General features: G+C 59.4%; 53 protein-coding genes (2 of these 53 running past the window's edge). 26 read left to right on the top strand and 27 right to left on the bottom strand.

Annotated elements, in window-relative coordinates; genetic code table 11:
• A protein-coding gene (locus tag Q0792_RS13950) for a branched-chain amino acid ABC transporter permease (protein ID WP_298841661.1) crosses the window boundary here: on the bottom strand, positions 1–1,042 show its 5' portion. The gene continues 35 nt to the left of window position 1, outside the view; the window shows 1,042 of its 1,077 coding nt (coding positions 1–1,042); it begins with the start codon at positions 1,040–1,042; its stop codon lies off the left edge, out of view.
• A gap of 204 nt (positions 1,043–1,246) precedes the next feature.
• Between Q0792_RS13950 and Q0792_RS13945 the strand changes: the two genes are divergently transcribed.
• A complete protein-coding gene (locus Q0792_RS13945; protein ID WP_298841659.1) occupies positions 1,247–1,585 on the top strand; it encodes an SHOCT domain-containing protein in 339 nt (112 codons plus the stop codon).
• A gap of 6 nt (positions 1,586–1,591) precedes the next feature.
• On the opposite strand, the gene Q0792_RS13940 is transcribed toward Q0792_RS13945, so the two are convergent.
• The 5 genes from Q0792_RS13940 to Q0792_RS13920 all read right to left on the bottom strand — a co-directional run bounded on the left by Q0792_RS13940 (position 1,592) and on the right by Q0792_RS13920 (position 7,371).
• Positions 1,592–2,581: a branched-chain amino acid ABC transporter permease gene (locus Q0792_RS13940; RefSeq protein ID WP_298841656.1), complete on the bottom strand. Its 990-nt coding sequence runs from the start codon at positions 2,579–2,581 to the stop codon at positions 1,592–1,594.
• Between the two features lies 1 nt (position 2,582).
• On the bottom strand, positions 2,583–3,005 hold the full coding sequence (locus tag Q0792_RS13935; protein WP_298841653.1) for a hypothetical protein: 423 nt from the start codon (positions 3,003–3,005) through the stop codon (positions 2,583–2,585).
• An 88-nt stretch (positions 3,006–3,093) separates the two neighbouring features.
• A complete protein-coding gene (locus Q0792_RS13930) occupies positions 3,094–3,912 on the bottom strand; it encodes an ABC transporter ATP-binding protein (protein ID WP_298841650.1) in 819 nt (272 codons plus the stop codon).
• A 75-nt stretch (positions 3,913–3,987) separates the two neighbouring features.
• Positions 3,988–5,958 (bottom strand): AMP-binding protein, encoded by a 1,971-nt coding sequence (locus tag Q0792_RS13925; RefSeq protein ID WP_298841647.1) that lies wholly within the window; start codon positions 5,956–5,958, stop codon positions 3,988–3,990.
• Between the two features lie 204 nt (positions 5,959–6,162).
• Complete coding sequence (locus Q0792_RS13920) at positions 6,163–7,371, bottom strand: hydantoinase/carbamoylase family amidase (protein ID WP_298841645.1); 1,209 nt, start codon at positions 7,369–7,371, stop codon at positions 6,163–6,165.
• A 119-nt stretch (positions 7,372–7,490) separates the two neighbouring features.
• Between Q0792_RS13920 and Q0792_RS13915 the strand changes: the two genes are divergently transcribed.
• Positions 7,491–7,673 (top strand): hypothetical protein, encoded by a 183-nt coding sequence (locus tag Q0792_RS13915; protein ID WP_298841642.1) that lies wholly within the window; start codon positions 7,491–7,493, stop codon positions 7,671–7,673.
• A 306-nt stretch (positions 7,674–7,979) separates the two neighbouring features.
• Here the strand turns inward: Q0792_RS13915 and fdhF are convergent, their stop codons facing one another.
• Positions 7,980–10,745: a formate dehydrogenase subunit alpha gene (fdhF, locus tag Q0792_RS13910; protein WP_298841639.1), complete on the bottom strand. Its 2,766-nt coding sequence runs from the start codon at positions 10,743–10,745 to the stop codon at positions 7,980–7,982.
• A 221-nt stretch (positions 10,746–10,966) separates the two neighbouring features.
• Here fdhF and Q0792_RS13905 point away from each other — a divergent pair, with 221 nt between their 5' ends.
• From Q0792_RS13905 to Q0792_RS13895, 3 genes are read left to right on the top strand one after another with little or no spacing between them, the layout of a single operon-like run.
• Positions 10,967–11,620, top strand: coding sequence for a histidine phosphatase family protein (locus Q0792_RS13905; RefSeq protein ID WP_298841636.1), 654 nt, complete (start codon positions 10,967–10,969; stop codon positions 11,618–11,620).
• 11 nt (positions 11,621–11,631) lie between these two features.
• The gene (locus Q0792_RS13900; protein WP_298841633.1) at positions 11,632–12,249 is read left to right on the top strand and encodes a glutathione S-transferase family protein; all 618 of its coding nucleotides are present in this window, start codon (positions 11,632–11,634) and stop codon (positions 12,247–12,249) included.
• Positions 12,250–12,251: 2 nt separating this feature from the next.
• Positions 12,252–13,307: a saccharopine dehydrogenase gene (locus Q0792_RS13895; RefSeq protein WP_298841631.1), complete on the top strand. Its 1,056-nt coding sequence runs from the start codon at positions 12,252–12,254 to the stop codon at positions 13,305–13,307.
• 95 nt (positions 13,308–13,402) lie between these two features.
• On the opposite strand, the gene Q0792_RS13890 is transcribed toward Q0792_RS13895, so the two are convergent.
• The 5 genes from Q0792_RS13890 to Q0792_RS13870 are packed head-to-tail and all read right to left on the bottom strand — an operon-like array spanning position 13,403 to position 18,010.
• Positions 13,403–14,134, bottom strand: a complete 732-nt coding sequence (locus tag Q0792_RS13890) for an SDR family oxidoreductase (protein ID WP_298841629.1) — start codon at positions 14,132–14,134, stop codon at positions 13,403–13,405.
• Positions 14,134–14,694 (bottom strand): DUF3833 domain-containing protein, encoded by a 561-nt coding sequence (locus Q0792_RS13885; RefSeq protein ID WP_298841626.1) that lies wholly within the window; start codon positions 14,692–14,694, stop codon positions 14,134–14,136. Before Q0792_RS13885 ends, Q0792_RS13890 begins: the two co-directional genes overlap by 1 nt.
• 3 nt (positions 14,695–14,697) lie before the next feature.
• A complete protein-coding gene (locus Q0792_RS13880) occupies positions 14,698–15,927 on the bottom strand; it encodes an MFS transporter (protein ID WP_298841623.1) in 1,230 nt (409 codons plus the stop codon).
• The gene (locus tag Q0792_RS13875) at positions 15,927–16,685 is read right to left on the bottom strand and encodes a DUF1365 domain-containing protein (protein ID WP_298841620.1); all 759 of its coding nucleotides are present in this window, start codon (positions 16,683–16,685) and stop codon (positions 15,927–15,929) included. Before Q0792_RS13875 ends, Q0792_RS13880 begins: the two co-directional genes overlap by 1 nt.
• Positions 16,682–18,010 (bottom strand): NAD(P)/FAD-dependent oxidoreductase, encoded by a 1,329-nt coding sequence (locus Q0792_RS13870; protein WP_298841617.1) that lies wholly within the window; start codon positions 18,008–18,010, stop codon positions 16,682–16,684. The genes Q0792_RS13875 and Q0792_RS13870 overlap by 4 nt, the downstream gene beginning before the upstream one ends.
• A gap of 263 nt (positions 18,011–18,273) precedes the next feature.
• On the opposite strand from Q0792_RS13870, the gene Q0792_RS13865 reads away from it, so the two are divergent.
• Positions 18,274–18,798 (top strand): sigma-70 family RNA polymerase sigma factor, encoded by a 525-nt coding sequence (locus Q0792_RS13865; RefSeq protein WP_298841895.1) that lies wholly within the window; start codon positions 18,274–18,276, stop codon positions 18,796–18,798.
• Between the two features lie 5 nt (positions 18,799–18,803).
• Positions 18,804–19,457, top strand: coding sequence for a ChrR family anti-sigma-E factor (locus tag Q0792_RS13860; RefSeq protein ID WP_298841614.1), 654 nt, complete (start codon positions 18,804–18,806; stop codon positions 19,455–19,457).
• Positions 19,458–19,460: 3 nt separating this feature from the next.
• Here Q0792_RS13860 and Q0792_RS13855 read toward each other — a convergent pair whose 3' ends face one another.
• Genes Q0792_RS13855 through Q0792_RS13835 form a run of 5 tightly spaced genes read right to left on the bottom strand, consistent with a single transcriptional unit; the run spans position 19,461 to position 24,952 of the window.
• Positions 19,461–20,555 carry a mandelate racemase/muconate lactonizing enzyme family protein gene (locus Q0792_RS13855; RefSeq protein ID WP_298841611.1) on the bottom strand — a complete coding sequence of 365 codons (1,095 nt, stop codon included), beginning with the start codon at positions 20,553–20,555 and terminating at the stop codon, positions 19,461–19,463.
• 3 nt (positions 20,556–20,558) lie between these two features.
• Positions 20,559–21,509 (bottom strand): 2-hydroxyacid dehydrogenase, encoded by a 951-nt coding sequence (locus tag Q0792_RS13850; RefSeq protein ID WP_298841608.1) that lies wholly within the window; start codon positions 21,507–21,509, stop codon positions 20,559–20,561.
• 2 nt (positions 21,510–21,511) lie between these two features.
• A complete protein-coding gene (locus tag Q0792_RS13845) occupies positions 21,512–22,360 on the bottom strand; it encodes a fumarylacetoacetate hydrolase family protein (RefSeq protein ID WP_298841604.1) in 849 nt (282 codons plus the stop codon).
• 34 nt (positions 22,361–22,394) lie between these two features.
• A complete protein-coding gene (locus Q0792_RS13840) occupies positions 22,395–24,194 on the bottom strand; it encodes an IlvD/Edd family dehydratase (protein ID WP_298841601.1) in 1,800 nt (599 codons plus the stop codon).
• The gene (locus Q0792_RS13835) at positions 24,191–24,952 is read right to left on the bottom strand and encodes an SDR family oxidoreductase (RefSeq protein ID WP_298841598.1); all 762 of its coding nucleotides are present in this window, start codon (positions 24,950–24,952) and stop codon (positions 24,191–24,193) included. The genes Q0792_RS13840 and Q0792_RS13835 overlap by 4 nt, the downstream gene beginning before the upstream one ends.
• Positions 24,953–25,152: 200 nt before the next feature.
• Between Q0792_RS13835 and Q0792_RS13830 the strand changes: the two genes are divergently transcribed.
• Complete coding sequence (locus Q0792_RS13830; protein WP_298841595.1) at positions 25,153–26,040, top strand: NAD(P)-dependent oxidoreductase; 888 nt, start codon at positions 25,153–25,155, stop codon at positions 26,038–26,040.
• A complete protein-coding gene (gene denD, locus Q0792_RS13825; protein ID WP_298841591.1) occupies positions 26,037–27,020 on the top strand; it encodes a D-erythronate dehydrogenase in 984 nt (327 codons plus the stop codon). The genes Q0792_RS13830 and denD overlap by 4 nt, the downstream gene beginning before the upstream one ends.
• Here denD and Q0792_RS13820 read toward each other — a convergent pair.
• Entirely contained in the window at positions 26,984–27,673 is a 690-nt protein-coding gene (locus Q0792_RS13820; protein WP_298841588.1) for a GntR family transcriptional regulator, read from the bottom strand. The two genes, denD and Q0792_RS13820, sit on opposite strands and share 37 nt — an antisense overlap.
• A 186-nt stretch (positions 27,674–27,859) precedes the next feature.
• Between Q0792_RS13820 and Q0792_RS13815 the strand changes: the two genes are divergently transcribed.
• The 14 genes from Q0792_RS13815 (at position 27,860) to uxuA (ending at position 42,794) form a co-directional block, all read left to right on the top strand.
• Positions 27,860–28,882, top strand: coding sequence for a TRAP transporter substrate-binding protein (locus Q0792_RS13815; protein ID WP_298841585.1), 1,023 nt, complete (start codon positions 27,860–27,862; stop codon positions 28,880–28,882).
• Between the two features lie 73 nt (positions 28,883–28,955).
• Positions 28,956–29,885 carry a TRAP transporter small permease subunit gene (locus Q0792_RS13810; RefSeq protein ID WP_298841582.1) on the top strand — a complete coding sequence of 310 codons (930 nt, stop codon included), beginning with the start codon at positions 28,956–28,958 and terminating at the stop codon, positions 29,883–29,885.
• Positions 29,885–31,507 (top strand): TRAP transporter large permease subunit, encoded by a 1,623-nt coding sequence (locus tag Q0792_RS13805; RefSeq protein WP_298841579.1) that lies wholly within the window; start codon positions 29,885–29,887, stop codon positions 31,505–31,507. The genes Q0792_RS13810 and Q0792_RS13805 overlap by 1 nt, the downstream gene beginning before the upstream one ends.
• A gap of 15 nt (positions 31,508–31,522) precedes the next feature.
• Positions 31,523–32,470, top strand: a complete 948-nt coding sequence (locus Q0792_RS13800; RefSeq protein ID WP_298841576.1) for a phytanoyl-CoA dioxygenase family protein — start codon at positions 31,523–31,525, stop codon at positions 32,468–32,470.
• A gap of 10 nt (positions 32,471–32,480) precedes the next feature.
• Positions 32,481–33,989: a UxaA family hydrolase gene (locus tag Q0792_RS13795; RefSeq protein WP_298841573.1), complete on the top strand. Its 1,509-nt coding sequence runs from the start codon at positions 32,481–32,483 to the stop codon at positions 33,987–33,989.
• Complete coding sequence (locus Q0792_RS13790; protein ID WP_298841570.1) at positions 33,986–34,996, top strand: Gfo/Idh/MocA family oxidoreductase; 1,011 nt, start codon at positions 33,986–33,988, stop codon at positions 34,994–34,996. Before Q0792_RS13795 ends, Q0792_RS13790 begins: the two co-directional genes overlap by 4 nt.
• Positions 34,989–35,873: a phytanoyl-CoA dioxygenase family protein gene (locus Q0792_RS13785; RefSeq protein WP_298841567.1), complete on the top strand. Its 885-nt coding sequence runs from the start codon at positions 34,989–34,991 to the stop codon at positions 35,871–35,873. The genes Q0792_RS13790 and Q0792_RS13785 overlap by 8 nt, the downstream gene beginning before the upstream one ends.
• Positions 35,874–35,885: 12 nt before the next feature.
• Positions 35,886–36,773 (top strand): NAD(P)-dependent oxidoreductase, encoded by an 888-nt coding sequence (locus Q0792_RS13780; protein WP_298841564.1) that lies wholly within the window; start codon positions 35,886–35,888, stop codon positions 36,771–36,773.
• Entirely contained in the window at positions 36,773–37,654 is an 882-nt protein-coding gene (locus tag Q0792_RS13775; RefSeq protein ID WP_298841561.1) for a DMT family transporter, read from the top strand. Before Q0792_RS13780 ends, Q0792_RS13775 begins: the two co-directional genes overlap by 1 nt.
• The gene (locus Q0792_RS13770; RefSeq protein ID WP_298841558.1) at positions 37,651–38,535 is read left to right on the top strand and encodes a sugar kinase; all 885 of its coding nucleotides are present in this window, start codon (positions 37,651–37,653) and stop codon (positions 38,533–38,535) included. The genes Q0792_RS13775 and Q0792_RS13770 overlap by 4 nt, the downstream gene beginning before the upstream one ends.
• Entirely contained in the window at positions 38,532–39,566 is a 1,035-nt protein-coding gene (locus Q0792_RS13765) for a Gfo/Idh/MocA family oxidoreductase (protein WP_298841555.1), read from the top strand. Before Q0792_RS13770 ends, Q0792_RS13765 begins: the two co-directional genes overlap by 4 nt.
• A complete protein-coding gene (locus Q0792_RS13760) occupies positions 39,563–40,564 on the top strand; it encodes a Gfo/Idh/MocA family oxidoreductase (RefSeq protein ID WP_298841552.1) in 1,002 nt (333 codons plus the stop codon). Before Q0792_RS13765 ends, Q0792_RS13760 begins: the two co-directional genes overlap by 4 nt.
• On the top strand, positions 40,561–41,613 hold the full coding sequence (locus Q0792_RS13755) for a Gfo/Idh/MocA family oxidoreductase (protein ID WP_298841549.1): 1,053 nt from the start codon (positions 40,561–40,563) through the stop codon (positions 41,611–41,613). Before Q0792_RS13760 ends, Q0792_RS13755 begins: the two co-directional genes overlap by 4 nt.
• Positions 41,610–42,794: a mannonate dehydratase gene (gene uxuA / locus Q0792_RS13750; RefSeq protein WP_298841547.1), complete on the top strand. Its 1,185-nt coding sequence runs from the start codon at positions 41,610–41,612 to the stop codon at positions 42,792–42,794. The genes Q0792_RS13755 and uxuA overlap by 4 nt, the downstream gene beginning before the upstream one ends.
• Here uxuA and Q0792_RS13745 read toward each other — a convergent pair.
• From Q0792_RS13745 to puuE, 4 genes are all read right to left on the bottom strand, one after another.
• The gene (locus tag Q0792_RS13745) at positions 42,785–44,023 is read right to left on the bottom strand and encodes a DNA recombination protein RmuC (RefSeq protein WP_298841544.1); all 1,239 of its coding nucleotides are present in this window, start codon (positions 44,021–44,023) and stop codon (positions 42,785–42,787) included. The genes uxuA and Q0792_RS13745 overlap by 10 nt on opposite strands.
• Positions 44,020–45,861, bottom strand: a complete 1,842-nt coding sequence (gene mutL / locus Q0792_RS13740) for a DNA mismatch repair endonuclease MutL (RefSeq protein WP_298841541.1) — start codon at positions 45,859–45,861, stop codon at positions 44,020–44,022. Before mutL ends, Q0792_RS13745 begins: the two co-directional genes overlap by 4 nt.
• A 405-nt stretch (positions 45,862–46,266) precedes the next feature.
• Positions 46,267–47,586, bottom strand: a complete 1,320-nt coding sequence (locus Q0792_RS13735) for a nucleobase:cation symporter-2 family protein (RefSeq protein ID WP_298841538.1) — start codon at positions 47,584–47,586, stop codon at positions 46,267–46,269.
• A 477-nt stretch (positions 47,587–48,063) separates the two neighbouring features.
• Positions 48,064–49,476 carry an allantoinase PuuE gene (gene puuE / locus Q0792_RS13730; RefSeq protein ID WP_298841536.1) on the bottom strand — a complete coding sequence of 471 codons (1,413 nt, stop codon included), beginning with the start codon at positions 49,474–49,476 and terminating at the stop codon, positions 48,064–48,066.
• Positions 49,477–49,587: 111 nt separating this feature from the next.
• Here puuE and uraH point away from each other — a divergent pair, with 111 nt between their 5' ends.
• The 3 genes from uraH (at position 49,588) to Q0792_RS13715 (ending at position 53,411) form a co-directional block, all read left to right on the top strand.
• Positions 49,588–49,947, top strand: coding sequence for a hydroxyisourate hydrolase (gene uraH / locus Q0792_RS13725; RefSeq protein ID WP_298841533.1), 360 nt, complete (start codon positions 49,588–49,590; stop codon positions 49,945–49,947).
• A 93-nt stretch (positions 49,948–50,040) separates the two neighbouring features.
• Complete coding sequence (deoC, locus tag Q0792_RS13720) at positions 50,041–51,045, top strand: deoxyribose-phosphate aldolase (RefSeq protein WP_298841531.1); 1,005 nt, start codon at positions 50,041–50,043, stop codon at positions 51,043–51,045.
• A 23-nt stretch (positions 51,046–51,068) separates the two neighbouring features.
• Positions 51,069–53,411: an aldehyde dehydrogenase family protein gene (locus Q0792_RS13715; RefSeq protein WP_298841529.1), complete on the top strand. Its 2,343-nt coding sequence runs from the start codon at positions 51,069–51,071 to the stop codon at positions 53,409–53,411.
• Positions 53,412–53,491: 80 nt separating this feature from the next.
• On the opposite strand, the gene Q0792_RS13710 is transcribed toward Q0792_RS13715, so the two are convergent.
• From Q0792_RS13710 to purH, 5 genes are all read right to left on the bottom strand, one after another.
• Positions 53,492–54,811 carry a pitrilysin family protein gene (locus tag Q0792_RS13710; RefSeq protein ID WP_298841528.1) on the bottom strand — a complete coding sequence of 440 codons (1,320 nt, stop codon included), beginning with the start codon at positions 54,809–54,811 and terminating at the stop codon, positions 53,492–53,494.
• Positions 54,808–56,142, bottom strand: coding sequence for a pitrilysin family protein (locus Q0792_RS13705; protein ID WP_298841526.1), 1,335 nt, complete (start codon positions 56,140–56,142; stop codon positions 54,808–54,810). The genes Q0792_RS13710 and Q0792_RS13705 overlap by 4 nt, the downstream gene beginning before the upstream one ends.
• A gap of 107 nt (positions 56,143–56,249) precedes the next feature.
• On the bottom strand, positions 56,250–56,753 hold the full coding sequence (locus tag Q0792_RS13700; protein WP_298841523.1) for a DUF3035 domain-containing protein: 504 nt from the start codon (positions 56,751–56,753) through the stop codon (positions 56,250–56,252).
• Positions 56,754–56,803: 50 nt separating this feature from the next.
• Positions 56,804–57,289: a signal peptidase II gene (lspA, locus tag Q0792_RS13695; protein ID WP_298841522.1), complete on the bottom strand. Its 486-nt coding sequence runs from the start codon at positions 57,287–57,289 to the stop codon at positions 56,804–56,806.
• Between the two features lie 9 nt (positions 57,290–57,298).
• Positions 57,299–57,547, bottom strand: the end of a protein-coding gene (purH, locus tag Q0792_RS13690) for a bifunctional phosphoribosylaminoimidazolecarboxamide formyltransferase/IMP cyclohydrolase (RefSeq protein ID WP_298841520.1). Its footprint extends 1,338 nt past the window's final position; 249 of the gene's 1,587 nt are visible here — the last part of the coding sequence; the start codon falls outside the window, past its right edge; the stop codon is at positions 57,299–57,301.

The raw sequence follows: 57,547 nt of genomic DNA, 5'->3' as shown, positions 1-57,547 counted from the left end.
TGGCCAGGCGCCAGAGCTGGGCCAGCCCGTGTGGTTCGACGATCAGAAAGATCACGATCAGTCCGCCCACGATAACCAGATTGAGGTGCGCCACAATATCTGTCGGCCACCCGAACCAGTCTACTCCGACCACCTTGAGCAGAACAGGCAGCAGAACCAGGAATGCCGCTCCGGCAAAAGAGCCAAAAATCGACCCAAGACCGCCAATGATAATCATAAAGAGCACGAGGAACGACTTGGTGATACCAAAGGCCTCGCCCACTTCAACAGCGCCCAGATAAACCGCGAAGAAGAGCGCGCCTGAGATGCCTACAAAGAACGAACTGACTGCGAATGCCGTCAGTTTGGCACGCAGCGGATTCACTCCGATGATCTCGGCGGCAATATCCATATCGCGGATCGCCATCCACTCCCGGCCTACAGAGCCACGCGTCAGATTGCGTGCCACGACCGCCGAAAATACAGTGAAGATGAGACAGAAAAGATAGGTTGCCCAGGCTTCTGTATTCGGCCCTGTGATCAGAATGCCAAAGGTATCCCTTTCCGGCGCGTTGATCTGACCGGACGCCGAATAGTTGTAGAACCATGAAACGCGGTTAAAGAGCCAGACGAGGAAAAACTGCGCTGCAAGCGTCGCCACAGCGAGATAAAACCCTTTGATCCGCAGACTGGGCAGCCCGAACAACACGCCCACTCCCGCCGTGATACCGCCGGCCAGCAGGACATGGATGAACATGCTGACATCGGGAAAGGCCGTCATCAGCTTGTAGCATGCATACGCCCCAACGGCCATAAAGCCGCCCGTACCAAGGCTCACCTGCCCACAGTATCCCACGAGGATATTCAATCCGATCGCCGCAATCGAATAGATCAGAAAGGGCATGAAAATCGAATTGACCCAGTAGTCATTGACCATAAACGGAATGACAAAAATGGCCACGAACAGCACCGCGTAATAGCGCCACCGGTCGAACCTGATCGGAAAGGTCTGACTGTCCTGACTGTAAGTGGTGCTGAAGTCTCCGGCCTCGCGATAAAGCATTACTCACCTTCTCCTGTCTGCAGTCGGTCACGCCCGGCGCCCTGCTTCTTCTGGCCGGGAATGTCGCGGGGCACGGGGCAGCGTCCTGAATTTTCGCGCAACTGCAAAGCTCCGGAATTAACCAGTTCACAGGAAATCACGTCATTTCCCAATTTTGCCCCATTTGCCCCGGCACTCCTGTTCACACAGAACGGAGTGGGATTCGTGACAGCGGTACTGAATGAGATAAGGGGCCTTGAGGCGCGTCTGGAGCGTGGGGAACTGACCCACGCGCAGTTCCTGACCGAACGGGCTGCCCTGCTCAACAGCATCGAGGTCGCAGAAACAGAATTCACCGACACACCAACGCCCGAAGAACACAGACCATCACGTGCGACGGGCTCGTCTGCTCTGGTACTCAGCCTCGTGGTCTGCCTCGTGGTCATGACAATCTGCATCGGCATGACTCTGCTTTTCCTGCCTGATCTGAACATGGCGCTCACGCTCGGCGTGACGATCCTCGCCGCGCTCAGCGTCACACTGCTGGTCGCCCCCGAAGACTGAGCCGCGCTACACCCGTTCAATGATCTTCTCCCCGAACAGACCCTGCGGGCGGAAGACAAGGAACAGCAGCGCCAGCATATATGCAAACCAGTTCTCGGTCGCGCCACCCAGATAGGGCGCACCGATCAGGAACTCGAACAGCTTCTCACCCACCCCGATGATCAGTCCGCCGACGATAGCGCCCGGGATCGACGTGAACCCCCCCAGCATCAGCACCGGCAGCGCCTTGAGCGCAATCAGCGAGAGCGAGAACTGCACGCCCGATTTCGCCCCCCACATAATGCCCGCCACCAGAGCCACGAACCCCGCAAGCGACCACACGAGGATCCAGATGAAATTCAGCGAAACGCCCACCGACAGCGCCGCCTGGTGGTCATCGGCCACCGCGCGCATCGCCCTGCCCTGTTTGGTATATTGCGCAAAGATCACCAGCCCCGCCACAAGCAGAGCGGCCACGATGCTGGCCACAATATCCAGGTTGTCGATAAAGAACCCGTAGCCAAAGAAGTTGAAGGTGGTCTCGTCGATCCACAGGTTGATGCCCTGCGGCAGCCCCACATCCAGCGTCTTGATGTCCGACCCCCACATCAGATCGCCCACCCCTTCGAGGAAATAGGCCAGACCGATGGTCGCCATGAAAAGAATAATGGGCTCCTGCCCCACAAGGTATCGGAAAATATACCGCTGCACGAGCCAGGCCAGCAGGATCATCACCACCATGGTCAGCACGATCGACAGGATCGCGGGCAGGTTCCAGCCGAAATAATGGATCTCAGTGCCGAAAACCGCGTTGATCAGATGCGCGAACGGCACCTGCCCGTTCATGACCCCGTAAAGCGTCATCGCCGCAAAAAGCGCCATGACCCCCTGCGCAAAATTGAAGATGCCGCTGGCCTTGTAGATCAGCACGAACCCCAACGCCACGAGCGCATAAAGCACCCCGGCCATCAGCCCGTTGAGAAACACTTCAATGGTCCAAAGAAACTGTTCCGGCATATCAGGCCTCCTTGTCCGTTTCACGCACTTCGATCATCGGACCGCGTGCTGCGCTGGCAGGAAAAAACTCAATGGCGATGCGTGGCTCATGCGTCAGGCTTTCCAGCCTGCCGTCGCGTTCTTCCCACCTGCCCTGCGCCAGCTGCCGGGCAGACCAGATTTCAAACCGCGCCGCGAGATCAGTTCCGGCCTGCGCCGCCGCCACAATCCGGCAGGACGGCAACCCGCCCCTGTCACCAACAACAAAAATATGCCGCCGTGGACCGGCAAATGCCGCACCATCCGCACCTGCCCAGTCTGGCGTCTCGATCGCGGCCAGCCCCGCCACTGCCGCCGGCTGAAAATCAGACAGCGGCTCCAGGCAGACTTCCGCAAACCGGTCAAAGGCCGCGCCGCCCGCTTCTGCAGAACCGGCAAAGGTCAAGGCAGCCCCTGCCAGACCGATAGCCACGCACCGACGTAACACCGACGTTAAACCGACGTAACACCGACGCCCCACCGCCGCCCCGAAATCAGTCATGGCTGACCCCCAGATAGGCGTCGATCACGGCCTGATTGTTGCGTACCTCGTCGGGCGTCCCGTCGCCGATCTTTTTGCCGTAATCCATCACAACCACGCGGTCTGACAGGTCCATCACCACGCCCATGTCATGCTCAATCAGCGCAATGGTCGTGCCAAACTCGTCGTTCACATCCAGGATAAAGCGGCTCATGTCCTCTTTTTCCTCGACGTTCATGCCCGCCATCGGCTCGTCCAGCAGCAGCAGCGACGGCTCCGCCGCCAGCGCCCGCGCCAGCTCCACCCGTTTTTTCAGACCATAGGGCAGGCGCGACACCGGCGTCTTGCGGATCGCCTGGATTTCCAGAAAATCAATGATTTTTTCAGCAACTTCACGGTTCGCCGTCTCTTCGGACTCTGCCGCGCCCTTCCACAGCGCCTGCCGCCAGAGCCCGGTTTTCATCTTGGTCAGACGCCCGGTCATCACGTTATCAAGCACCGACATCCCCTCAAAAAGAGCAATGTTCTGAAACGTCCGTGCAATGCCCTGGCGCGCCACCTGGTACGGCTTCATCGACGGCCGCGGCGCGCCCTTGTACCAGACCTCGCCTTCCTGCGGAACGTAGAACCCCGAGATGACATTCAGCATCGAGGATTTACCCGCCCCGTTGGGCCCGATAATCGCCCGGATCTCGCCCTCGCGGATGTCAAAAGAGATATCCTTGATCGCCTCAACCCCGCCGAACCGCAGGGTAATATTGCGCATTTCCATGACCACGCCGCCAATCTTCCGGCCGTCTGCAGTGGTATACCCTTCGGACTGGTCAAGCATATGAAAACCCTTTGAAATCCTTATGCAACTGACGGGATGGCGGGCGGGGCGAATGCGCAGCAGAGCGTCGTTCCGTCATTCCGCAGCCATCCGTGTCGCCACAGGAGCAATCTTTGCGCTGCGCACTTCCAGTGTCGCAGAAATGGACCCCTTGCGCCCGTCCTCATAGGTCACCTCGGTCACCGTACTGACCTCTTTGGATCCGTCGTACAAAGCCGCTATGATATCGGCGTACTTCTCCTCGATAATCCGCCGCCGCACCTTGCGCGTCCGCGTCAGCTCGCCGTCATCCGCGTCCAGTTCCTTGTGCAGCACCACGAACCGGTGCACCTGGCAGCCCGACAACATCTCATCCTGCGCAACAGAGGCATTCACTTCCTCCACATGGCTCTGGATCGTATCCATCACCTGCGGGTGCCGCGCGAGTTCCTGATACGACGCATACCCGATGTTGTTACGCTCGGCCCAGTTGCCAACCGCAGTCAGGTCAATATTGACAAAGGCCGTGCACTCCTCGCGTCCGTTCCCAAAAACAACGGTTTCCAGAATATTCGGAAAGAACTTCAGTTTGTTCTCGACATACTTCGGCGCAAAAAGAGAGCCATCGGCCATCTGGCCCACATCCTTGGCCCGATCGATGATACGCAGATGGCCGGTGCCTTCCTCGATGAAACCCGCGTCCCCTGTTGCGACCCAGCCCTCGGCATCCTTGGTATCTGCCGTGCTTTCCGCGTTCTTGTAGTACTCCACAAAAACACCGGGCGAGCGGTAAAAGACCTCGCCGTTCTCTGCGATCTTCAGCTCGACCCCCGGACAGGTCACGCCCACCGTGTCACTGCGCACTTCGCCGTCCGGCTGCGCGGTGATGAACACCGTGGCTTCGGTCTGGCCGTAAAGCTGTTTGAGGTTGATGCCCAGCGACCGGTAGAAATCAAAAATCTCCGGCCCGATAGCCTCGCCGGCTGTATACCCGACCCGGACACGGCTGAACCCGAGCGTGTTTTTCAGTGGTCCGTAGATAAAAAGCTCACCCAGATTGTATTTGAACCGATCCCACTGACTGACAGGATTGCCATCCAGGATATCCGGTCCGACCCTGCGTGCATGTGCCATGCAGACATCGAACAACCAGCGTTTGAAACGGCCGGCATCCTCCATACGGATCATCACATTGGTGAGCTGGGTCTCAAACACACGCGGCGGCGCGAAATAATAGGTGGGCCCTATCTCGCGCAGATCGGTATGCATCGTATCCGCACTTTCCGGACAGTTCGTACAGAACCCGGTCCACATCGCCTGGCCCACAGAAAAGATGAAATCGCCCACCCATGCCATCGGCAGATAGGCCAGTATGTCGTCTGTTTTGCGCAGATCGTCGAATTCCGACGACGACCGGGACGTTTCGATCACATTGCGGTTGCTCAGAACTACGCCCTTCGGCTTGCCTGTCGTACCGGATGTATAAAGCATCACACAGGTACTGTCGTAGTCCAGCTTTGCCTCGCGGCGGGCGATCTCGGGCAACAGCTCATCGCGTTTCGCCCGGCCCGCATCCTGAACATGAGTGTACTGGTGCAATCTGGAATGGTCGTATTTCCGCAGGCCCCGCGGGTCCAGATAGATCATCTGTTCAAACTGAGGCAGCCCGGCCTGAACTTCGATCACCTTGTCGACCTGTTCCTGATCACCCGCAATTACAAAGCGCGCGCCACAATGCCCCAGAACATAGGCCATCTCTTCGGCCACAGCGTCCTGATAAAGCGGGACAGGCACTGCCCCGCACATCTGCGCAGCAACCATAGACCAGTACAGACGGGGGCGGTTTCGGCCAATAATGGCTATGAAATCACCCTCGGCTACGCCCAGATCAATCATACCCAGCGCCAGGGCCTCGACTTCCTCCAGCGTCTCCGCCCAGGTCCAGGACTGCCAGATCCCGTATTCTTTCTCGCGATACGCAGGTGCGGCCTGAAACGCTGTCGCATTTCGGCGCAAAAGGGCAGGAACAGACCCGATCCCACCCGGCTTACCGGCTGTTTGCTGCACTTCATGTCCTCCCTGGCGGCCCATTTTTGCGGATCTCACCCTGTAGATGGCCGGCGCGGCCAGCGCGCACGAGCCTCTCTCCCTGGGGCTGAGTGTGGCGCGTGAAATGCAGTCTGTCTAGTGGACTGGCGAAATTTAATTAACAACCGTTCAATTAAAAGATACCCACACAACCGATCCCGGGAGCATTTTTAAAACAAAGTGTTAGGGCCTGTCCTGTGTGGCAGGATTCCGCACAGCCAGGTCAAGAACCCTCAGGCCGGCCACCAGGTCGTCTTCCATTGTGTCCTCATCAAAGGCGTGACTGATTCCTTTCAGAGAGGGCACAAAGAGCATCGCAACCGGCAGCAGGCGAGAGACATTCGTGGCGTCATGCAGTGCGCCTGATGGCATTTTTCGCCAGCGCTTTGGTGCGACGGCATCCGCGGCCTGCTCCAGGGCGCCGCACAACCTGTCATCCATTGCAACCGGATCAAGCCCGAGCAAGCGCCCGAAAGACACCTGCATGCGCCGAGCGTCCGCTGTTGCCAGAGCTGTTTCGCGGATGATCTTTTCCATCCGTTCCAGCCTGTTTGCATCCGCGTCGCGCCACTGCATCGAAAAAGTTGCCCGTCCTGGTACAATTGAAGAGGCGTTGGGGTGCAGGCTGACGTGGCCGATCGTCCAGACGGTCTGTGGGGTAACCACATTCCGGAACTGGTCATTCAGTGCGGTATTGAAAGCGGAAACCGCCTGAAAGGCATCCTGACGCAGATGCATCGGCGTTGTACCCGCATGGTTCTGCCGGCCCGAAAAAGTGATGTTCATATCCCGGATGCCGACGATATCAGACACCACACCGATCTGTTCACCTGCGGCATCCAGTGCAGGACCCTGTTCAATATGCATTTCGATGAACCCGGTGAACCGCCCCGGGTCAACGTCGCCCGTGATCATATCGCGCATTATCTGCCTGGCACTACCCAGCGACAGGCCCTGATGATCTGTCAGGTTGTCTGCTTCTGCCTGTGTCAGCTGACCGGACCAGACCGCGCTGCCGGTGGTAACCCCGAAACGCCCCTCCTCGTCCTGAAAGGACACGACAGATACAGACGGACCACCGCTTTCACGACAGGCGCGCGCAATTTCCAGGGCCGCAACCACGCCCAGCGCACCATCAAGCCAGCCACCTTCTGGCTGGCTGTCGCTGTGCGAGCCCAGAAGCAGTGACGGGCCATCCGCAAGGCCGAACAGATTGCCCATAGCATCCACTGCTACCTGCAGACCGGCATCAGACATCCGCTGCGCCAGCCACCGCCGGGCGGCGACATCCGGCCCGGAATAGGCTGGGCGGACCACACCCCTGCCGACACCGCTCGCACCGAAAGTCCGCAGGTGGTGCAGATCTGCAAGAAACCGGTCAGGGTTGAGCATGGTATCCTCCGGGCGGGTCATACAGCGTGGAGTGAAACACTGTTACAGCCGGAATTAAACCACCTGCAGACGCTTTCCGGCAGCAGAACGTGGAATGCTGCGCACCAGAGGAGAAGACAATGATCAAATACTACTATCCGGACGGCACACACTGTTACCGGGCGCTTCATACGGCGCATGCTGTCTATCAGGCAGAGGACGGCAGGCTGATTGCACGCGCTGAAAAGCCGGACAGGTCTGACATGTATGAGTTCGAGATCACTGGGTTTGAACTTGTCGAAACCGGCGTTCTCTGCACGTGAGTACGTCACACGGATGAAATCCGGATATCCTCACTCAGCATGATACCGGGCGTGGCGGAGTGAATTCCAGCGCCATCATCGGCAGGGAAAAGATCCGGACCATCCGCGGAAAGGTCGCGGCCCGGGCACCGCATTACAGCGCATCAAAATGCGTTGAAACCCGGGCACCCTCTGCACGCCCATAAACGCTCGGATGATCGGCGACCGCGGATAAACAGTCGCCGCCTGTCAGCAGACTGTGCCGGTGTCGGGACCGGCCACCCGGTCTGTCCAGTGCCGGGCGGCATCACCGGGACGCTGCGTCTTTTATTCTGCGGCGACCTGGTCGGCCGTCGCCTCGACACGGACGGCTGAGAATTTGAACTCCGGAATCTTGCCGTAAGGATCAATCGCAGGGTTCGTCAGGATGTTTGCAGCCGCCTCGACATAGGCAAAAGGCACAAACACCATATCCGGAGCCACGGCTCTGTCTTCGCGCGCCATGATCGAAATGCTGCCACGCTTTGTCGTCAGCGTCACATGCTCGCCCGGTGCCACGCCCAGTTTGCGCAGGGTCGAAGGGTGCAGTGAACAGTTCGCCTCAGGCTCCAGCCCGTCAAGAACCGCCGAACGTCTTGTCATGGACCCGGTGTGCCAGTGCTCCAGCTGACGCCCGGTGGTGAGGATCATCGGGTACTCCGCGTCCGGCACGTCGTCCGGCGCAATCACGCTGGCGGGCGTAAAACGCGCACGACCATCGGGGCGTGGAAAACCTTCACCAAAAACGATTGCCTGACCGGGGTCTTCGGGGCTCAGCGACGGGTACGTCACCGCGTTCTGGGCCTCCAGCCGGTCCCAGGTGATATTGTCCAGACTGCGCATGTTCTGCTTCATCTCCGCAAAGACATCCGCAGGGCTCTCGTAGCTCCAGCCCAGACCCAGGCGCTTGGCCAGTTCCACCTCGATCCACCAGTCCTCGCGCGCGTCCCCCGGAGGCGACACCGCAGGGCGGCCCATCTGAACCTGCCGGTTGGTGTTTGTCACGGTGCCCGATTTCTCCGCAAAAGCACTGGCAGGCAGGATTACATCGGCATAGTTCGCCGTCTCGGTGATGAAGATGTCCTGCACAACCAGATGATCGAGTCTGGCGAGTGCCGCACGCGCATGTTCCACATCCGGATCCGACATCGCCGGGTTTTCGCCCAGCACATACATGCCTTTTATTTTGCCGTCGTGCACCGCATCCATGATTTCTGTGACGGTCAGTCCACGTTCATTGGAGAAATCAGCAGACCCCCAGACCCTGGTGAAGGCCGAGCGCACACCGTCATCTGTCACAGGCTGATAATCCGGCAGGAACATCGGGATAAGGCCCGCGTCAGAGGCCCCCTGCACATTGTTCTGACCCCTGAGCGGATGCAGACCCGCGCCCGGGCGGCCAACCTGGCCGGTCATCAGCGCGAGAGAGATCAGACAGCGCGAGTTGTCCGTGCCGTGAATATGTTGCGACACGCCCATGCCCCAGAAGATCATTGCCGATTTTGCGCCGGCAAAAGTCCGCGCCACATCCCGCAACACCTCGGGTTCGATGCCGCAGATAGGGGCCATCGCCTCTGGCGAGAAATCAGCCAGATGCGCTTTTTCGGCTTCCCAGTTCTCGGTCCAGGCGTCGATATACTGCTGGTCGTACAGACCCTCTTCGACAATCGTATGCATGATCGCGTTGAGCATCGAGACATCCGCGCCCGGGCGGAACTGCAGCATATGGCTGGCAAAACGTTTCAGCGCCTGGCCGCGCGGGTCCATCACAATCAGCTTGCCGCCACGCTTGGTGAACTGTTTGAAAAACGTCGCAGCGACCGGGTGGTTTTCGATCGGGTTACATCCGATCGCAATCGCCACATCTGCGTTCTCGATCTCATTGAAAGTCGCCGTCACGGCGCCTGAACCCACGTTCTCCATCAGCGCCGCCACGGACGATGCATGGCACAGACGGGTGCAGTGATCGACATTGTTGTGTCCGAAGCCCTGGCGGATCAGCTTCTGAAAGAGATAGGCTTCTTCGTTGGTGCACTTGGCCGATCCGAACCCGGCAATCTCGCGCCCGCGGCCCTTCATGCCCGCAGCGGCGACATCCAGTGCTTCCTCCCAGGACGCCTCGCGGAAATGCGTCTGCCAGTTGGCCGGATCTACGTTCAGACCCTTCTCCGGCGCGTCTTCACGGCGGATCAGGGGTTTGGTCAGGCGATGATCGTGGTGAATATAGTCAAAACCAAACCGCCCTTTGACACAGAGCCGCCCTTCGTTCGCAGGGCCGTTGATACCCTCGACATACTTTACCTTGCCGTCTTTCACTTTGAGCGACACCTGACAGCCAACCCCACAGAACGGGCAGATGCTGTCCACCTCGCTATCGAAATCCGCGCTGTCACCCACCTGGTTTTCATCAACGACCGTACTGGGCATCAGCGCGCCGGTCGGGCAGGCCTGAACACATTCGCCGCAGGCCACACAGGTCGACGCGCCCATCGGGTCGGCCATGTCAAACGTCGGATAAGCATCATGCCCGCGCCCTGACATGCCGATCACATCGTTGACCTGAACCTCGCGGCAGGCGCGCACACAAAGACCGCACTGGATACAGGCATCCAGATTGACCGACATCGCCACATGGCTGTCATCCAGCAGCGGAATTCGCCCCTCTTCCAGCTTTGGAAAACGGCTTTCCGATACACCGTTCAGCTCGGCCATATCCCAGAGATGGCTGGATTTATCATGCGCTATGTCTTTTTCGGGCTGGTCGGCCACCAGCATCTCAACAACCATCTTGCGGGCGTTTTCGGCACGCGCAGAATTGGTGGTGACCACCATTCCTTCGGCCGGTTCGCGGATACAGGAAGCCGCAAGCGTCCGTTCACCTTCGATTTCCACCATACAGGCACGGCAGTTGCCATCGGGGCGGTAACCGGGCGCGGGCTTGTGGCACAGATGCGGGATCACAAGACCCCGGCCGTTGGCCACTTCCCAGATGGTCATACCGGCCTCGGCCGTCACTTCCTCGCCGTCCAGGATAAACTTTACACCGTCCGCCATTGCGCGCACCTCCAGCCACATTGCGCAAAGCATACCTTGCTCAATCGCCTGCCGGGAGGGTCAATCCCGACATATCCACCCTGAATCCCGGCAGATGTGTTTCCCATGCGAAATCCCCGGCACAGATGCGCCCCCGGCGCACAATAAGACAATCACAGGGCGCAATGGCTTTTCACCCGCCGGGCAGTCCCCTAGTAAGGAGCAGCACAAGACAGGTTCCCATGTCCCAGATCACACTGATACGACACGGCCAGGCCAACTCCGGAGCGACGGACGAGGAAAGCTATGACAGGCTCAGCCCGCTCGGGCACCAGCAGGCAGCATGGCTGGGCGCGCATATGCGCAGGCATCACCAGCACCACACACGGCTGTATACCGGCACGCTGCGTCGGCATGTGGAAACGGCTGACTCCATGGAAACAGGCCTTGAACCCGTGCGGGATCAGCGTCTCAATGAACTGGAATATCTGACGCTGGCAAGCGCATTGGAGCAGGAACATGGTGTACCCTTTCCCACAGATCAGGCAGCATTCACCGCCCATCTGCCACAGCTTTTCACCGCCTGGCAGAACGACGAAATCAGCGCCGCCCCGGAACGTTTCGCCGATTTTGAAGCACGTGTCAGCGGCGCCCTCTCGGATATCGCCAACGGCGACGGGCCGGCGCTGGTTGTTACGTCAGGCGGCCTGATCTCTATGGTCATGCGCCAGGTTCTCGGGCTCGATATCGGTGCCATGGCGCATATGGCGCTTGCTATCTACAACACATCGCAACACCAGCTCTTTCCCATCGGTGGCAGACTTTCGCCGGTCATGTTCAATGCTATTCCACACCTGGAAGATCCCGCGCGGCAGCACGCCCGCACCCACGTTTGAAAGGACCGTCCATGCGACTCTGGTTTGCCCCGCGCACGATTTCTGTTGCAGCTGCAATTGCACTTGAGGAAACCCGGACTGATCACGAACTGGTTCCGGTCGATGTCGCCGCAGGTGAACAGCACTCGGACGCATACCTGAAGCTGAACCCCAAAGGACGGGTGCCTGTCCTGCAGACTGCTGACGGCACACTTCTGACGGAAACCGGTGCCATTCTGGAATTCATCGGGGCAGGTGCACCGGACGCAGGCCTTGTCCCGGCTGATCCTGTGGCCGCCGCGCAGATGCGCAGCGTGATGTATTACATGGCCTCAACAATGCATGTGAACCACGCCCATAACCGGCGTGGGCACCGCTGGGCCAAAAATCCGGAGAGTCATGCGGATATGACGGCGATGGTGCCAGAGACAATGGCGGCCAGCGCTGCCTATTTCCAGAATGACTGCCTGCAGGGCAATTGGGTGCTGGGCGACGCGTTTTCTCTGGCGGACATCTATGCCTTTGTGGTCTGCAGCTGGCTGGAAGGCGACGGCGTCCCGCTGACAGCCTTTCCAGGTATTGCGGGCTTCATGGACAGGATGCAGATGCGCCCGTCTGTTCGGGCTGTCGCAGAAAAAGGGCTGATCTGACCATGACGCATATCTGGGTCCGCGCCGAGCAGCGCGACAATGAAACACGTGTCGGGGTTACACCCGGGGGTGTTGCAGAGCTGATGGCAGCTGGCCTTTCAGTTACCGTCGAGCACAGTGCCACGCGCGTTATTCCGGATGAGGAGTACGCAAAGACAGGCTGCAGGATGGCACCTTCCGGCAGCTGGACCAGGGCGCCTGCGGATGCCGTGATCTTCGGCCTCAAGGAGTTGCCGGATGACGGCACGCCACTGCCGCACCGGCACATCATGTTCGGCCACGCGTTCAAAGGACAGCCTGCCGGGCTGTGCCTGCTGGAGCGGTTCCGTGCAGGTGGTGGCATGCTGCTGGACCTCGAATACCTCACAGACGACAACGGTGCCCGCGTCGCGGCGTTCGGGTACTGGGCCGGATACGCAGGCGCGGCTGTCGCGCTGAAATGCTGGGCCGCACAACAAAAAGGACACCTTCCGGGCCCCGTCGGCGCGTATCAGAGTTCCACCCACCTGCTGTCGGAACTGCAGGCTGATCTGCTGGCCACCGGGACGCATCGCCCTGACGCGCTGATTATCGGCGCGCTGGGACGCGTCGGGCGCGGTGCAGCTGATCTGTGTACGGCCATGGGCGTAGCCTGCACCAGATGGGATGTGGCGGAAACTGCCGGTGGCGGTCCCTTCCCGGAGGTTCTGGCGCATGATCTCTTTTTTAACTGTATACTGGCGCGGCCCGGCACACCGGTGTTTGTGCCGGCATCCGCTCTCACACCTCCCCGCAGGCTGAGCGTCATCGGCGACATAGCCTGCGACCCGGACAGTGATTTTTCCCCGATCAAAGTTTACGACAGGGCCACAACCTGGCGGGAGCCTGCCCTGCGCGTCTGTGAAGATCCGGTGCTGGACGTGACCGCGATCGACAACCTCCCGTCAATACTGCCCCTTGAGAGCAGCGAGGATTTCGCCGCCCAACTGCTGCCCGTCCTGCAGACGCTCGGCACGCCGGGCGCAGATATCTGGTCGCGCGCGGAAAAAACATTCCACGACCATCTGGCCCGCCTCTGACGCATGGGAAAAGGCACACCCGCCTTTCACCCTTCTCCAAATACTCCCGCCGCAGGCGGAAAAACATCCTGTCCACCCGCAGCATGAAACACGCCTCAGGAAAAGATCCGGAAATAAAGCCAGTCCGGCAGTAACTGGCTGCCCCGGAAGACCCACGAGAAGACACGCGGAAAACTCAGCTTGAAGCGTCGGGTCTCCATATGACGGAACATATAATCTGCGGCCTCTTCGGGCGTCATCAGAAAGGGCATCCGGAAGGTGTTCTTGTCCGTCAGCCGCGTTTTGATGAAACCCGGGTTTGCCACCTGCACCTGCACCCCTGTTTTGCGCAGGTCGGCATACATGCACTCGGCCAGTGACATCGTTCCCGCCTTTGAGGCGGTGTACCCGATCGACCCGGGCAGCCCGCGAAAGCCGGAAAGGCTGCCGGTGATGACAATGTGCCCGCTGTCCCGCGCCACCATCGCGGGCACAACATGGCCCATCACACGCATCAGACCGGTAAAGTTTATGTCCGCCATGGCCGTTGCTTTTTCGGCGTCCCAGTCTGTTGAGCCGAAGGGCCAGTAAACACCGGCAAGGAACACCACTCCGTCAATTTCGCCTATGGCCTCCGCAGCAGCGGCGACGCTGGCATCGTCCGAGACGTCAACGGTCTGATAAGACCCTTCATTCGGAAGGTCTGCCACGACTGATTTCAGGCTGTCTTCTGATCGCGCAGAAACGATCACATGCGCGCCAGCCGCGCTCATCTGGCGTGCAAGAGCAGCACCCAGCCCGTCGCTGGCGCCAACCAGCCAGTAGCGTTTTCCATGCCAGCTGCGCATCAGGCCTCCCGGGGTCGCATTGTCGCCACCAGCTCAGCAACCTTGATACCGAACTTGCGGAACTGAGAGCGGTTCATGATCGTTCCGTTTGGCGTGAGATACATCCAGTCGACAGTATTCAGCACGTGCCCGCCTGAGTTCTCCGGCAGGCGGATGTTATAGCGCAGCAGCACCGTAGAGCCTGACTGCCTGCCACGTCCCTCGCCGACCACATCAGGCGCGGTTGCGGCGATGGCGCCATCGGACCTCAGTTCAAGGTGCCATTCCCGGTCCTGAACACTGCCGTCGTCATAGACAAAACGTTCCTTCATCAACCCTTTGTCGCCTTCCCACGAGGCGTCAAAGTCCGCCACAAAACGGCTGCTGACCCGACCGAGCGGACCATAGATCACGCCTTCACAGACAAGCTGACCATTCAGGTGCTGACGGATGTCAAACGTCGGATGTTCATCTTCGTAGTCTTCGGGTCGCTGAGCCGCGAAGCCCATGAACATCCCCTTGATCCAGAACAGGGCCAGCGCCAGCAAAGCGCCTGTGAAGATATAGATCCAGACGGTCATGTCTCAGGCCTCTTTCAGGTTGGTTACAGACAACAGAAGTATTGCGACCAGTTTCAGAGCACAGGGCACAGCGGCGTACAAAAACGTGAGCAGCGCCAGTGCTTCGGGCGGATTATCGGCAGCACCACTCCTGAAACCGGCGTTTTCGAGCAGAGGGAGGAGCGATACCGCAGCAAAAGCAAGTGTCAGCTTGGATACAAAGGACCACAGGCCAAACCCTTCTGATGCAGACGGCGATATGCGCGCCATGCGGGTCGCAAAGATCGCCGGCAGCAGGGTGAGATCGGCGCCCAGAGTGGCTCCGGAAGCCACGCAGATTACCGCAAAAAGAAGCCAGTCGCCAGGGCCCAGCGTAAAGGCAGAACCAAAAGAGATGATCGCCAGGACCATCGCCAGGAGCAGTACGTCACGCGCCCCGATACGCTCGGCCAGCGCACCCCAGAGAGGGGCGGCCAGTGCAGCAGACAGGAAGAAGACCAGAAGCAATGGCCCCTCAAATCCGGGCGCTTCAAGGCGGCTTTCGACAAAGAAAAGAAACAAGGTGGAACTGACAGCAACCGGCGCTGCATTGACCAGCGCAATGAGCAGCAGACGTCGGGCGAGCGGGTCTGCGAGCACGGCAGCAAACCCGGTAGAGGCACCAAGGCCGGCGGTACTCCATTCGTCCCTCATCAGAAACCATGCGGCCAGTGCCAGCACAGCAAACCCGGCGGCAAACCCGGCAAATGGTGCTGAAAACACCGCCCCTAGCGCAACAGGTGCGACCGCCGCCACACAGACACCCATCAGCGCACCGCTTTCGCGCCACCGTGCAAGGCGCAGATGTCCCTGGCCCCGGAGTGCAGTACCTTTGACGACACCCTGAGCGTAGAAATTTATCGTCAGAAAACTGAACGCCGAAAAAACGAGGGTCAGACAAAGACCAAACCACACCAGGGCGGGCAAAAGCGGCGGCACGGCAAACAAAAGCAACATCGCGCCTGCGATCACCGCACAGCCGACGGCCACAGCCGGTCCTCTGCGATCGCGCAGGTGTTCCGACAATCGCCCGAGCAGCGGGTCCTGCACCACATCAAGCAGCCGCAACCCGAAGAGCACCGCCCCCAGCGCCGCCAGCGAAACGCCGTATTCGTCGACATAAAACTTGGGCGCATGGATATAGATCGGCAGGCCTGCAGCCGACAGAAGGGCTGCAAACACTGAATAGGCGGGCAGGCGGTCGGCGGTCTGCATTACCGGGACACCTCCTTTTCGGGCGGTGTGGGGCGTGCGCGATACAGCGCACCGCGCAGCCAGAGCCTAAGCGCCTGCCAGTGGATCAGGGTCAGTACACGCCGCGAACCAAACGGACGGCGGATTGCGGATGCAAGGATTGTGCGGTTGCTCAGACGGCGGCGTTTTCCCGTCAGCGTGGCGATCAGACCGCCATCGGGGCGCGCATAGTCGATCCAGATCCCGATGCGTTCCGAGGTGATGTCGAACCGGAAGGTATACCCGCCTTCGACCGGCTGGAACGGCGACACATGGAAAATCTTGCGTGCTTTCAGTGTGTCAGACGGCAGGATCGGCGCGAGATCTGCGTGGTGGCACAGGTAACTGTGACGATCACCAAATGTGTTGCTGACCTCAGCAATGACTGTGATCAGAGCGCCATCCGCCCGGCGGCACAGCCAGAAGCTGACAGGGTTGAATACGTGACCCATAAGGCGCGGTTGTGCGAGCAGTTCGATCTGTTCAACACCGGTCATCTGGTGTTGCTCCAACACATCGCGCACCCACAGCGCCCCGCGTCCTTTGCCAGGGGGACCACCGTGGTCGGTATCCTGCAGCGAGGTCAGGCCGCGCCGGTTGCGCCTGAACAGCCAGGGCGTGCGCAGCTCTGCCTCGGCGTCGAGCAGCACGTAATCCACCGAATAACGGAAAGCGTTGGCCACCGCACCTTTACGACCGTGATAGGTCAGGCCCGCGATATGATCGACGGTTGCCGTCATTCAGCAGCCATCTTCGCCGAATTCTGAGCCCGCAGCGCGCGCACCACATCCACGGCGCTGGACAGACCGTCCTCGTGAAAACCGTTTTTCATCCAGGCCCCGCAGAACCAGGTATTGTGCGCTCCGTTGAAGGCACGGACTTTCTCCTGCGCGGCCAGTGCTGCGAGATCATATACCGGGTGCCGCAGTGTCACCTGGTCATAAATCAGCTCTTCACGGATCGTTCGTCTGGTATTCAGAGTGACGAAGTGAGGATCATCGTGCGGGATCGGCTGCAGCGAATTCATCCAGTAGGTCAGATCAATCCGCTCAGACCGGGCATCCCGGTCCTCAGTATAGACCCAGCTTGCCCACGTTTTCCGGCGCAATGGCATAATGCGCTCGTCAGCGTGCAGCACAATGTCGTTGGGCTGATAGGCAACCGCGCCCAGCGCGTCACACTCTTCCGGAGTCGCGTCTGAAAGCAGTTTCAGCGTATCGTCGGAATGTGTGCCAAAGACAACGTGGTCATAGACTTCCGCCTCAGCGCCCGCGGCACGCACAGCGATCTGGCCACCAATGCGCGATACGGACTGCACCGGGGCACCGGTCAGAATGCGCACTCCCCGGTCGCGCAGAGCGTCACCGAGACGCTGCACATACTCGGTCGAGCCGCCGTCGACCGTATACCACTGGTGCTGGCCCGTCGTGTTGAGCAGCGCGTGGTTCTCAAAAAAGCGGATCATCGCGTGGGCCGGAAAATCCATTATTTTTTCCGTCGGCGTGGACCAGATCGCGCCGGAGAGCGGCAACAGATAGTAGTCGCGGAACCAGTCGCCCGTTCCCAGCTTTGCGAGGAATTCACGCAGGGTCAGCGCGTGATCTGACGCCACCCGCAGCGCAATTTTGTTGAAATGCAGAATGTCGCGGACCATGCGCAGGAAGGCCGGCGTGACGGCATTGCGGCGCTGCGCAAACAATGCATCCAGGCTGGTCAGCGCGTATTCCAGCGCCCCGCCATTAATGGATGCACCGAAGCTCATATTCGATTTCACCACCGGTACATCGAGCTGGTCAAAGAGCGCCGCCATGTAAGGGTAGTTGGCATAATTGAATACGATGAAGCCGGTATCCACCGGCTGGTCACCGTTCCGGCCGGCCATAACCGTGCGGGCGTGGCCACCAAGCCTGGGCTCGGCCTCGTAGAGTGTTACATGATGGTCACGGGCAAGCATAAAGGCCGCCCCCATGCCGGTAATGCCGCCACCGATGATGGCGATCTTCTGTGGCTGGTGCGCGGGAATGTTGTCGGTGATGTCGCCTGTCGTGAGCGCTTCAAAGGGCATATAGTCTTGATCCGTCCGGATGATTGTTTTGTCTTAACTAGTGTTATCTACGGGATCGTCCCGTAAATGGATTGCCCTGCAAAGATAAAGTTTTTTTTGATCCGGTTGTGCACCTGCAGCGTAGTGAAGGTATGTTCGAAAGTGTGGAAGTGGGAAAACATGACGGAAATGCATCGCGGGTGCCGCGGCCCCCGGTGTTTTTGCGCGGGAGTACTGGCGTTTCAGGGCGTTCTAAGGTGAAGGCAAGCGACAATCCGGCCCGCATGTTATGGGTCTCGCATATGATACGGATCCGTGACGACAAAGACCGTCAGGCTTTTGGTGAGCTGTTCGATCACTTTGCGCCGAGGGTAAAGGGGTTTCTGATGCGTTCCGGCGCTGATCCGTCACTTGCAGAGGAGTGCGCGCAGGACGTGATGGCAGCGCTCTGGCACAAGGCGCACCAGTTTGATCCCGCACGGGCATCGGTGGCGACGTGGATCTTTACCATCGCCCGGAACAGAAAGATTGACATCCTGCGCCGCCAGCGCAGGCCAGAGCCGGAGGACCTCACCTGGGGCCCCGAGGCAGAGCCGGATCAGGAAGACGTCCTGAACCTGCAACAGGAAAGCAAAATACTCGGCGCCGCCCTGGCGGAATTGCCCGAGAGCCAACGGGAACTGATTGAAAAGGCGTATTTCGGGGATCTGACCCATAGTGAAATCGCTGCTGAAACCGGTCTGCCGCTGGGCACGATCAAATCGAGAATTCGGCTGGCGCTGGAACGCCTGCGCCACGTAATGAAGTGAAAGCCATGAGTAGTAACAGTATCAAACATCATCTGAACGACGCCATCCTGATGGCCTATGCTGCAGGCACCCTGCCCGAAGCGTTCAACCTGATCGTCGCCTCGCATCTTTCGATGTGCGACACCTGCCGTGCAAGCGCAGAGAGCTATGACGCTCTGGGCGGCGAAATTCTGGATCAGTCCGGAACGCATGAAATGTCCCACGACAGCTTTGCGGCCACTCTGTCGCTGATCGAAGGCGGCCCGGTTGACACAATCCGCGCGCCGCGTGCGAAAGACAGTGTTCTGCCACAACCGCTCCAGGATTACGTCGGTGGCGACCTGGATGCCATAAAGTGGAAGCCGGTTGGTATGGGCGTCAAACAGGCGATCCTGCCGACCTCGCGCGAGGCGTCAGCGCGGCTTCTCTTTATTCCGGCAGGCGCTGCAATGCCTGATCATGGTCACCACGGCACCGAAATGACGATGGTGCTGCAGGGTGCGTTCCAGGACGACGATGGCTATTTTGCGCGTGGAGATGTGGAAATTGCGGACAGCGAGCTGCACCACACGCCGGTTGCTGACATTCACGAGGACTGCATCTGCCTGGCCGTCACCGACGCACCGCTGCGGTTTGACAGCCTCATCCCGAAAATCGCGCAGCGTTTCCTGCGTATCTGATCTTCAGAGCGAGACCTCGTAGGGTGCGAGCCGTGACCAGTCAAAGGTCACGCCCGTTCCCGGCGCATCTGACGCAACTGCGCGCCCGTTCTCGACCACGAGCGGGCGCGTTGTGTATCGGTCAATCGGAAAGCTGTGCACTTCGATCCAGCCGGCATTTGTCTGAGCCGACACCAGTCCGACATGCAGCTCCTGCATCCCGTGACTGCAGACCGGCACCCCCGCTTTTTCCGACAGTTTCGCGACCTGTAGCCACCCGGTGATCCCGCAGCAGTTTGAGGCATCGGGCTGGATAAACCCAAGATCACTCTGTGTCAGAGCCATTTCAAACTCATGGATGGTGTGCAGGTTTTCCCCCTGCGCAACCGCCATGCCAGTCGCCTGCGTGATCTCTGCGTAACCCGGGTAATCGTCCGGAATGATCGGTTCTTCAAACCACAGAATATTCTCAGCCGAAACTGCCTGCGCCAGAGTGATCGCCTGCTCCACAGTCAGAGAGTAATTGGCATCAATCATAAAGGCCGGCTCTGGTCCGATATGTGCGCGCACCGCCCGGATACGCTCGATGTCGTCGCTCAGATCGGGCTGGCCGATCTTGATTTTGACACCGCCGAGGCCGGCATCAAGGTAACCCTGAACGTGGCTCAGCAGTTTGGGCAGCGGAAACGCCAGGTCAATGCCACCACCGTACGCCTTGCAGGTTTTCCCCGCACCTCCGGCCATCTGCCAGAGCGCCCGGCCAGAGGCCTTGCCCCGCAGGTCCCACAACGCGATGTCCACCGCGGAGATCGCAAAGCTCAGGATACCTCCGCGACCGACATAATGCATATGCCACTGCATCGCATCACAGAGCGCCTCGACCTCAGCCGCGTCCTGCCCGACCAGAAACGGTGCGAGATCATGTGTGATCATCGCCGCCGTCGCATGGCCACCGCGGCCACCGTTGTAGGTGTACCCGGTCCCCTGGCTGCCGTCTTCCAGCGTAACCGTCGCAGTGATCAGATGAAAGTGGCTGTGGGAGCCGTGTCTGGCATCCACAAGCACTTCATCCAGCGGCACATTAAAGAGCCGCGCCTCAACCGATGCAATCCGGGACATGGTTCACATATCCGCGCATTCCGGCACCGGGCTGATAACCGTGCCATCCTCGAGATGCTGCAGCAGGTTATCAACGGTCAGTGCGCCCATGGCATCGCGGGTCTCGTGCGTGGCGCTGCCAACGTGCGGCAGGAGCACCACATTTGACAGAGCACGCAGCGCCTCGGGCACTTTGGGTTCGGCCTCGAACACATCAAGCCCTGCCCAGCCAAGCCGTCCGTCCTGCAGCGCTGAAATCATCTCAGGCTCGTCGACAACCGACCCGCGTGATACATTGATCAGCGTCCCCTGCGGACCAAGCGCCTCAAGCACGTCACGGTTCACAATCCGGTTTGTCGAAGGCCCACCGGGCGTGATGCAGATCAGACAATCCACATCCCGCGCCATTTCGGTCAGATCGCCATAGTATCTGTAGGGAACGTCCTTTGCACTGCGCGAGTGATAAACCACCGTGGTGCCAAAGGGCGCCAGCTTGTCAGCGATCGCCTGCCCGATACGCCCCAGACCCAGAATACCAACGGTCTGGTTGTCCACCGAACGGGTAAGCGGCGCATTGCCCTTGGCCTCCCAGTTCCCGGAACGGACCCAGGCATCATCGCGCAGCAGTTCGCGGTAGCACGCCATCATCAGCATCACCGCAGTGGTCGCAACCTCGGCGTTAAGCACGTTGGGGGTATGCGTCACCACAACACCCTTTTCGCGAGCCGCATTCGTGTCGATGGCATCATAACCGACGCCGTAACAGCTGATCGCCTTCAGGTTTGGCATCGCAGCCATATATTCCGGTTTCACACCATCGTGCCCGTTGGTCGCGACATACCCGACAGAGGCGCCGTTTTCGACCAGCCAGGCCTGCGGGTCGTCCATATCTGACGCTTTGTGAATGGTGAACCTGGACTCAAGCCGTTCCATCATCACAGGTGTGGCGCCGCCAATCATAAAAAGATCTGCCATGGTTATGCATCCTCTCTGACGTTCTGGCGCTGCGCGCCGAGGCCCTCGATGGCCAGCTCCATTACATCGCCCGCTTTCAGATAGACGGGGTCCGGTTTGATCCCGTCACCGACACCCGGAGGTGTGCCTGTGCTGATAACATCGCCGGGATAAAGTGTGAAAAGCTGGCTGAGGTGTTCAATGATCTCGGCCACGGTGAAAATCATCGTGGAAGTATTGCCCGTCTGCATCCGATTGCCGTTCAGGTCCAGTGACATGTCCAGCGCCTGCGGATCCGGCACCTCATCGCGCGTCACCAGCCAGGGGCCGGTGGGCCCGAAGGTGTCGCAGGATTTACCTTTGGTCCAGGTGCCCGTCAGCTGCGTCTGGAAATGCCGCTCGGACACATCGTTGCACACGCAATAGCCCGCGACGTAGTCAAGCGCGTCTTCTTTGCTGACATATTTGGCCTGTTTGCCGATGACCACACCCAGCTCGACCTCCCAGTCACCACGTTTCGCGCCCCGCGGCAGAACCACATCGTCATTCGGGCCGACGATGGCCGAATTGGCCTTCATGAAAAGGATCGGATGCTCGGGGATAGGCAGACCCTGTTCGGCAGCATGGTCCGAATAGTTCAGACCGATGCACATAAACTTGCCGATATTGCCGACACAGACACCGATACGCGGGTCGCCGCTGACCACGGGCAGACTGGCAGGGTCAATTGCGCGCAGCTTGTCCAGCGCCGCTTCGGAAAGCATGCTGCCATCAATATCGTTCACATGCGCCGAAAGATCACGCAGCACGCCGTCTGCGTCCATCATTCCGGGTTTTTCGGCACCATGTGCGCCGTAACGTACGAGTTTCATAGGTCTTCCTCAGTTTGCTTGCGCCTTCGGCGCGTCAGTGGTTGTCGCGCGGCATAAAGCGGCGCGAGATGTCCTGGTATTTGTCCGCACCCTCGAGGATCATACCCTCGTCGAAACGGCCCACTTTCTCGCGGAAATACTGCTGCCAGGGCGACTGGCTTTCCGGCGCGTCGTAGCCGCCTGCCGCCTCGAATGCGCGGGCACGTTCGGCCAGTTCGTCGAGTGGGACGAGCATGTCAGCGGTGCATTTGTTCAGATCAATGCGGACCCGGTCACCATTTTGCAGCAGCGCAAGCCCCCCACCCGCCGCCGCTTCGGGCGAGGCGTTCAGAATGGACGGGCTGCCGGATGTGCCGGACTGTCGCCCGTCACCCACGCAGGGAAGCGCTTCGACACCTTTTTTCAGCAGGTATGATGGTGGACGCATATTCACGACCTCGGCGCCGCCGGGATACCCTTTCGGTCCCGCGCCCCGCATGAACAGCACGCAATCCTCGTCAATGTTCTCAGACGGATCATCAATGCGGTGATGGAAATCCTCAGGACCATCGAAAACAACCGCCCGGCCTTCAAAAGCGTTCAGGTCGTCAGGACTGGAAAGGTATTTTGCACGGAAACTGTCGCTGATCACACTGGTTTTCATGATCGCACTGTCAAAAAGATTGCCTGTCAGGTTGATAAACCCGGCCTGCGATTTCAGCGGATCGGACACGGGTTTGATGACCTTTGTGTCCTCACTGCGCAGGTGCCCGCAGTTTTCCGCCATGGTCCGACCGTTCGCCGTGATAACATCCGGATGGGGTAACAGGTCTGCCGCGATCAGCTCGCCGACGACGGCGGGTACGCCGCCTGCATGCTGATAATCTTCGCCCAGATATTCGCCGGCCGGCTGCAGGTTGACAAGCAGGGGTACATCATGGCCGACCTTCTGCCAGTCATTATTGTCGAGCGGAACACCAAGATGGCGCGCGATACCGTTGAGATGGATGGGCGCATTGGTCGACCCGCCAATGGCGGAGTTGATGACAATCGTGTTCTCAAAGGCCTCGCGGGTCATGATGTCGGAAGGGCGCAGGTCCTCCCAGACCATGTCCACAATCCGGCGGCCGGTCTCATAGCTGATCTGGCCCCGCTCGCGGTAAGGAGCGGGAATCGCAGCAGCACCGGGCAACTGCATGCCCAGCGCTTCGGCAAGCGAGTTCATTGTCGTTGCGGTGCCCATCGTGTTGCAGTAGCCCACAGACGGCGCCGAAGACGCAACGAGCTCCATAAAACCGTCATCGTCAATTTCGCCCGCCGCAAGCATCTCGCGCGCTTTCCAGACGATGGTGCCCGACCCCGTGCGCTGCCCGCGGAAGTAACCGTTCAGCATCGGGCCCACAGACAAAGCCACGGCAGGAATATTGACGGTCGCCGCCGCCATCAGAAGCGCAGGCGTGGTCTTGTCACAGCCAATGTTCAGCACAACGCCGTCGAGCGGATAGCCAAAAAGCGTCTCGACGAGGCTGAGATAGGCAAGATTGCGGTCCAGCATTGCGGTGGGTCTTTTACCGGTCTCCTGGATCGGATGAACCGGCACTTCGATGCAGGTACCACCCGCGGCGATGATCCCGTCACGCACGCGCTTGGTCAGTTCCAGATGGTGGCGGTTACAGGGGCTGAGGTCGCTGCCGGTCTGCGCTATACCAATAATCGGCTTGCCTGACTGCAGCTCGTCGCGCGTCAGCCCGTAGTTCAGATAGCGTTCCAGATAAAGCGCTGTCATTTCCGGGTTGTCCGGGTTCATGAACCACTTGCGCGACCGCAGATCTTCGATTCCGATTTTCCTGGTCATTGTCCTGACCATCCTCCGTCAATGATATGGGGGTGTCCTGTGGTGAATGCGCTCTCGTCGCTTGCAAGGTAAACGACCAGGGCAGCGATCTCCTCTGCCGTCGCAACGCGGCCCATCGGCTGACGGGAGACGAACTGTTTCAGCGCTTCTTCTTTACTGCCGAGCTTTTCGCCCAGCGCGTCGACGCGTTCATGCCAGCTGGGGCTTTCCACAGTGCCCGGGCAGATACAGTTACAGCGGATGCCACTTGCGACATAGTCGACCGCGACCGATTTGGTCAGCCCGATGACAGCTGCCTTTGTCGTCCCGTAGATGAAGCGGTTCGGCGCACCGATGACCGACGAACAGGCCGATGACATATTGATGATCGACCCTGATCCACGCTCCAGCATTCCTGGCAGGGCCGCGCGGATCGTGCGCAGCATTGACCGCACATTCAGATCAAAGGCAAAGTCCCATTCCTGGTCTGTCGCCTCCAGAACAGAGCCGTGATGCACGAAGCCCGCACAGTTGAACAACACATCCGGGCGGGCCCTTTCAACGCCGGTACTGACGCTCTCATCGCTGCGCGCATCAAGTTCGAAAATTTCCAGATTTTCGTGATTCGCGTCGCGAATCGTAGATAGCGCTTCCATGTTTACATCGGTCGCAAACACCTTTGCGCCTTCGGCTGCCATCGCCAGCGCAGTGGCCCGCCCGATCCCCTGACCCGCAGCCGTGATCAGCGCGCGTTTTCCTTTAAGCCTCTGAGATGTCAATGTTTTCCCCCCGACACAGTTAGTCTCTCGGCGCGGGTCACTCTCTGACACGGGCAACGGACTGATCTGTATTCTCTTTGCTGTTGTCGTCAAAAAAACCGTCAAACGGGCTGGTTCGGCGGCTGGTTTCCGTTAGCGTATGACACAGTATTAACTTTGGCTACAGCCTTGTCTGAAGCGACGAGAGGATAACCGCACTCATGACACAACCCCGCAAGGTCACACTCATTGGCACCGGACTGATGGGTTTTCCGATGTCGCAGAACCTTCTGCGCGCCGGTCACATGCTGACCGTCTGGAACCGCAGTACCGCGCGTGCCGAACCCCTCGTTGCTGAGGGGGCGACCCTCGCTGCAACCCCCGCCGACGCCGTACGGGATGCAGAGTTTGTCATCACAATGCTCTCGGACGGTTTTGCGTCTGGTGCGCTGATCAGCGATGCCGAAATACAGGCCGCCCTGTCGCCGGGCGCTGTCTGGATCGACATGTCCTCAGCGAAACCAGAGCACGCCCGTGAACAGGCTGAAGTTCTGATGGGCCTTGGTATCGGGCATCTCGATGCGCCGGTTTCCGGCGGCACGAAAGGGGCAGAGGCGGCGAGCCTTGCTATCATGGTTGGCGGCACCGCCGAAACATTTGAAAAGTCGAGACCGGTTTTCGAAGCAATGGGGCGGCCCGTGCATGTCGGTCCATCCGGCTCCGGGCAACTTTCCAAACTGGCAAATCAGACAATCGTGGCGGTCACCATTTCAGCGGTTGCCGAGGCAATGCTGCTGGCAGAACAGGGCGGCGCCGATCCTGCTGCCGTTCGTGCCGCACTCAAGGGCGGGTTTGCCGACAGTGTGATTCTGCAGCAGCACGGCGAGCGTATGACCAGCCGGAACTTTGATCCCGGCGGGCTGACAAAATTCCAGGTCAAGGATCTGAACAACACGCTTGACGAGGCTGCATCTCTTGGCCTGACGCTGCCCGCGACAGAGAGTGTCCGCGACCGTTTCCAGCATTTCATTGACGCGATGGATGGCGGGGAGCGCGATCATTCCGGGCTCTACCTGGAACTGCTGTCAAGAAACGGACTCCCGACATGACCCGCGTTCTTATCCTTGGCGGTGGTGGTATGGTGGGTCAGAAACTGGCTGCCCGTCTGGTTCACGAGGGGCTGGGCGGCGGTCCTGCGCCGCAGACGATCCTTTTTGATGTCGGGTTTCCGCCGGCGGGCGTTGAGGGTCCGGAACAGATGACCGGTGACCTCGGTGACCCAGCTACGGCGGGCCGGCTGGCGGCACTGCGCCCCGATGTGATTTTTCACCTGGCTGCGATCGTTTCCGGAGAGTCCGAGACCAATTTTGAGAAAGGCTGGGCCATCAACATGATGTCGATGTGGCATCTGCTCGAAGCCCTGCGGCACGAGCACAATGCAAGCGGCGGAAGCTATGTGCCGAAACTGATATTCACGTCCTCAATTGCGGTTTTCGGCGCGCCTTATCCCGAGAAGATCGGAGATGAATTCCTCTCAGCACCCCAGACGAGCTATGGGGCGCAAAAGGCAATCTGCGAGCTGATGGTCACCGATTTCAGCCGGAAAGGGTTTGTTGACGGCATGTCTTTGCGCCTGCCGACGATCTGTGTGCGCCCCGGCAAAGCCAACCTTGCAGCCTCTTCGTTCTTTTCCGGCATCATCCGCGAGCCGCTGAACGGGATCGAAGCTATACTGCCGGTTCCGGATACCGTGCGGCACTGGCACGCCTCACCCCGCTCGGCCGCCGGGTTTCTGGTGCATGCTGCGGGCCTCGATACTGCCCGGCTTGAAGGGCGTCGCGCGCTCAGTCTGCCCGGTGTCAGCTGTACCGTCGCAGAACAGATTGAAGCGCTCAGACGTGCAGCAGGTCAGAATGCCGTTGATCTGATCCGGCAGGCGCCGGACGAGGCGATCATGAAAATCGTGCAGGGATGGCCACGGGATTTCGACCCGCAGCGCGCCGTCGCGCTCGGGTTCAGAGCCGAATCCAGCTTTGACGAGATCGTCGATGTTTACATCAAAGAGGATTTGCCAAACGCCACAGTCTGATGCTTGCCCGGCAACGGATGGGTCAGATTACGGGCAAGGTGGTCGTGGATACGTTTGCGCACGAGGTCCTCGTTTCGGTCCAGCGCCGCGTCGAGAATCGCCTGATGTTCGGGGATATTCTCGGGAAAGTAGCCATAGTTGGTTTCCGCAGACACGAGTTGCTGCCGGAATTGTTCGTAAATTACGACGTGCGTGCGAATCAGCAGCGCAGAGCCACATGCCTCGATCAGCGTCTCGTGGAACTCCTGCTCCGCACGGCTCCACAGGTTGAGAAGCGGGGAAACATCGCCCGAGGAGCGGACCCGCATTTCAATGTGCGACAGTTTGTGATGAGCTGCCGTAAGGCGCGATTCCCATTCTACGCCGCCCAGCCGGATGGACAGGCAGGCACCTTCGCATTCGAGCATGATTCGCATATGGGTAAGGTCATGCTGGCGCTCACGAGACTGATAAGGCGAACGAAAACCACGCTGTTCCTGGAACTCCACCAGTCCGACAGTCGACAGCCGGAAAAGGACTTCGCGCACCGTGCTGGCAGAGCAGTCGTAATCCGAACGTAGCTTTTCAGCGCGCAGTTTGGTACCGTACCCGAACTCGCCGGTGATCAGGCGATGACGCATATCGTCAAAAATGTCCGCGTCCTGCGTACTCATCAAAATCCTCCCGTTGTCTTTTTGGTGTACGTCCAAAAACGCGAAATTCAAACAAAATATCAAAATTCACCCGGAATAAAATTATTTCTTGCGCGATGCGCTGCGCTCGGCCTAACGTTTCGACAGCGTAATCAAAAAGGGCCACAGGCCTTCTAACCAAGTGCGCTCAACGTCTGGGAGGACAACATGACAATCATGAAGAAGGCGGCCACGGTTGCCGTCGCAGCAGCGCTTGCTGCTTCGACAGCTTTCACCGCGTCGGCCGACACAACAAAACTGCGGATTCAGACGCATTACGCGCCTGAGACCGTTTCCGGTAAACTTGCAGCACAGTACATTGACGACATCCAGTCCATGTCCAACGGCGAGATCGAAGTGGAAATGTTCTACTCGTCCTCCGTCGTGAAGTCGGTGGAGACATTTGACGCGGCATCCACGGGCATCCTCGACTGCGACATGACCGGTGGTGGTTACCAGACCGGTAAAAACTCCGCATTCCAGTTTGTGGGCGACATCATGGGCGGCTACGACACGCCGTATCAGCAGCTGAGCTGGCTGTATTTCGGTGGCGGCAAGGAAGCTGCAGCACCGCTTTACAACAAGTATGGCATGGAGCTGATCGGCTGGTGGGTTTACGGCCAGGAGAGCTTTGCCTCGTCCAAGCCGATTGCCAAGGTTGAGGACTTCAAAGACTGGAAATTCCGTTCGCCCCCCGGCATGGAAACAAAAATCTTTGAAAAGCTTGGCGCCTCGCCCATCGTGATGGATTTCACTGAAATCTTTACCGCTCTGGAAACAGGCATCATTGACGGTGCAGACGCATCGGGCCTCGCAAACAACGTGGGTCTCGGTCTCTATGACATCGTGAAATACGCCAACTTCCCCGGCTTCCACTCAATGCCGTCTGACCACCTGGCGTGCAACAAGGCCGTGTTCGACGCGATGCCTGCGCACCACCAGAAGATCATGAAGGTTGCAATGGAAGCGCTGGCGCTGCGCACAGCTCTGACGTTCGAGAAAAAGAACGCCGAAGCGGCCGCACAGCTGCGTGCAGACGGTGTGACACTGTCCCAGTGGGCACCTGAAGAACTGGCGAAATTCCGTGCAGCGGCTCAGGCCACATGGCCGGAGTTTGCGGACACACCCGAGGCAAAAGCCCTGGTGGACTCGCACCTTGCCTACCTCGAACAGCTGGGCCTCAAGCAGTAAGCTGAGCTGAACCCGGACCCCGCCTTGCCAAGGCGGGGTCTTTTTTGTCCCGACGGCCAGGACAATTCGACAAATGGCCAGTGTGAGGGGGGAAGTCATGCAGGAAAAATCCGGAAGCCTTGTCGAGTGGATTGTACCGCTCGCGTTCATCCTTTGCGCGGGATGGCTGACGTGGCACCTGCCGGCATTCACCCTGTCGTGGGTGCCGCCGACAGATGCATCACAATACGACAAACTGTCTGCTCTTTTTGCGCGCGTGGACGTAACGCCTGGTCTGAGTGGTCTCTTTGGTGGATACGCCGACGCCGTGGACTGGACTGCCCTTCTCCTGCTGCCCGTGTTCGGGGTGATCGGAGTGCGTACAGTCCGGCGCGCGCCGATGGAATTCGAAAGCTGGAAGGCGCTGGATCGCCTCGCTGTCTTCATCGGACGCCTGACAATGATGCTGATCGTCCTGCTCTGCTCCGTGATGATCTATGAAGTCATCCTGCGATATGTCTTTGAGGCCCCCACGCTGTGGGCAAACGAACTGTCGCTCTGGCTGGCGGGCTTTGTGTTCCTCTGCGCGGGACTCTACGCCATGCAGCAGCGCAGCCACATCCGCATTTTTCTGCTCTACGACATGCTCCCGCGGGCGCTGCAGCGTGTCTGCGACTGCATCTCTACGCTGCTCATCGTCACGTTTGCCTTTTTCCTCGTCTACGGCGGTTATGGCGAAGCCTTTGACAAATTCTACCGCTGGGAAACTTTCGGAACTGCGTTCGACCCACCCATTCCGGCGACCCTCAAACCAATGGTTTTGCTGGTCGTTGTGCTCGTGGCGTTTCAGGCGATTGTCAATCTGGTCTCCGACTGGAACGCCGAGCCGGTAATCCACTCGGCTGCGGATGATATCGATCAGGACGAACTGGAACGCCTCAAGGCCGCAGTTGGCAGCGATGGCACCGGGGATCTGGACGTGACACGCGGCTCTATTCAACAGACGACACCGGGGAAAAACTGATGGATATCGGAACGATCTCACTGGTCCTGATGCTGGGCCTTGTTCTGCTGCTGGCCATCGGGATGCCGCTGGGGTTCGCATCGGCAATCCTTGCAGTGCTGGTGCTGGTGATGAAATTCGAACCAACGCTGCTGATGGACCCTTTGAGTTTCGGGGATGGTATTCTGACCGGCAGACCGGGTGCCGGACCGCTGAATATTCTGGCGCAGAAGATATACGGGCTCTTAACCGACTACGTACTCATATCCATTCCGCTGTTTATTTTCATGGCTGCTCTGCTGGAACGCTCCGGTATCGCAAAGGATATGTACTCCTCGCTTAATGTCTGGCTGAACCGCACCCGCGGCGGCATTGCAATCGTCACGTCGATCATGGCCGTCATCATGGCTGCAATGTCCGGCATTATTGGCGGCGAGGTCGTGTTGCTTGGTCTCATTGCACTGCCGCAGATGCTGCGTCTTGGCTACAACCAGAACCTGGCCATCGGTACAATCTGCGCATCCGGCTCGCTGGGCACGATGATCCCACCGTCGATCGTTCTGATCATCTATGGCCTGATCACCGAGACCTCGATCAAAGCGCTGTTTACGGCGTCCTTCCTGCCTGGTTTCATGCTGGCCAGCTTTATCATCATCTACATCATCATCCGCACCCAGTTGCGTCCTGATCATGCGCCCCTGCCCGACCCGGTCGAGGGCGAGCCGCAGGGCTTCGAGAAATTTAAACTCTTCATTGCGTTCCTGTCGGTGCTGGTCGCCGGTTTCTCAACTGTGCTGTTCCTGCGGGCCCTGTTCTTTGAGCTGTCCGGCCAGAACGCCACCAACACCGGCGCTTCTTTTGCATACGGCACAGCGGATTATCTGCCCTGGTTCGGCGGCGCGGTTGTCCTGTCATTTGTGCTGATGTTCGGCGTCCTCGGGCGTGCCGCGACGGCAACAGGCTGGGCAATGGGCAAAGGTCTGGTCCCGCCGATCGTCGTGATCGGTGTGGTTATGGGTTCGATCTATGGCGGGATTACCGGCATTACCGAGGCCGCAGGCATGGGCGCACTGGCGGTTCTGGTCATCGCCATTCTGCGCGGCGAGGGCTCGTTCGACCTGGTGTGGGACAGCCTGATGCGCACGCTGAAATCCACAGGCACCATCATCTGGGTGACCATTGGTGCGGCGGCCCTCGCGGGTGCCTATACCATTGCCGGTGGCCCGACATATGTTGCTGATTTCATCGTCGGCTCGGACCTGCCAACCATGGGGATCATCCTGGCGATGATGCTGATCCTGCTCTTTATGGGTGCCTTTATGGACTGGGTTGGTATTGTTCTTCTGATCATTCCCGTCTTTCTGCCCATCGTGCAGCGTCTGCCGATTGAGGAGATCGGTGTCTTTGGCGAGCTGAACCCGCGTCACGTGGCGATCTGGTTCGGTGTGGTTTTCTGTATGAACATGCAGGTCAGCTTCCTCAGCCCGCCCTTTGGCCCTGCGGCGTTCTACCTGAAGTCCGTTGCGCCGCCACACATCAGCCTGACCGATATTTTCAAAGGCTTCCTGCCCTTCATCGGTATCCAGCTCTGCGCGCTGTCGGTGCTGCTGATCTGGCCGCCGATCGTGTCCATTCTTCTCTGAGGTCCGGAACATCAGATGCTGACACCACGGCAGATAGACCGATTTGAACGCGACGGCTATCTGGTGTTGCCCGACATCGTTCCGGACGTCACCCGTCAGGCGGTCGGGGAGGAATACACACGCCTGCTGGACCGGCTGTACAATGGCTGGTTCGATGCAGGCAAAGTCGCCAAAGCACCGGATGACCTGACCTTCTGGCAAAAGCTCCAGATCGCCTATGACGCCGGGTGTGACTGGTTCCAGCCGATGGATATCAGCCTGCCTGGTGACGAGATCGCGGCCGACACACCGATGCACTTTGGCCCTGCGGTCTTTGATCTGTTGCGGTGCGACGAAATCCTCGATGTGATCGAGGCACTGATCGGGCCAGAAATTACCTCGAACCCTATCCAGCACGTCCGCATCAAACCGCCTGCCAGGACGCTGAAGGGCGATGAGGTCCGCGCGCATATCACGGCAACCGACTGGCATCAGGACCGGGGCGTCGGGCTGGAAGAAGCAGACAGCACCGATATGATCACGGTCTGGATCGCCATGACGGATGCGACCCCCGAGAACGGCTGTCTGCAGGTGCTGCCCGGTCGCCATCGTGAGATGCTGCCGCACTGCCCCAAAACCCAGACGGCTATTGCAGATGGCTTCATCGACGAGCAGCAGGCAGTTCCGCTGCCTGTCAGCGCGGGCGGTATCGTTCTGTTCCACCCGCTGACGCCTCATTCTTCCCGCGTGAACGTCACGAACGGTTTCAGGTGGTCGTTCGATGTACGCTATAATGTGACCGGCCAGCCGACGGGTCGGGCCCATTTCCCTGATTTTGTTGCCCGGAGCCGCTCGGCACCCGGGACCATACTGACGGACTGGCGCCAGTGGCAGCTAATGTGGGAAGATGCCCGCACACGTCTGGCATCGACAGCACATATACCTATCCACCGCTGGCAAAGCGACGCGCCGTTCTGCGCGTAGAGGAGACAACATGGACACCGTTCGTCTTGATCCGTCCGACAATGTCGTGACTGCAACCCGTGCGCTGGAGGCCGGTGTAGCTGTTGAGGGCGTCACCACGCGCGTGCTGATCCCATCGGGGCACAAAATCGCCGTCGAAGATATCACAGCCGGCGCGCCCATCCGCAAATATGCTCAGATAATCGGTTATGCCGCGGGCGACATCACTGCCGGTGATCATGTGCATACTCAGAACGTGGAATTCCGGAATACCGGCGCTGACTATGAATTCTCGACGGACCTGCGGCCTGTGACGCCTGTAGAAGAGAATGCGCGGGACACTTTTATGGGATACCGTCGATCCAGCGGCGCGGTGGGTACCCGAAACTACGTCGCAATTGTCACCTCGGTAAACTGTTCAGCCACCGCCGCGCGTCAGATTGCGGCTCATTTCACGCCCGAGCGGCTGGCGGAGTATCCGAATGTGGATGGCGTCGTGGCTTTTGTGCATGGCACTGGTTGCGGGATGGCCGACAGCGGTGACGGCTTCGAGGCACTGCAGCGTGTGATGTGGGGCTATGCGCGCCATCCCAATCATGCTGCGGTGCTGATGGTTGGTCTGGGCTGCGAGATGAACCAGATCGACTGGCTGCTGGAAGCCTACGGGCTGGAACAGGGCCCGGCCTTTCAGGTGATGAATATCCAGTCAGTGGCCGGTCTGCGGCGTACGGTCGAGATGGGCATCGGGAAGATTGAGGCAATGCTGCCCATCGCAAATGAGGCGACGCGAACCCCCTGCCCGGCATCTGAGCTGAAAGTCGCCCTGCAGTGCGGCGGATCCGACGCCTGGTCGGGGATCACCGCAAACCCGGCCCTGGGGTATGCCTGCGACCTGCTGGCTGCTCAGGGCGGCACCGGCGTTCTGGCCGAAACGCCCGAGATTTATGGTGCCGAGCATCTTCTGACGCGGCGGGCTAGGGATCGTGCAACGGGCGACCGGCTGATCGGCTTGATCCGCTGGTGGGAAGACTACACAGCCCGCAACAAGGGATCGATGGACAACAACCCCTCGCCCGGCAACAAAAAGGGTGGCCTGACCACCATCCTGGAAAAATCGCTGGGGGCCGCGGCCAAAGGTGGGACATCCCCGCTGATGGGTGTCTACAAATACGCCGAACCGGTAAACGCGCGCGGCTTCACCTTTATGGACAGCCCCGGATACGATCCGGCGTCGGTCACAGGCCAGATCGCCGGAGGGTGTAACCTCGTTTGCTTTACCACCGGGCGCGGCTCGGCCTTTGGCTCCAAACCCAGCCCGACGATCAAAGTTGCCACCAATTCCGCGATGGCAAAACGCATGCACGAAGATATGGACGTGGATGCCGGTACCATTCTGACCGAAGGCGTCAGCGTCGAGGAGAAGGGCCGCGAGATCTATGAAATGTTCCTGCGCGTGGCCTCTGGCGAAGCCAGCAAGTCCGAAGCGCAGGGGCTGGGGGACTATGAATTTGTCCCATGGCAGATCGGAGCGGTGATGTGAAACGCATCCTTGTCGTCGGTGGCGGGCTGATCGGCGCGCGGCATGTCGGGGCCGTGCGCGCACACAAAGGCTGCGCGCTTGCCGGACTGGTCGATCCGGACCCGGACTGCATGAATGATGGGTCGGTCACGCGGTTTGCCGATATGGCCGACGCGCCGGACAATGTGGACGGGGTGATCATCGCGACCCCCACCCACCTGCACAGTGCCCACGGTATCTACGCGGCATCGCGTGGCTGGCATATGCTGATCGAAAAACCCGTGGCCGGTGATATGGCCGGGGCCCTTGCGGTGCAGCAGGCTGTGGAGAAGGCAGAGGTGCAGTCACTGGTCGGCCACCACCGCCGGTATCATAAACGCGTTGCACGGCTCAAAGAACTGCTCGCAGGCGACATAATCGGAGAGGTGGTCACCGTTTCTCTGATCTGGGCCATGCGCAAACCTGATGACTACTTCATGGGGAACTGGCGCACGGCCGGGGGCAGCCCGGTCATGATCAACCTGGTGCATGACATCGACATTTTGCGGCATGTTGTGGGTGAAATCACCCAGACCATCGCCCTGCCCGGCCGCGCGTTGCGCGGAACGGACCGCCTTGAAAGCGGTGCAGTGGCGCTGGGTTTTGAAAACGGTGCAACCGGCACCATCAGCTTTGCGGATACCGCGCCCAGCCCCTGGGGTTTTGAGGCCGGCACTGGCGAAAACCCCAATATCGGCACCACCGGACAGGATATGATGTGGATTACGGGAACAAAGGGTGCTGTGAGTTTTCCCTCCATGACGCTCTGGCGTGGCAGCGACTGGTCAGAACCCGCAGTACCCGAGAATTTGTCACAATCTGATGATGTGACCGTACCCCTCGACAGCCAGCTGGATCATTTCCTCGACGTTATGGAAGGACGCGCCAGACCGCTCATCGACGTGGCGGATGCCGCGCGCACGCTGTCCGTAGCGCTGGACATCGAAGAACAGCTGACAACAGCACCCGGAGTAAAGCGCTATGCCTGAAACACTGACACCGGATCAGATCGCCCACTACGAGGAGCACGGCTACCTCGTTCTGGAAGACCGCATCCCGGCAGAATGGCTGGCGAAAATCTACGCCGAAATCGCGCGTTTTGAAGAAGAGGCGGCCACCATGACCGCCAGTAACGAACGTCTCGATCTGGAAGACAGCCATACCGCCACAGACCCACGGCTGCGCCGGATCAAACTACCGCACACGATATCGGACGTGGTGCGCGACCTGATGTATTCGGATCATGTCCTTGCACCTGCGCGCGATCTAATTGGTCCGGACCTGCGGTTACACACCACGAAACTGAATATGAAATCAGCAGGTTACGGTGCCGCTGTTGAGTGGCATCAGGACTATGCGTTTTACCCGCACACCAATGACGACATCCTTGCCATCGGAGTCATTCTTGATGATATGGCACCGGAAAACGGGCCGTTGATGGTCTATCCGGGCAGTCACAAAGGCCCGGTTTTTGATCACCACGCAGACGGCGTTTTCGCAGGTGCCATGCTGCCGGAGGAAAACGGCCTGAACCCCGAGGACGCGGTTCAGCTGACGGGACCGGCCGGATCCGTCAGCATCCATCATGGTCGGATTGTGCACGGGTCGGCGCTGAACACATCGGACCGTGCGCGGCGGATTCTGTTCTATGAGATGATGGCGGCGGATGCCTTTCCGATCATGGGGTCCATGACAAAATGGGACGGGATCGAGGACTATGACACGCGGATGCTGTGCGGTCAGACGACAAAGAACCCGCGCCTGAAGGACATTCCGGTCCGGATTCCGCAGCCGCAACCGGATGTACCCATTTCCATTTACGAAATTCAGAAAGGCATGAAGAAGCGTGCCTTTGACACCATCTGACAGGAGACAGACATGACGCAGCCAGCAATCGGTTTCATCGGCCTCGGACTTATGGGCGGTGCCATGGTCGGCAGGCTACAGGATCAGGGCTATGCCCTGACCGTTCTGGGCAACCGTGACCGCACTTACATCGATCAGGCCCTGGGCCGTGGCGCGACCGAGGCGGGCAGCGCGCGCGACGTCGCCGCCGCATCGGACATCATTATGCTGTGCATGGGCACGTCGGAGCACGTCGAAAGCCGGATGCTGGGCGATGAAGGTGTGATTGCCGGGATGAAACCGGGAGCCGTTGTCATCGACTTTGGCACATCACTGCCTGGCAGCACGCGGATGCTGGGTGAAAAGGTCGCCGCTTCAGGCGGGACGTACCTGGATGCGCCGCTGGGGCGCACGCCTTCACACGCCAAGGACGGGCTGCTGAACATCATGACCTCCGGCGACAAAGAGGCCTTTGACAGGGTTGAGCCTGTGCTGAAGGACCTCGGCGAGAATGTCTTTCACCTTGGAACCCTTGGATCTGGCCATACCATCAAGCTGATCAACAACTTTTTCGGCATGACAGTGGCAAACGCGATGGCAGAAGCCTTTGCCATGGCGGACGTTGCCGGGGTCGACCGCGAAAAGGTCTACAGCGTTATGGCCGCTGGCCCGCTGCACTCGGGCATGATGGATTTTGTAAAAGGATACGGCGTGGATGGTGACCCGAACCAGCTCGCCTTTGCCATCAAGAATGCGGCCAAGGACGTAGGCTATTACAAACAAATGGCGGATGATGCGGGTGTGGACAGCATCATGTCACGCTGCGCACTGACGGCATTAACCGAAGCCCGGGACAGTGGTCAGGCGGATGACATGGTCAGCCAGATGGTCGACTTCTTCGCGGCGCGGTTCGGCAAGTAATGGCAGTCGCCGCCCGCGCACAGGAACACAGGCCGCAACTGGGTATTGTGATGATGCTGGCGGCATGGTTTCTTTTTGCACTGGTGGACACTTCGGCCAAATGGCTGGTTCTGGCGGGTTTTCCGGCCTTTCAGCTGGCTTTCATGCGCTATGCCGGTCATTTTGCCATTTCCCTGGCCGTCACTTTCCGTAACGGGTTCGACGCGGAACGGCTGCGAACCGGCCGTTTTTTCGAGCTGATTTTCCGGTCGTCGCTGCTGATCTCGGCCACACTGGGAAATTTCTATGCGCTGAACTTCCTGCCTTTGACTGTGATCTCTGCGATCATGTTTTCCAGCCCGATTATCGTGTGCTTCCTGTCGCTTACGGTGCTGAAAGAACAGATCGGCCCCTGGCGCTGGGCCGCTATTCTTCTGGGGTTTGCAGGTGTTCTGGTGGTCATCCGCCCGTTTGGAGAAAGCTTCCATCCCGCAATGATCCTGCCGATGTATAATGCGACCGCTCTGGCACTCTATTCGCTGATGACGCGCCGGCTTGCCGGGCTGGTCGCCACGGAAACGATGCAGTTCTATATGGGCGCGCTCGGTACGGCCGTGCTTTTGCCTTTTGCCATCTGGGCCTGGGTCATGCCGGCGGATCTGCTGGGGTGGTGCCTTCTGATCGGGCTTGGCGTGTGCGGCTGGGCGGGCCACCAGTTGCTGACCACAGCGCATCTCTTTGGCTCGGCCAGTACGCTGATGCCCTACACCTATTCCTTTATGATTTATATCGCCGGTTTCAGCTGGCTTGTTTTTGATCACCTGCCGGACCTGTGGACTGTCGCCGGTGCTTTGATCATTGTTGTATCGGGTCTGATAATCTGGAAGCGGGAGCAGGAATGAGTCTGAAAGTCGCATGTGTTGGCGAAGCCATGGTGGAGTTGTCGATGTCCGGCGACACAGCAGCCGTCGGCGTGGCGGGTGACACGCTGAATACGGCAATTTACATGAAAAGAAGCGCACCGTCCCTCGCCGTGGATTACGTCACCTGCGTAGGCGACGATCCCTTTTCAGCCAAGATCCGTGACTTTATTGCAGGTCAGGGTATCGGGTGCAGCAACATTGCAGTGCTGCCGGGCCAGACGCCCGGATTATACGCAATCACGACTGCAGAAGATGGTGAACGCTCCTTCACCTACTGGCGTGGATCGTCCGCGGCGCGACGTCTGTTTCAGGGAAAGAAAGAGCCGGATTTCTCGGTTCTGGCGAACTATGACGTGGTGTATCTGTCCGGCATCACCATGGCGATCCTGCCGCATCCTGTACGTCTGGCACTGCTCGACTGGCTTGTGCAGTCTTCTGTCCGGTTTGTCTATGACAGCAACTTTCGCCCGCGGCTGTGGGAAGATCCGGCAATTGCCCGAACCGTTACATCGTTGTTGTGGGCGCGTTCCGATATCGCACTGCCATCTGTCGACGATGAAATGGCGCTCTTTGAGGAGACGCATGAAGAGGTCCTGGAACGCTTTGTCGGTCTCGGAATGAGCGGTGCTCTGAAACAGGGGGCCGATGGTCCGGTCAGTCTCGGGTCTGAAGTATCGCAGCGATATGCACCGGCCGAACAGGTGGTCGATACGACTGCGGCCGGAGACAGTTTCAACGGTGCTTACCTTGGGTCTCTTCTGTCAGGTGCCAGCCAGCACGACGCTCTCATGGCCGGCCACAGATGTGCGTCTGTCGTCGTTGGGCACCGCGGTGCCATCATCCCGAAAGATGACAGATGAAGGTAATCCTGATCGGTCTGGGCATGGTCGCCGGCACGCACCTGCTGGCCATTCGGGATGCGAAACCGGCCGTGACGCTCATCGGCGTTGTGGGACGCGATCCGGTCCGCTCAAAGGCTTTTGCAGAACAGGCAAGCGGAACACTGGGATATGCTGTTCCGGCGCTTGCCGACGCAGATGATACGGCGATTGACGAAGCGGATTTCATAATTATCGCAACGCCGCCAGACGCGCGCAAGGATCTGGTGACCAGCCTCGTCGCGGCCCGAAAGCCCATCCTGATGGAAAAACCCGTTGAACGGACGCTGGATGCGGCGCGGGAAATCGTCGCCCTGTGCGATAACGCGAATGTCCCCCTCGGTGTCTTTCTGCAGCACCGCGCGCGTGCTGCATCCGGCGATCTGCGGGACGCACTGGCGACAGGTTCGCTTGGAGATGTGGCCATGGTGGACATCAGGGTGCCGTGGTGGCGCGACCAGGAGTACTATGATGTTCCCGGTCGTGGCACGTATGCCCGGGACGGCGGTGGCGTGATGATCAACCAGGCCATCCATACACTGGATCTGGCGCTGTGGCTTCTTGGTCCTGTGACAAGCCTGCAGGCACAGATGCACCGGACCCCATTGCACGACCTTGAGGCCGAAGACCGTGCGGCAGCCCTTCTTACTTTTGCCAGCGGCGCTGTGGGAACACTGACAGCGACCACTGCAGCCTGGCCCGGCGGACCAGAGAGCATTGCGATTCAGGGTACAAGAGCCAGTGCGCACCTCATGTCTGGTGTGCTGAAGCTCCATGGTCTGGACGGCACGGTCACTACGTCTGGTGAAACTGCTGCGACCGGCGGCGGAGCGGACCCGATGGCCTTTACCCATGCCTGGCACCAGACAGTGCTGGAAGATTTTGCGGCATCGCTCCTTTCCGGCAAAGAGCCGCTGGCGTCGGGACGGAGTGCCCTCTCTGCACAGGCCGTTATCGCTGCAATGGAAACCGCGGCCCGAACCGGAAGCGTTACAGAGGTATCCCGACTATGACCCTGCGCTTCGTTGCTCTTGGCCTTGATCACAGGCACATCTTTGGCATGACCGAGAATATGCTGAAGGCGGGTGCAGAATGCATCGGCTTCTGGACAAAGGGGACGCCGGTCACCCTTGAGGGATACAAAAAGCGATTTCCCGACATCCCCCGCATCGAAACTCTGGATGATGCTCTGCAGAGCGGAGCAGATCTGGCCCTTATTGCAGCGGTGCCGTCAGACCGCTCTGAACTCGCCGTTCTTTCCATGCGCAACCGTATGGATGTGATGACAGACAAGCCAGGCTGCACCACGCATAGCCAGCTTGACCAGATCAGGACTTGTGTCGCTGAAACCGGGCGCATGTGGTCTGTCAATTTTTCGGAGCGGTTTGAGGTGCCCGCTGTCACCCGCGCGGACGAACTGATCTCCGCCGGTGCGATTGGCCGGGTTGTGCACACTGCCGGCCTTGGTCCTCATCGACTCAACCGGACCAGCAGACCCGACTGGTTCTTTGAGAAAGAGCGTTATGGTGGCATTCTAACTGATATTGCATCACACCAGATTGATCAGTTTCTGCACTTTACCGGCTCTTACGCCGCCGAAATTACACACGCATTTACAGCTAATTACGCAAATTCAGGAGACCCCGGCCTTCAGGATTTCGGAGAGATTTCGCTGCGCAGCGAAAACGGGACCGGCTATATTCGCGTTGACTGGTATACACCTGACGCTCTGCCGACCTGGGGCGATGGAAGGCTGACAATACTCGGGACCGAAGGCTATATCGAGCTTCGGAAATATGTGGATGTTGGCGGATGCGACGGTACCGATCACCTTCTTCTGGTCAACGGTGACAGATGCGAAAAAATTGATGCCTCAGACGCTGGCCTGCCATACTTTGACAGGCTTGCAAATGACATACGGATGCGTACGGAAACAGCCATGACACAGGCCCACTGCTTTCTGGTAATGGACCTTGCGTTAAGGGCTCAGGCAATGGCGGACGGGCGATGATCCGGGTTGCCATTCTGGGAGCCGGTATAGGAAGTCAGCATCTGGCGGCTTATCGAACACTGCCAGAAAAATTCATTGTTGAGATGCTGGTAGATCAGGATGAAGCGCGCGCGGAGGGTCTGCGGGAAGGTGACAGTTTCACGACCGCGACGGATATTGACGCCGCCCTGCAAAGACCAGAAATCGATGTAGTTGACGTCTGCCTGCCCCCCCATCTTCATGTACCAGTCACACTGCGCGCCCTGAACGCAGGAAAGCACGTGATTTGCGAGAAACCTCTGGCGACATCGATGCGTGATGTTGATCTGATGCGGGCAGCCGCGGAACGCGCAGCGCGACAGGTGTTTCCCGTGTTTCAGTATCGCTGGGGTCCCGCACTGGCCAGACTGCGCATGGCGACAGAAAGCGGTTTCGCCGGTCGGCCGCAGGTTGCGTCTGTTGAAACCCACTGGTCGCGGGGTGCTGACTACTACGCAGTTCCCTGGAGGGGCACCTGGGCAGGAGAACAGGGTGGCGCGGTGCTGGGGCACGCGATCCACAATCATGATCTGATCACTCATATCATGGGGCCGGTTGCAGAAGTGTCGGCGATGACCACGACGCGTATTAATCCCATCGAAACCGAGGATTGCGCGGCGCTGTGTTTTCGTCTGCAGAATGGCGCGCTTGCTACGAGTTCCGTGACTCTGGGCGCTGCATTTGATGAAACGCGGATCCGGTTGGTGTTTGAACACCTGACTGCAACTTCGGGCACATCGCCGTATGCACCAGGATCAGCCGAGTGGCAGTTTGCAACACGCGATCCGGCCCTGCAGCAAAAACTCGATGATCTGCTGGCAGACACGCCAGACGAGCCCGTTGGGTTCAGCGGTTTTCTGAAAGAAGTCGCCGCAGCCCTCAGTAAAGAACCAAACCGGGCAGTCACACTTTCAGACGGGGCTGCATCTGTGGCACTTGTCACCGCAATTTACCATGCGGCGCGTACTGGTGATCGTGTGAGCCTGCCCCTTGAGTCCGGGCACCCCCTCTACGAAGGATGGCAACCATGAAACAGTGCTGGCGATGGTTTGGGCCAAACGACAAAATACCACTGGCACAGCTGCACCAGGCAGGTGTCGAAGGCATTGTCACTGCGCTTCATGATATCCCTCCGGGAGAGATATGGAGCACAGAAAACATACGCATGCGTATTGAGCTGCTCGAAGCTGATGACTTTTCGTGGGACGTGGCAGAGAGCCTGCCAGTATCAGAGGCCATCAAAACACAGAGTTCGGGTTACAAGGATCACCTTGAAAATTACCGGGCCAGTCTGAGCAACCTGGCCGCGGCAGGTGTGCGTACTGTCTGTTACAACTTCATGCCCATTCTTGACTGGACCCGCACTGTCCTCCGGTCTCCTCAGCCGCATGGCGGTAACGCGATGCATTTCTCTTTGCTGGATTTCGCCGTCTTTGACCTGCACATTCTCAGGCGGCCGTCAGCACCGGACGATTATAATCAGGCTCTGCGGGAACGCGCTGCAGAACGGTTTGCTGACCTTTCGAACCAACAGAAGACGATGCTGCAGAATACGGTGATTGCAGGGCTGCCCGGCGCGAACGACTCCTGGACGCTGTCTGATGTGGCAGAGCGACTGGCCACCTATGACGGCATCGACCGTGAAAGGCTGCGCCGGAACCTTATTGATTTTCTGTCAGAAGTTGCACCACACGCCGAAACCTGCGGTATCCGGCTGTGCTGCCATCCGGATGACCCACCCTTCTCTCTGCTGGGGCTGCCGCGGGTTATGTCCTCGACACAGGATTACGTGCGCGTCCTGGACGCCGTTGATGTACCGGCCAGCGGCGCGACACTCTGCACCGGCTCGCTTGGTGTGGCAGAGGGGTTTGATCCGGTCGGTTTTGTCAGGCAGGCCGGCGCACGCATTCATTTCGTGCATCTGCGGAACACGAAACGGGTACCGGGTCCGGACCCGGCACGGCCGGATTTTTACGAAGCGCCACACCTGGAAGGTGATACAGACATGGTAGCGACGATCCGGGCCCTTTCGGAGGAAGAGGCCCGCCGCAGGTCAGCGGGCCGCGAGGATTCAGAGATCCCGATGCGCCCTGATCATGGTCAGGAACTCCTGAGTGATCTGGAAACGGACAGTATGCCGGGCTACCCGCTGATTGGCAGGATGCGGGGGCTTGCCGAGCTGCGGGGTATCATGGCGGCCTGTCAGCCCTGAGGTTTAGTCAGGGGTACGACTTTGTCGGTATCGTCCTGAGTGATTTCCTCAAAGTCAAAGTTGTCCAGACGGGCGGCTCTTTTACCGGCCCGTTCTGCCGCTGTGGATATCCCGTCAAGATCTGCACGCGCCTGTCCAAAATGAGTATTCAGCTTGCCGACCCGTTCGACAACGATCTCCACATCGCGGTGCAGCTGTTTGAGCGTTTTGCGGATGGCTCCGGTCTGCTCACGCATCCGGGCATCTTTCAGGATTGCCCGCATGGTATTCAGCGTCGCCATGCACGTCGTAGGTGACACAATCCAGACGCGCGCGTCAAAACCCAGCCTTACAAGCTCCGGGAAATTGGCATGCAGTTCGGCATAGACCGCCTCTGAGGGCAGAAACATCAGTGCACCGTCGGCGGTCTCGCCCTCGAGGATATATTTTCCGGAAATGTCGGATATATGTTTTTTCACCGACGCGCGCAGAAGTTTCGCCGCCTCGGTCAGTTCATAGTCAGTTTTTGCACGGCGCAGCGCCTCGTAGGCCTCGAGCGGGAATTTGCTGTCGATGACGATCGGCCCGGGAGGATTGGGCAGGTGGATCAGACAGTCTGCCCGTTTGCCGTTGGAGAGGGTCGCCTGAAGGCTGTAGCTGTCACGCGGCAGCGCTTTGGACACAATATCCGTCAGCTGGATTTCACCAAACGCGCCCCGGGTCTGTTTGTTGCTCAGGATATCCTGCAGAGACAGAACATCCCCCGAAAGGCGGGTGATATTGTCCTGCGCCTTGTCGATTGACGCCAGTCGTTCCTGCAGCTGTGTGAGCGATGTCGTCGTCTGTTTTGACGAGCCATGCAGGGTTTCTTTCATCCGTTCCTGCATCTCTGTCAGCGCGCGTTGCGAACGCATGGCATTATCGGCCAGGCGGTCCTGCATCTGCTGCTGTACGGAGGCGAGGCGGGCCTCGACGGTCTGGATCACCTGGGTCTGCGTGTTGGCCTGGGTATCGGACACGGTCTGCAAACCGCCACGGAGCTGCTCCTGGCCTGCGCCCAGTTGCCGGACATGCTGATCAAGAATGCCGATCTGCTGCGACAGGGGCGCCGCAATCTGCGCTGAACGACCAGCAGCGCGCACTGCCATGATCAGCAAAACGAGCATCAGCAGGATAACCCCCGCACCCGCCAGCGCTGCAATCACAAGGGGATCGCCCAGCGCATAGGAATGTCCGGCAATCTCAATCATGTGCGTCCGAACAATCGTTCGATATCGCTGAGTTTCAGCTCCACATATGTCGGGCGCCCGTGGTTGCATTGCCCTGAATGCGGCGTGGCTTCCATTTCGCGCAGCAGTGCGTTCATTTCCTCGGCCCGCATACGGCGCCCGGAGCGGACAGAACCATGGCAGGCCACCCGGCTCAGAATGGCGTCAATGCGCACCTTTACGGTGTCAGTACTGTTCTGATCTGTCAGCTCATCCAGTATGTCCAGCACCATGGCGCGCGCATCAACAGTGCCCAGAATGGCCGGTGTCTCACGCACGGCAATCGCACCGCCCCCGAAAGGTTCAAGCACCAGACCAAGGCGGGCGAGATCCCCGGCATGATCCATCAGCCGGGTGCAGTCGCTTTCCGACAGATCCACGATTTCCGGGATCAGCAGTACCTGGGACGCGACACCTTTTTCCGCCATCTGGTTTTTCAGCTTTTCATACACCAGCCGTTCGTGTGCCGCGTGCTGGTCCACAAGGACCATTCCCGTTGCTGTTTGCGCGATGATATAGTTCTCGTGCACCTGCCCACGGGCGGTCCCCAGCGGATAGTCCTGAGGCTCTGCCGCCTCTTCCATCGCGGTATCCGGTATCTCTTCGACCCGCCCCCAGGGGGCTGCGGCCTCATCAAACTGCGGCGTCCGGGGCGCGAATGCCTGCGGGCGAGGACCTGCAAAGGACCTGTCCATCTGGTAGACGCGGGCGCCGGTCGGCTCCGGGGTCATCGCACCGAGTGTCGCGCCGGCCACTGTCGTCGACGCCCGGTGACCTGCTTCGGCAAGAGCGTGGCGCAGGGCCGAAACGATCAGTCCTCTCGCGAGACCCGGATCGCGAAAACGCACTTCGGATTTTGCGGGATGAACATTCACGTCCACAAGGTTTGGATCGCAGTCGATAAACAGCGCCGCCGCCGGGTGGCGGTCGCGGCTGAGAAAATCAGAGTAAGCCCCCCGCAATGCGCCCACCAGGAGCTTGTCACGCACGGGACGTCCGTTGACAAAAAGGTACTGCGCCACAGCCGAGCCACGCGAATAGGTTGGCAACGCTGCAAACCCGGTCAGGTGCAGACCCTCGCGCTCTGCGTCGATCCTCAGCGCATTTTCAGCGAATTCGCGCCCCAGGACGCGCGACAGCCTGCCGTGTAACGCATCAAACAGATCGCCCTGCTGGGCATCGGCGCGGAAAATTTCCCGGGGTGCACCATCTCCGGACACATCGCGCAGGATAAAGCTGATAAACGGTTCAGCCATGGCAAGCCGACGTATGACATCGCCGATTGCCTGCGCCTCAGCGCGGTCTGTGCGCAGGAATTTCAGCCGGGCCGGCGTGGCAAAAAACAGGTCGCGCAACGTAACCGTGGTCCCCTGCAGCGAAGCCGCAGGCCGGATCGCCGAAGACTGACCACCCGACACGGATATCTCCACGCCCTCTTGTGTTTCTGTTCGGCTGGTGATGGTCAGCCGGCCAACCGCCGCCAGCGATGGCAGGGCCTCGCCACGAAAGCCGAACGTGTGAATGTTGAGAAGATCAGAGCCGTCGATCTTTGACGTCGCATGGCGTGACAGCGCGAGCGGCAGGTCATCGGCTGTCAGTCCGCATCCGTCGTCCTGCACCCGGATCAGGGTCTTGCCACCGTCGGCATATTCAACCGTGATCCGACGCGCTCCGGCATCGATTGCGTTCTCAACAAGTTCCTTCACCGCAGAGGCTGGCCGTTCGACAACTTCGCCAGCGGCAATGCGGTTGACAGCGCCTTCGTCGAGTTGTCTGATAACGGGGCGTTTTTCGCCTATGTTGGGGTGCGTCAGCGTCATACCGCAAAACTTAGCATGAACTCCCGCGATTCTGAAACCGGAAACATAGGTGCCGGATACCCGTGACGGCCCTTAACACAGCGATCATCTGCTCCTGCATTGCCTCTTCCTTCCAGAACACAACGGCAGGCGATATGGCCTCGCTGATAACCGATCCTAGGTATCTGCCCCGTGCACATCCCGCGTGCCCCAGGCTGTCTCAGCGCGCGTATCTTAAAGGGCCCACAGACGCAGAACCAGGCAGGTTTCCCATGTTTTGCGATGGCCCAAGACCTGCGCGCACTTTGCAGCAGGTCGTGTCCGGCCGGATGAACGGCGACGATGCACGACAATTTGGGCACTCTGTCCCGCCGGTGACACATCAGCGTGCCTCCGGCGGAGAAGTCCAAGTTCCAAAAAAGACTGTCAGACCTCGTCCGGCAGCAACAGGTTCAGAACGATGGCCACAAGAGCCGTTGGCGCAACTGCCGATGTGGCAAGCGTTTTGACCACGCCGGGCAGATACTGGACCGCAGTCGGCACCAGGTTGAGGCCAAGACCGGCCGCCAGCGACACAGCGATGATCACCATATTGCGGCGGTTCATCTCGATCTCGCTCAGAACGTTCAGGCCCGCTGCAGCGACCATTCCGAACATAACAATTACCCCGCCGCCCAGCACAGGCAGGGGCATCGAAGCGATGACCGCTCCGATCTTGGGAACCAGACCGCACAGGATCAGAACAACAGCGCCGATGGTGACAACGTGGCGGCTCATGATCCCTGTCATGCCGACAATACCGACATTCTGGCTGAAGGATGTGTTGGGCAGGCCACCGAAGACCCCCGCCACTGCAGTACCAAGACCGTCTGCATAGGTGGCACCCGAGATTTCGTCGTCTGTGGCTTCACGCCCTGCACCGGCTTTGGTGGTGGCAGACGTGTCGCCTACCGTTTCGATGGCCGAGACAAGAGAAACCAGCGTCACGGCGATAACCGCACCAGCAGAGAATTCGAACCCGTAAGGCAACGGAGTTATTGCCGTGAACCAGCTGGCATTTGCAACCGGTGCAAAATTCACCATTCCCATGGCAAGGGCCAGAAGGTAGCCAACGACCAGCCCGGCAAGGATGGCCGCATTTGAAAGCGTGCCTTTGGTGAAAAACTTCAGAACCAGGGCGACGATGACCACTGAAAGTGCCACTGACCAGTGCATGAGCGACCCGAAGCTTTCGGCCTCCATCTGGAATTTGGCGGCACCTCCTGCCGCGTATTTGATCGCGACCGGGATGAGGTAGAGCCCGATGGCGAGGATGACGAGACCGGTGACCAGAGGCGGGAAAAGCCAGCGCAGGTGTCTGATGAACCCTCCGAGAATGAAATGCACAACGCCGCCAATGATGCAGGCGCTCAGCGCAACGCTCAGTCCCTGGGTGGCGGCAATACCCGCCAGAACGCCGACAAAGGCAAAGCTCGTCCCCTGCATGATCGGCAGCCGCGCGCCAACCGGCCCGATGCCTATTGTCTGAAACAGTGTCGCAACGCCTGCAAAAAGCATTGCCATCTGGATCAGGTAGACCTGCTCTGGTCCACCGAAGGCAAGCCCGGCGGCGCCCGCCACGATGATCGAGGGCGTCACGTTGGAGGCAAACATCGCCAGCACATGCTGCAGCCCCAGCGGGACTGCCTGCGCCAGTGGCGGTGTCTGGTTCGGGTCGCTGTACACGCCTGTTGTCTGATCTGTCATTTTATGTCCCTGTCGTTTTTTTTGCCCGCTTTTCTCGGGTCACGGATGTTATGGGACGACAATTACAGCTGGATCAAGCAAAACCGCTCCCCGCGCAGGTATATCTCTGATGAGGTTGGCGGCTGCAAAATTTCCGGGCAGTGCCAGTGGCTTGGGTACCCCGACAGGATCTCTGGCAGAAAGCTGACAGCTGGTCCGAACTGTCCCGGACAGGCAGGGCCGGCCTGCCCCGACAGCTGCGAAAATTTGCGGTGTAACTGACAGACAAGCCGGGCTGCTGCCGCATCAACGCTATGCCGGGTGCGTACCTGAGGCTGGCCTGCGGTCAGGCTGAAAAAGACGCCGGTTGCGACCCGCCAGCCGCAACCAGGAGACCACCGCACGGGTGCAGAAACGCCGGCAGTAGCAAGGATTGACCGCCCGGCCAGGGGGACAAAACCAGACCGCAAAGATTCCCCAATGGCGGTAAGCCACACCTCACAGCAGGGCCTCCAGTCTCAGGCGTGCGATACGTTCTACCTGACGGCAGGCCTCGAAAAACTCGATATCGGTGGCATGTTCGAGCCGCCTGTGGAAGGCGCGCAGAATACCTGCTTTGTCATAGTCGCGCACCGCGATGATGAAGGGAAAACCGTGTTTGGCAACATACTCCGCGTTCAGCTTTTCAAATGAGGCGCGTTCCCGGTCGGTCAGGGCATCAAGACCCGCACTGGCCTGTTCGTGCGTGCTGTCGGCGGTCAACCGCTGTGCAGCCGCCAGTTTACCCGCCAGGTCCGGATGTGCCCTCAGAATACCCATCCGTTCATCGTGGGACGCGCTTCGGAAAACACGCGCCATCGCAGAATGGAGCCCTGCGGCGCTGTCATGCGCCGGACCAAGCTCCAGCCTGAACGCACGTTCGGCAATCCATGCAGAATGCTCAAAAATGCCGCCGAAATGGTCGAGAAAAGAGGCCCTGTCCAACTGCGACGGGCGCACCCGCGCAACCGGCGGGTGGTGCGCTGTCCAGTGTTCTGCGATGTCGATACGGCGCGGACACCATACTCCCTCGAAGCCCTGAATATACTCGATGAACCTGGCCAGCGAACGCACGCGACCCGGCCGGCCGATAAGCCGGCAGTGCAGACCGACAGACATCATCCTGGCCTGACCCGCTGCTCCTTCCGCATAAAGCGTGTCAAAAGTATCGCGCAGATAGGCAAAAAACTGATCGCCCGAGTTGAAGCCCTGCGGCGTGGCAAAGCGCATGTCGTTACAGTCCAGCGTGTAAGGAATGATCAGCTGATCACGCCCGCCCATCTGCGTCCAGTAGGGCAGATCGTCATCATAGGTGTCCGAAATATAGTCGAACTGGCCGGTTTCCGCGGCGAGAGCAACGGTGTTTTCAGAACACCTCCCGGTGTACCAGCCACGCGGAGCAGCGCCGGTAACTTCTGTGTGCAACCGGATCGCTTCGCGCATGTCAGCGAGTTCAGCCTCTTTGGTGTGATCCTTGTAGTCGATCCACTTCAGGCCGTGGCTTGCGATCTCCCAGCCGGCAGACTGCATCGCCTCCACCTGCTCCGGCGCGCGCGCAAGAGCCGACGCAACGCCATAAACGGTGACTGGAATGCGGGCACCTGCGAAAAGCCTGTGCAGGCGCCAGAACCCGGCGCGCGCGCCATAGTCATAAATCGATTCCATGTTCCAGTGGCGCTGTCCGGGCCAGGGCTGCGCACCGACAATCTCAGAAAGAAACGCTTCGGAGGCCGCATCACCGTGCAGCAGGCAGTTTTCGCCACCTTCTTCGTAGTTTACCACAAACTGGACGGCGATCCGTGCGCCGCCGGGCCATCGGGCGTCCGGTGGGCTGGCACCGTATCCGGTAAAATCACGGGGGTAGCGGGTCACGCAGGCATCTCCCAGAAGTTCGGCCCTATTCATTGCTGACAACACGCTGCGTTGCAATTCGCAATCGGCAAAGGCAGGGTGCGGCTCTGCAATACAGACGGAGGCCGACCTGTGCCCGAGGGATATCTGACAACTCACGTACTCGATACGGCGCGTGGGATTCCCGCCGAAGGTATCCGCATTCTGCTCTACCGCGTCTCGGGCAACAGCCACCGCAAAATCGCCGAGGCAGTGACAAATGCAGACGGTCGGACCGATGCTCCCATTCTGCCAGCGGGCCAGCTCCGGGCCGGTAACTATGAGCTGATCTTCGAAGCGGGTGCCTATCTGGATGCCATGGGTAATCCTGGCGGGGAGCCCCGGTTCCTGGACAGTATCCCCATCCGTTTCGGTATCTCAGACGAAAACGCGCATACCCACGTACCGCTGCTGCTCTCGCCGTTCGGCTACTCAACATATCGCGGCAGCTGACCTGCCGGAACGTCGCGACGATCCGGCTGCCTCTGCCTTGCCAACGCGGACGGCGCGTGCGATTTTCGAACTGACCTCCTGAAAGGCGAAACCATGCAAAGCCATACAACAGACGCGGCCTCTCTGGCTGCCGCGCATCAGCTGCCACAGGTAACAGAACCCCGCAACCCCGGCACCGAACTGGATATGGACTGGGTTTCGAGCCTGCAGGCCAATACATCAGCTATTGAGCGCCGTGCGGCACAATTGCCTGCGCGGCGATCCGTCAAAAAGACGCATCAGGCTGCCTGGCTGCTGCGTGCTGTGACCTGCATCGACCTGACAACTCTTTCGGGCGACGACACCAGCCGGCGTGTGAACCGCCTTTGTGCCAAAGCCCGGCAACCGATCGCCCGACACACGCTGGACGCACTGGGCATGCCAGCGATTACGACCGGTGCGGTCTGCGTGTATCACGACATGATCCCGGCCGCCGTAACCGCGCTGCAGGGCACGGGCATTCCCGTCGCAGCCGTAAGCACAGGATTTCCTGCAGGACTGTCTCCGTTTCATCTGCGCATCGCAGAGATTGAGGAAAGCGTCAAAGCCGGTGCTTCGGAGATTGATATCGTGATCTCAAGGCGACATGTTTTGTCCGGCGACTGGCAGGCGCTCTACGACGAGATGCGTGCCTTTCGCGCGGCATGCGGCGAAGCGCACGTCAAGGCCATTCTGGCAACCGGCGAGCTTGGGTCCCTGCGGAACGTCGCGCGGGCATCGGTCATCTGCATGATGGCGGGCGCTGATTTCATCAAAACCTCGACCGGCAAGGAAAGCATAAACGCGACCCTGCCTGTTTCGCTCGTGATGATACGCGCGATACGTGCGTACTATGAGCGCACCGGATACCGCGTCGGCTACAAACCCGCGGGCGGTATTTCAAAGGCAAAGGATTCAATCACCTACCTGGCGCTGATGAAGGAAGAGCTGGGGGATCGCTGGCTGCAACCTGACCTGTTCAGGTTCGGAGCCTCATCTTTGCTGAACGACATCGAGCGACAACTCGAACACCACGTAACCGGCGCTTATTCAGCCGGCTACCGCCACGCTGCTGGCTGAACTCCTGCTGAAAGGACCGGCGCATGACCGTCTCCGAAATATTTGAAACGATGGACTATGGCGAGGCCCCGGAAAGCGCTGCCGAAGCGCTGGCATGGCTGGCGGAACGGGGGAACCGGTTCGGTCATTTCATCGACGGGTCGTTCACGCCTCCCGGCGAAGGGTTCGACAGCCGCAATCCTGCCACCGGAGAGGTGCTCGCCACGCTGACGCAGGGCACGAAAGGTGACGTGGATGCTGCTGTTGCGGCCGCGCGGCGGGCACAGCCGGGGTGGGAGAAACTTGGCGGGCACGGGCGCGCAAGATTTCTCTATGCACTGGCCCGGTTATTGCAAAAACACAGCCGTCTTTTTGCCGTGCTGGAAACAATGGACAACGGCAAACCCATACGCGAAAGCCGCGACATCGATATCCCGCTGGCGCAACGGCATTTCTATTTTCATGCCGGCATGGCCCAGCTGATGGAAGACGAACTGCCAGATCGCCAGGCCCTTGGCGTTTGTGGGCAGATTATCCCCTGGAATTTTCCGCTGCTGATGCTGGCCTGGAAAATCGCGCCGGCTCTGGCGATGGGAAATACCGTGGTTCTGAAGCCCGCTGAATACACCTCTCTGACTGCGCTGCTGTTTGCAGACATCTGCCGCCAGGCGGGTTTGCCAGAGGGTGTTGTGAACATCGTAACCGGTGATGGTGCCGTGGGCGAGATGATCGTCGGCGCAGACGTCGATAAAATCGCCTTCACGGGCTCCACAGCGGTCGGGCGCCGGATCCGCGAGGCCACGGCAGGCAGCGGCAAGGCGCTGACCCTCGAGCTTGGAGGTAAATCGCCCTACATTGTCTTCGATGATGCCGATCTGGACAGCGCGGTTGAGGGCCTTGTTGACGCTATATGGTTCAATCAGGGCCAGGTCTGTTGTGCAGGCTCCCGCCTTCTGGTGCATGAACCGGTGGCCGATGCATTTTACGCGAAACTGCGCGCCCGGATGGACAAGCTCCGGGTAGGCAGCCCGCTCGATAAAAGCATCGACGTGGGTGCCATCGTTGACCCCGTTCAGCACGCGGCGATCTCTGAACTGGTGAGCGCGAATTCTGCAGGCGAAACGCATGTCGCGGCTACCGAGATGCCTGCAGAGGGATGTTTTTATCCTCCTACGCTGATCACTGGTCTGAACCCCGCGGACACCCTGATGCAGGAAGAGATTTTCGGGCCTGTGCTCGTCTCCTGCACTTTCCGTACACCTGCGGAGGCTGTCGCACTTGCCAACAATACCCGGTACGGGCTGGCTGCGTCTGTGTGGAGCGAAAACGTCAATCTCACACTGGACATTGCGCCGAAACTTGCCGCGGGCATCGTCTGGATCAACGGGACAAACATGATGGATGCCGCCGCAGGTTTTGGCGGCGTGCGCGAGAGCGGCTTTGGTCGCGAAGGAGGCTGGGAAGGGCTCGCGGGATACACCCGGCCCAGGGGTCGCAGCAAAAAGCTTCGTGAAATATCCGCTTTTTCCGGTGACCGATCTCCTTCCGACCCGCTCGACCGGACAGCGAAACTTTATATCGGCGGCAAACAGGCACGCCCTGACAGTGGTTACTCACAACCCGTCTGGTCAAAATCCGGCGCATTGCTCGGGCACGCCTCATGCGCTAACCGCAAGGATCTGCGCAACGCCGCAGAAGCTGCTCAAGGTGCCGCGTCATGGGCCAGAACCACCGGGCATCTGAGGGCACAGATCCTCTATTATATCGCCGAGAATCTCAGTGCGCGAAGCGCTGAATTTGCCCGGCGCCTCAATGACATGCAGGGAGGAAAAACCGGTGCTGCAGAGGTGACTGCGGCGGTCAAACGGCTGTTCACATATGCCGCATGGGCGGACAAATTCGACGGGCAGGTACATGGAGTGCCCATGCGGGGCGTGGCGCTTGCCATGCGCGAACCAGTCGGTGTGATCGGCGCACTCTGCCCGGCTACAGCCCCGCTGCTCGGGCTGATCTCCTGCATGGCCCCGGCCATCGCTATGGGAAACCGGGTAATCCTCAGTGCTTCTGAACCCTTCCCGCTCGCAGCCACGGATTTCATCCAGGTTCTCGAAACGTCCGACGTTCCCGGCGGCGTAGTGAACATCCTGACCGGTGCGCAGGCTGACGTCGCCGACACTATGGCGAGGCACCTCGACATAGACGCTGTCTGGTGCTTCGGCGCGGCAGAATTGTCCGGCATTGTCGAACACGGATCTGCCGGTAATCTCAAACGGACCTGGGTGAACAATGGCTTGGCCCGCGACTGGATGGGGGCCGAGGGGCAGGGACGCGTTTTCCTCGATGCGGCAACGGAAGTGAAAAACGTCTGGGTCCCCTACGGCGAATAACCGGTCCGCCGCCCACACCCGGAACGCTCAGGTCCGGGGACATGGCGTGACGCGACAGCGTCTCATTTCGACAGACCGGATCAGTTGCCGGCGGTCGATTCCACGCCCTCTGGCTGGCCGACAACAACAAAATGCAGTCCATCCGGATCCAGCAGATCTGCTGCTACGCGCCGGATATCGTCCATCGTTACTGCTTCGACCTTGTCGTTGCGGGTTGCGACGTAATCGATCGGCAGACCCAGCATCTGCATTCCGACAATAATGCGGGCAATCCGCGCATTTCCGTCAAACCTCAGCGGATAGGCTCCGGTCAGATAGGTCTTGGCATCCGCAAGCTCCGAAGGGGTCACACCTTCTTCTGCTGCCCGACGCCATTCAGCCCGGATCACGTCGATCGCTTCAGCTATCCTGTCGTTGGCAGAGCTCACCGATCCCATGTAGACTTCGCCCAGATCTTTGGGCGCAAGGTATGAATAAACGCCGTAGGTCAGGCCACGTTTTTCGCGCACTTCGGTCATCAGGCGGCTCTCAAACGAGCCACCACCGATCACATGGTTGAGCACAGCAGCCGTAAAGTAATCCGGATCGTCCTGCGAAATTCCCGCCTGACCAAAAATTGCGACAGACTGCGGTGTCTCAAACGGCACGACGGTCACACCGCCCGGGATGTCGATTTCCGCACGCGGGGGCATCGGTGCACCGGTTTCCGGCAGGTCGCCCAGCAGTTCATCGATCAGGCCTGCCAGCTCCTCTTCGGAGATATCGCCAACCGCACCGATGTAAATACGATCCCGCGCGAAGATCGCGCGATGCGCCGCAACAAGGTCATCGCGGGTCAGTGCGGAAACGCTCTCCTCAGTTCCTTCCAGAGCCGTTGCATAAGGATGATCACCCCAGATGATCTGATCCATTGTCCGACCGGCTATGGCGTTGGGATCTTTTGCATCAGACCGGATACCCGAGAGTACCTGTGCCCGGACGCGTTCGATGGCATCAGCGTCAAAGCGTGGCTCCAGCAGAGCAGACCGCAGCAGTTCCATCGAGGCGTCCCTGTTCTCGGTCAGAAATCGTGCCGAGACCGACAGTTCATCATCGCTGATGTCAAATCCGAAGGACGTGGCCAGGGATTCTGAGGCACGGGCGAAAGCACGGGCATCCAGCGCGCCGGCGCCTTCATCCAGCATATAGGACATCAGCGCGATTGCACCGCGTTTGCCTTCGGCATCCAGGGATGCCCCACCGCGGAAACGGATTTCCAGTGCGGCAAAGGGAATGGACTGGTCCTCAACCAGCCAGGCTGTCAGCCCACCGGGTGATCTGACCTCTTTGATATCTACGGCTGCTGCCGCAGGAAAGCTCACCATCACAGCAGTCAGCAACGTCAGAAAAAAACGGATCATTGGGTCACCTCTTCACGCATCAGCCAGCCTGTTACGGACGCACGCCTGTCGAAAAGGGCGCGCGCAGCCTGCAGAATATCTTCCTCGGTTACAGCCTGCAGAACATCCGGCCACGCCCGTACGTCCTCTACTGTCAGCCCCGATGTCAGCGCCTGACCATAGCGGTTTGCTATCCGGTCAACATCGTCGCGCGCATATATAAGGTCGGCCCGGATCTGCAGCTTGATCCGTTCAAGCTGTTCGGGGTCCGGACCTTCTTCAAGGAACTTCGCAATGGCCGCGTCCATGGCATCTTCTGCTTCCTGTAACGAGACATCAGGCGTCGGTACCACGATCAGATTGAACGTCGTGTCGTCCAGCGACACACCGCGATAAAACGCGCCGGTAAAGGTTGCGATCTGCGTGTTGAACTGCAGCTCTTCGGTCAGAAAAGAAGTCTGCCCCCCGCCCAGTATCTCGGCCAGCATGGTCAGTGCCGCAGCCGTTTCCTGGCTGCCCGGGTCCCGTTCGGGTGCGAGATAAGACCGCCTCACATAGGGTTGCGCGACGCGCGCATCGCGGAAAATAAGCCGGCGCTCAGCGGTCTGGGGCGGCTCTTCTGCACGGACGCGTTCAGGAAGGTCGGGATTTGCGGGAATTACGCCATAGTATTTCTCCGCCAGACGACGCACTTCCTCTGGCGTCACGTCGCCAGAGACGACCAGAACAGCATTGTTGGGGGAATAATAAATCTCATAAAACGCGAGTGCATCCTGCATATCGAGCGTCTGCATTTCATGCATCCACCCGATGATCGGCTGGCCATAACGGTGGTTCAGAAACTGAGCTGCAGCCACCTGTTCGCCGAAAAGAGCCCCCGCGTTGTTCTCTGTGCGCTGGTTACGTTCCTCTATGATCACGTCGCGCTCCGTAAGGATGTTTTCCTCCGTCAGACGGATGTTGCGCATCCGGTCTGATTCCATACGCATCATCAGCTCCAGACGGTCTGCGGCGACGCGCTGAAAATAGGCGGTGTAGTCATAGGAGGTGAAGGCATTGTCCCGTCCGCCGTTCCGCGCCACGGTCGCCGACAGCTCACCCGCCTCGAGAGTGTCGGTGGCCTTGAACAGCAGATGCTCCAGAAAATGCGCAACGCCGGATGAGCCCGGCGGCTCATCAGCAGACCCTGCGCGGTACCAGACCATGTGCTGCACGACGGGCGCGCGATGGTCCTCGACCACCACGACCTGCATGCCGTTGTCGAGTTCAAAAGTGGTCACCGCTTCTTCATCCGCAGCAAGCGAAACGGGCAAAAGTGCAATGACTGCTGCGCGCAGGGCAGTTGTGAACATCAGGGGTCTCCGGTCCGGCAAAACGCTGTTCTGGGCTAAGAGGTACGCCGCAACCAGTTCTGTTCAAGTCATGCTGGCAGGAATGTTACAGCGGGTCGGTGCAAAGATCAGAACTGAGGAGGGAAACTTGGCGTCCGGGCACCGGCCTGCCGCCAGAGTTCCGCGGTCTCATCGGGGTCCAGCGCCTGGCTTCTGTAGGCCTCGTTATACCGGTCCTGCGGGAAAAGCCTGATCTGGGTGAACCGCGCCTGCCTGCGTCTGAATTCCGCATCTTCCGCTGCAAGTTCCGAGCGGATTTCAGGCGTGACGCCAAACCGCGATGCAGCCGTCACAATGGCCCCATCCGTGCCCGGAACGCCCGCGTTCGGGTCTGATGGTCGCCCGCCAAGCGCAACAACCGCATCCGACAGCGGATCGTTGTCGGTCAGGTTTCCCTGACCGGGTGTTGGCGTTGGAAGCGCTGTCAGATCGTCAGGCGTCTGCAGGGGCGCCTTGGGTTCCACAAGGAACTCATCCGGGCCCGTCCCGTTTGATCTCAGCTCTCGCAGGCCGTTGTTGGCGCAGGCGCTGAGCAGGGTCGCGATCAGTATCAGGGCCACCGGACGGTGCATGCTGTCTCTCCTTCTGTGCTGCCTTTGATACGACAGGCGCGCGGGGAATGTCACTGCCCTTTTTCGGCACTTTTCTTTTCATCCGGTGCAAAGAATACCAACGCAATGGCACCGGCAAAAATAAAAATATCTGCCACATTGAACACAAAGGGGTTGTTGATCCCGCAGCAGGACATGTTCAGGAAATCGAGCACGTAACCATAGATAAGGCGGTCGAGAACATTCGCCATCGCCCCGCCAACCAGTAACCCTGCGCCAATCTGCGCCACTGTTCCCAGCGGTGCGCGGCGCGCCCAGAACAGGACACCCGCGCAGATGACAACAGCCAGACCGATCAGAATCCACCGGCTTGTGTCCGAGCCATCCCCGAACAGACCAAAATTGATCCCGCGGTTTTCCCCATACCGGAAGTTCAGCAGGGGCGGCAGCACATCAACCGAGCGTATCCGCCAGAGTTCCATCACATGGATCACCAGATACTTGCTGATCTGATCAAGCGCGAAAGCTGCAAAAGCTGTCAGAGCGATGAGCCGCATCGGCCTCTCCTAGTGACGGAAATGGCGCATGCCAGTGAATACCATCGCAAGGCCCGCCTCATTGGCGGCTGCAATGACCTCGTCGTCACGCATCGAACCGCCGGGCTGGATCAGCGCCGTTGCCCCGGCTTCGGCAGCGGTGATCAGACCGTCGGCAAACGGGAAAAAGGCGTCCGATGCCACAACCGAACCCCTGGTGAGCGGCGCGGGCAGGCCCATGGCCTCTGCCATATCTTCGGCTTTGCGGGCGGCGATGCG

The organism is uncultured Roseobacter sp. (assembly GCF_947495025.1).
In the GTDB taxonomy this organism is placed as follows: domain Bacteria; phylum Pseudomonadota; class Alphaproteobacteria; order Rhodobacterales; family Rhodobacteraceae; genus Roseobacter.
This window is presented reverse-complemented; position numbering and strand designations above follow the sequence as displayed.

Excerpts from the sequence above, each read along its gene's own strand:
- Q0792_RS13865 (WP_298841895.1), top strand. The coding sequence starts at position 18,274 with ATGTTATGGGTCTCGCATATGATACGGATCCGTGACGACAAAGACCGT.
- deoC (WP_298841531.1), top strand. The coding sequence starts at position 50,041 with ATGCAAAGCCATACAACAGACGCGGCCTCTCTGGCTGCCGCGCATCAG.
- Q0792_RS13735 (WP_298841538.1), bottom strand. The coding sequence starts at position 47,586 with ATGACAGATCAGACAACAGGCGTGTACAGCGACCCGAACCAGACACCG.
- Q0792_RS13830 (WP_298841595.1), top strand. The coding sequence starts at position 25,153 with ATGACACAACCCCGCAAGGTCACACTCATTGGCACCGGACTGATGGGT.
- Q0792_RS13900 (WP_298841633.1), top strand. The coding sequence starts at position 11,632 with ATGCGACTCTGGTTTGCCCCGCGCACGATTTCTGTTGCAGCTGCAATT.
- Q0792_RS13880 (WP_298841623.1), bottom strand. The coding sequence starts at position 15,927 with ATGCAGACCGCCGACCGCCTGCCCGCCTATTCAGTGTTTGCAGCCCTT.
- Q0792_RS13850 (WP_298841608.1), bottom strand. The coding sequence starts at position 21,509 with ATGGCAGATCTTTTTATGATTGGCGGCGCCACACCTGTGATGATGGAA.
- mutL (WP_298841541.1), bottom strand. The coding sequence starts at position 45,861 with ATGACGCTGACGCACCCCAACATAGGCGAAAAACGCCCCGTTATCAGA.
- Q0792_RS13820 (WP_298841588.1), bottom strand. The coding sequence starts at position 27,673 with ATGAGTACGCAGGACGCGGACATTTTTGACGATATGCGTCATCGCCTG.
- uxuA (WP_298841547.1), top strand. The coding sequence starts at position 41,610 with ATGAAACAGTGCTGGCGATGGTTTGGGCCAAACGACAAAATACCACTG.
- Q0792_RS13785 (WP_298841567.1), top strand. The coding sequence starts at position 34,989 with ATGCCTGAAACACTGACACCGGATCAGATCGCCCACTACGAGGAGCAC.
- Q0792_RS13795 (WP_298841573.1), top strand. The coding sequence starts at position 32,481 with ATGGACACCGTTCGTCTTGATCCGTCCGACAATGTCGTGACTGCAACC.
- lspA (WP_298841522.1), bottom strand. The coding sequence starts at position 57,289 with ATGCGGCTCATCGCTCTGACAGCTTTTGCAGCTTTCGCGCTTGATCAG.
- Q0792_RS13895 (WP_298841631.1), top strand. The coding sequence starts at position 12,252 with ATGACGCATATCTGGGTCCGCGCCGAGCAGCGCGACAATGAAACACGT.
- Q0792_RS13760 (WP_298841552.1), top strand. The coding sequence starts at position 39,563 with ATGACCCTGCGCTTCGTTGCTCTTGGCCTTGATCACAGGCACATCTTT.
- denD (WP_298841591.1), top strand. The coding sequence starts at position 26,037 with ATGACCCGCGTTCTTATCCTTGGCGGTGGTGGTATGGTGGGTCAGAAA.
- Q0792_RS13765 (WP_298841555.1), top strand. The coding sequence starts at position 38,532 with ATGAAGGTAATCCTGATCGGTCTGGGCATGGTCGCCGGCACGCACCTG.
- Q0792_RS13840 (WP_298841601.1), bottom strand. The coding sequence starts at position 24,194 with ATGACCAGGAAAATCGGAATCGAAGATCTGCGGTCGCGCAAGTGGTTC.
- Q0792_RS13705 (WP_298841526.1), bottom strand. The coding sequence starts at position 56,142 with ATGTTCACAACTGCCCTGCGCGCAGCAGTCATTGCACTTTTGCCCGTT.
- Q0792_RS13930 (WP_298841650.1), bottom strand. The coding sequence starts at position 3,912 with ATGCTTGACCAGTCCGAAGGGTATACCACTGCAGACGGCCGGAAGATT.
- Q0792_RS13775 (WP_298841561.1), top strand. The coding sequence starts at position 36,773 with ATGGCAGTCGCCGCCCGCGCACAGGAACACAGGCCGCAACTGGGTATT.
- Q0792_RS13700 (WP_298841523.1), bottom strand. The coding sequence starts at position 56,753 with ATGCACCGTCCGGTGGCCCTGATACTGATCGCGACCCTGCTCAGCGCC.
- Q0792_RS13845 (WP_298841604.1), bottom strand. The coding sequence starts at position 22,360 with ATGAAACTCGTACGTTACGGCGCACATGGTGCCGAAAAACCCGGAATG.
- Q0792_RS13800 (WP_298841576.1), top strand. The coding sequence starts at position 31,523 with ATGCTGACACCACGGCAGATAGACCGATTTGAACGCGACGGCTATCTG.
- Q0792_RS13745 (WP_298841544.1), bottom strand. The coding sequence starts at position 44,023 with ATGATTGAGATTGCCGGACATTCCTATGCGCTGGGCGATCCCCTTGTG.
- Q0792_RS13870 (WP_298841617.1), bottom strand. The coding sequence starts at position 18,010 with ATGCCCTTTGAAGCGCTCACGACAGGCGACATCACCGACAACATTCCC.
- Q0792_RS13815 (WP_298841585.1), top strand. The coding sequence starts at position 27,860 with ATGACAATCATGAAGAAGGCGGCCACGGTTGCCGTCGCAGCAGCGCTT.
- Q0792_RS13780 (WP_298841564.1), top strand. The coding sequence starts at position 35,886 with ATGACGCAGCCAGCAATCGGTTTCATCGGCCTCGGACTTATGGGCGGT.
- Q0792_RS13875 (WP_298841620.1), bottom strand. The coding sequence starts at position 16,685 with ATGACGGCAACCGTCGATCATATCGCGGGCCTGACCTATCACGGTCGT.
- Q0792_RS13860 (WP_298841614.1), top strand. The coding sequence starts at position 18,804 with ATGAGTAGTAACAGTATCAAACATCATCTGAACGACGCCATCCTGATG.
- Q0792_RS13890 (WP_298841629.1), bottom strand. The coding sequence starts at position 14,134 with ATGCGCAGCTGGCATGGAAAACGCTACTGGCTGGTTGGCGCCAGCGAC.
- Q0792_RS13755 (WP_298841549.1), top strand. The coding sequence starts at position 40,561 with ATGATCCGGGTTGCCATTCTGGGAGCCGGTATAGGAAGTCAGCATCTG.
- Q0792_RS13885 (WP_298841626.1), bottom strand. The coding sequence starts at position 14,694 with ATGACCGTCTGGATCTATATCTTCACAGGCGCTTTGCTGGCGCTGGCC.
- fdhF (WP_298841639.1), bottom strand. The coding sequence starts at position 10,745 with ATGGCGGACGGTGTAAAGTTTATCCTGGACGGCGAGGAAGTGACGGCC.
- Q0792_RS13905 (WP_298841636.1), top strand. The coding sequence starts at position 10,967 with ATGTCCCAGATCACACTGATACGACACGGCCAGGCCAACTCCGGAGCG.
- Q0792_RS13770 (WP_298841558.1), top strand. The coding sequence starts at position 37,651 with ATGAGTCTGAAAGTCGCATGTGTTGGCGAAGCCATGGTGGAGTTGTCG.
- Q0792_RS13940 (WP_298841656.1), bottom strand. The coding sequence starts at position 2,581 with ATGCCGGAACAGTTTCTTTGGACCATTGAAGTGTTTCTCAACGGGCTG.
- Q0792_RS13715 (WP_298841529.1), top strand. The coding sequence starts at position 51,069 with ATGACCGTCTCCGAAATATTTGAAACGATGGACTATGGCGAGGCCCCG.
- Q0792_RS13710 (WP_298841528.1), bottom strand. The coding sequence starts at position 54,811 with ATGATCCGTTTTTTTCTGACGTTGCTGACTGCTGTGATGGTGAGCTTT.
- Q0792_RS13810 (WP_298841582.1), top strand. The coding sequence starts at position 28,956 with ATGGCCAGTGTGAGGGGGGAAGTCATGCAGGAAAAATCCGGAAGCCTT.
- Q0792_RS13855 (WP_298841611.1), bottom strand. The coding sequence starts at position 20,555 with ATGTCCCGGATTGCATCGGTTGAGGCGCGGCTCTTTAATGTGCCGCTG.
- Q0792_RS13920 (WP_298841645.1), bottom strand. The coding sequence starts at position 7,371 with ATGCTCAACCCTGACCGGTTTCTTGCAGATCTGCACCACCTGCGGACT.
- Q0792_RS13805 (WP_298841579.1), top strand. The coding sequence starts at position 29,885 with ATGGATATCGGAACGATCTCACTGGTCCTGATGCTGGGCCTTGTTCTG.
- Q0792_RS13915 (WP_298841642.1), top strand. The coding sequence starts at position 7,491 with ATGATCAAATACTACTATCCGGACGGCACACACTGTTACCGGGCGCTT.